The organism is Streptomyces sp. AC512_CC834 (genome assembly GCF_019049325.1).
GTDB lineage: Bacteria > Actinomycetota > Actinomycetes > Streptomycetales > Streptomycetaceae > Streptomyces.
Genome location: NZ_JAGMUO010000035.1, coordinates 57,672 through 113,405, shown reverse-complemented (window position 1 = coordinate 113,405; position 55,734 = coordinate 57,672). Strand labels below are relative to the sequence as shown.

The window sequence follows — 55,734 nt, the reverse complement described above, 5'->3', positions numbered from 1 at the left end:
GCACGGTTCACACAGCAAGGACCGAAGCCGGACAGCACAACCGGTCGCCGAGCCAGACAGGCCGACGTCCGCTCCAGGGAAGGACCCTTCGTGAGCGACACCACCGATCTGATGGGCGCACGTGTCGAGGAGACCGCTGCCGCGCCCGCCACGGACGCCTCCGCGCCTGCCAGCGGTGCCGGCTCCCGGCGGCGCCGCGGTACCGGCCTCGAGGGCATGGTGCTGGCCGAGTTGCAGCAGGTCGCATCCGGCCTCGGCATCAAGGGCACCGCGCGGATGCGCAAGAGCCAACTGATCGAGGTCATCAAGGAGGCGCAGGCCACGGGGGGAGCCCCCGCCAAGGCCGCGCCCGCCACCGCGGACAGCGCAGGGGAGACCAAGCCGAAGCGCCGCAGCACCTCCCGGACCCGTACGGGCGACGAGGCATCCGCCGAGAAGGCGGAGAAGGCCGGCAAGAGCGAGAGGGCCGAGAAGGCCGAAAAGGCCGAGAAGAGGGCGGACAAGGCGGCTGGCGACAAGGCCGCCGACCAGCAGCAGATCGAGATCCCCGGTCAGCCGTCTCCCAAGGTCAACGCCTCGGCCGAGCAGGCCGGCGCCGCCGGTGAGGACGCCCCCTCCGAGCGTCGTCGTCGCCGGGCCACCGCCGACGCGGGCAGCCCGTCCGCCGCCACCGAGACGGTGGCCGTCGAGACCCGCGGCGGCGAGTCGAAGGCCGACGCGTCGGCCCAGCAGCAGTCGCAGGGGAACCAGGGGAACCAGGGAAACCAGCAGGGCCAGGGCGACGCCCGTTCCGACGGCGAGGGCGGCGAGGGCCGTCGTCGCGACCGCCGGGACCGGGGCGACCGTGGTGACCGTGGTGACCGGGGCGACCGCGGACGCGACCGCCGCAACAAGGGCGACGACCAGCAGAACCAGGGCGGCGGCCAGCAGCGTCAGCAGCAGGGCGGCGGACGCCAGGACCGTCAGCAGCACGACGACGGTTACGACGACGACGGGAGCGGCCGCCGCGGCCGTCGCGGCCGTTACCGGGACCGCCGGGGCCGTCGCGGACGCGACGAGATCCAGGAGCCGCAGATCAACGAGGACGACGTCCTCATCCCGGTCGCCGGCATCCTCGACATCCTCGACAACTACGCGTTCATCCGGACCTCCGGCTACCTGCCCGGACCCAACGACGTGTACGTCTCCCTCGCCCAGGTCCGCAAGAACGGCCTGCGCAAGGGCGACCACATCACCGGTGCGGTGCGCCAGCCCAAGGACGGCGAGCGCCGCGAGAAGTTCAACGCGCTGGTCCGCCTGGACTCCCAGAACGGCATGGCACCCGAATCCGGGCGCGGACGGCCGGAGTTCAACAAGCTGACGCCGCTGTACCCGCAGGACCGCCTCCGCCTGGAGACGGACCCCGGTGTCCTCACCACCCGCATCATCGACCTGGTCGCGCCGATCGGTAAGGGGCAGCGCGGTCTGATCGTGGCTCCGCCGAAGACCGGCAAGACCATGATCATGCAGGCGATCGCCAACGCGATCACGCACAACAACCCCGAGTGCCACCTGATGGTCGTCCTGGTCGACGAGCGTCCGGAAGAGGTCACCGACATGCAGCGGTCGGTGAAGGGCGAGGTCATCTCCTCGACCTTCGACCGTCCGGCCGAGGACCACACCACGGTCGCCGAGCTGGCCATCGAGCGCGCCAAGCGTCTGGTGGAGCTGGGTCACGACGTCGTCGTGCTGCTCGACTCGATCACGCGTCTGGGTCGTGCGTACAACCTCGCCGCCCCGGCCTCCGGCCGCATCCTGTCCGGTGGTGTCGACTCGACCGCCCTGTACCCGCCGAAGCGCTTCTTCGGTGCGGCCCGCAACATCGAGGACGGCGGTTCGCTGACCATCCTCGCCACCGCCCTGGTGGACACCGGGTCCCGCATGGACGAGGTCATCTTCGAGGAGTTCAAGGGCACCGGCAACGCCGAGCTGAAGCTCGACCGGAAGCTCGCCGACAAGCGCATCTTCCCGGCGGTGGACGTCGACGCGTCCGGCACCCGCAAGGAGGAGATCCTGCTCGGCAGCGAGGAGCTGGCCATCACCTGGAAGCTGCGCCGGGTGCTGCACGCCCTCGACCAGCAGCAGGCGATCGAACTGCTCCTCGACAAGATGAAGCAGACCAAGTCGAACGCCGAGTTCCTGATGCAGATCCAGAAGACGACCCCGACGCCCGGCAACGGCGACTGACGTCTTCGCACACCACCCGGGGCCGCCCTCGTCACACCGGTGACGGAGGCGGCCCCCGTGCATGTCAGGACGTACACACGCGCACGTACGCCCGCGGACGTACGCCCGCGCACGTACGCCCGCGGACTCGTGCCCGCGCCCCGACAAGACCGCTTCCGCGACCTTCGCCACACCGGTGAAGATCGCCACCGGGTCCGGCAGCCACGACGGCTTCGGCCGAATCCGCAGGTGACCGCGCGGTTCACGGTCCGTTCGGCAACGCTCTGTGTCCGGTGCGGCACGCGTCGGACACAGAGCGTTGTGCAACCCTGTCCCGAGTTCCGCCGTCTCAGCTACGGAGGGACGATGGTGAGGTACCGGCGCAAGCCGCCGGAGCCACCGACCCGACCCTGAGCGCAGGGGGTAACCGACCGGACGAACACCTGAGGAGCACATGTCCGCCGAGAGCACGCCCGATCCCGCGATACCCGACCCCGGGAAGTCCGCCACCGGTGAGTCCACCACCGACGGACCGGGCCACCGGGGCAAGGGCCGCCGCCGCAGGCCCCGCGCCAAGCGGCGCAAGGCACTGCTCGTCGCGGCCTGGAGCGCCGCGGGCATCGTGGTCCTGGGCGGCACCGGCGCCGGGGTCCTCTACTTCAAGCTCAACGGGAACCTCACGAGCGTCGACATCGACCAGGCACTCGGCGCCGACCGGCCCGAGAAGGCCGACAACGGCTCCGAGAACATCCTGGTGCTCGGCTCCGACACCCGCTCCGGCGGCAACAAGGAGCTCGGCGGCGGCACCGACGACGGCACCGCCCGCTCGGACACGGCGATGATCGTGCACGTCTACAAGGGCCACAAGAAGGCCAGCGTGGTCTCCGTCCCGCGCGACACCCTCATCGACCGCCCCGACTGCACCGACACCGACGGCGGCGAGCACCCGGCCGCCGAGGGCGTGATGTTCAACTCCGCCTACTCCACCGGCGGCGCCGCCTGCGCCGTGAAGACCGTCGAGTCCCTCAGCGGCCTGCGCATGGACCACTACCTGGAGGTCGACTTCACCGGCTTCCAGAACCTCATCGACGACCTCGGCGGCGTGCAGGTCACCACCACCGAGGACATCAAGGACCCCGACAGCCACCTCGACCTCGCGGCCGGCACCCACCGGCTCGACGGCGAGCAGGCCCTCGGCCTGGTCCGCACCCGGCACGGCGTCGGCGACGGCTCCGACCTCGGCCGCATCCAGCTCCAGCAGGCCTTCGTCAAGGCCCTGGTCGACCAGGTCAAGGACGTCGGCCTGCTCGGCAACCCCAAGAAGCTGTACGACATCGCCGACACCGCCACCAAGACCGTCACCACCGACTCCGACCTGGGCTCGGTGAACTCCCTGATGTCCTTCGCGAGCGGCCTCAAGGGCATCGGCCCGGACAACATGCACATGGTCACCATGCCGGTGATCTACGACCCCGCCGACGCCAACCGGGTCCTGGTGGAGAAGGACAAGGCCCAGCAGGTCTGGACGGCCCTGAAGAACGACCGCCCGATCCCGGAGTCGGCCACCGAGGGCACGGCAACCGGCGAGGCCAAGGGCGTCGTCAACGCCGGGGAATAGATCACGACGTCCCCCGGTTTTGGGGGATGGCCCCAGTCCTGGCAGACTGGTAAGTCGGCTCCGGTTCACGCTCCCGCATCCCGCGGCTGCGACCCGGCGCCCTCCCGGAACAGTAGGAGACACCTTGAAGCGCGACATCCACCCCGAGTACATCGAGACCCAGGTCAGCTGCACCTGTGGCGCGTCGTTCACCACCCGCAGCACCATCGCGTCCGGCACCGTCCGGGCCGAGGTCTGCTCCGAGTGCCACCCGTTCTACACGGGCAAGCAGAAGATCCTCGACACCGGTGGCCGTGTGGCCCGCTTCGAGGCCCGCTTCGGCAAGGCTGCCGGCTCCAAGAAGTAGCGAGCCCCCAATCGCCGGTCCACGGCCGCATCCCCCACCGGGGGAGCGCCGGGACCGGCGTTTTTGGTCGCCCGTCTTCCCCTTCCCAAGCAGTAGCAGGAGCCCAAGATGTTCGAGGCCGTCGAGGAACTCGTCGCCGAGCACGCCGACCTGGAGAAGAAGCTCGCCGACCCGTCGGTCCACTCCGACCAGGCCAACGCGCGCAGGCTGAACAAGCGTTACGCCGAGCTCACCCCGATCGTCGCCACGTACCGCTCCTGGAAGCAGACCGGCGAGGACGCCGAGACCGCCCGCGAGTTCGCCGCCGACGACCCGGACTTCGCCGCCGAGGTCAAGGAACTGGAGAAGCGGCGCGAGGAACTCACCGAGAAGCTCCGCCTGCTGCTCGTCCCGCGCGACCCCAGCGACGACAAGGACGTCATCCTCGAGGTCAAGGCCGGCGCCGGCGGCGACGAGTCGGCGCTCTTCGCCGGCGACCTGCTGCGCATGTACCTGCGCTACGCGGAACGGATCGGCTGGAAGACCGAGATCATCGACTCCACCGAGTCCGAGCTGGGCGGCTACAAGGACGTCCAGGTCGCCGTGAAGACCAAGGGCGGCCAGGGCGCCACCGAGCCGGGACAGGGCGTCTGGGCGCGGCTGAAGTACGAGGGCGGCGTGCACCGCGTGCAGCGCGTCCCCGCGACCGAGTCCCAGGGCCGGATCCACACCTCCGCGGCGGGTGTCCTCGTGACCCCCGAGGCCGAGGAGATCGACGTCGAGATCAACCCCAACGACCTGCGCATCGACGTCTACCGCTCGTCCGGGCCCGGCGGCCAGTCCGTCAACACCACCGACTCCGCCGTGCGCATCACGCACATTCCCACCGGAGTCGTCGCCTCCTGCCAGAACGAGAAGAGCCAGCTTCAGAACAAGGAGCAGGCGATGCGTATCCTGCGCTCCAGGCTGCTCGCGGCGGCGCAGGAGGAGGCGGAGAAGGAGGCCGCGGACGCCCGGCGCAGCCAGGTCCGCACCGTCGACCGCTCCGAGAAGATCCGCACGTACAACTTCCCGGAGAACCGCATCTCGGACCACCGCGTCGGCTTCAAGGCGTACAACCTGGACCAGGTCCTGGACGGCGACCTCGACTCGGTGATCCAGGCCTGCGTCGACGCGGACTCGGCCGCGAAGCTCGCCGCCGCGTAAGCCCCGGTACGACAGCTCGGAGGACCAGCGTGCCGCTACATCACGGGGGGCGACCCCCGAACCCCCGCAGTGTGCTGCTCGCGGAGGTGGCCCAGGCCACCCAGCGGCTGGCCGACGCCGGCGTGCCCTCGCCGCGCACCGACGCGGAGGAACTCGCCGCGTACCTGCACGGCGTCAAGCGGGGCGAGCTGCACACCGTGCCGGACACCGACTTCGACGCCCGGTACTGGGAGGTCGTCGCCCGCCGCGAGGCGCGCGAGCCGCTCCAGCACATCACCGGCCACGCCTACTTCCGCTACCTGGAGCTCCAGGTCGGCCCCGGCGTCTTCGTGCCCCGCCCCGAGACCGAGTCCGTCGTCGGCTGGGCCATAGACGCGGTACGCGCCATGGACGTCGTCGAGCCCCGCATCGTCGACCTGTGCACCGGCTCGGGCGCCATCGCGCTCGCGCTCGCCCAGGAGGTGCCGCGCTCCCGCGTGCACGCCGTGGAGCTGTCCGAGGACGCCCTCAGATGGACGCGCAAGAACATGGAGGGGTCCAGGGTCGACCTGCGCCAGGGAGACGCCCTGACGGCCTTCCCCGACCTCGACGGCCACGTCGACCTGGTGGTCTCCAACCCGCCGTACATCCCGCTCACCGAGTGGGAGTACGTCGCCCCCGAGGCCCGCGACCACGATCCGCAGCTCGCCCTGTTCTCCGGCGAGGACGGACTCGACCTGATCCGCGGCCTGGAACGCACCGCCCACCGCCTGCTGCGCCCCGGCGGCGTGGTCGTCGTCGAGCACGCCGACACCCAGGGCGGCCAGGTGCCGTGGATCTTCACCGAGGCACGGGGCTGGGCCGACGCGGCCGACCACCCCGACCTCAACAACCGGCCCAGGTTCGCGACCGCCCGCAGGGCACTGCCGTGAGCACCGCCCCGACTTCCACCCCGCAGTACGTGTACGAGGAGGCCCGCTAATGGCACGGCGATACGACACCAACGACGCGACCGACCGAGTGACCGGTCTGCGCGAGGCCGCGTCCGCCGTCCGCCGTGGCGAACTGGTGGTGCTGCCGACGGACACCGTGTACGGCATCGGCGCCGACGCCTTCGCCCCGGAGGCCGTCGGTGACCTGCTCGAGGCCAAGGGCCGCGGCCGCAACATGCCCTCGCCCGTCCTCATCGGCTCGCCCAACACCCTGCACGGCCTGGTCACCGACTTCTCCGAGATGGCCTGGGAGCTCGTCGACGCCTTCTGGCCGGGCGCGCTGACGCTGGTCGCCAAGCACCAGCCGTCCCTCCAGTGGGACCTCGGCGAGACCCGCGGCACCGTCGCCGTCCGCATGCCGCTGCACCCCGTCGCCATCGAGCTGCTCACCGAGGTCGGCCCCATGGCCGTCTCCTCCGCCAACCTGACCGGCCACCCCGCGCCCGAGGACTGCGACGCGGCCCAGCAGATGCTCGGCGACTCCGTCTCCGTGTACCTGGACGGCGGCCCCACCCCCGGCATCGTCCCGTCGTCCATCGTCGACGTCACCCGCGAGGTGCCCGTGCTGCTGCGCGCGGGCGCGTTGTCGGCCGAGGAGCTGCGCAAGGTGGTACCCGACCTCGAGGTGGCGAATTGACGGCCCCTGAGACGGGGCGTGGCATAGGCAACGGGGAACGTGCCGCGGAGATCACGACGACGTTCGTCGGGCTTCCGCGCGACAGCTTCCGCATCCTCCACGTCAGCACCGGCAACGTGTGCCGCTCGCCCATCACCGAGCGGCTGACCCGGCATTTCGTGACGGAGCGGCTCGGCGTACTGGGCGGCGGCCTCGTCGTGGAGAGCGCCGGCACCTGGGGCCACGAGGGCGCGCCCATGGAGGCGAACGCCGAGGCGGTCCTCGCGGACTTCGGCGCCGACGCCGTCGGCTTCACCGGACGCGAACTGCTCGACGAGCACGTGATCCGCGCGGACCTGGTGCTCACCGCGACGCGTGACCACCGGGGGCAGGTCATCTCCATGGGGCACTCGGCGGGCCTGCGCACCTTCACCCTCAAGGAGTTCACCCGCCTGGTGAACGCCATCGACCCCGCGACCCTGCCGCCCCTGGAGGACGGCCTGGTCACCCGTGCGCGCGCCCTGGTCCGCGCGGCCGCCGCGCTACGCGGGTGGCTCCTGGCGCCCACGGTGGAGGCGGACGAGGTGTACGACCCGTACGGGGCGCCGCTGACGTTCTTCCGGTCGGTCGGCGACGAGATACACCAGGCGCTGGATCCGGTGGTGACGGCGCTGACGGGGGTGTCCACCAGGACGTGAGAGGCACGACGGCCGAGCGCGTCGCCGGAGTGGGGCCTACATTGGTCCTACGTCACCGTCGACGCACGCCCGGAGCGCACCATGTCGGTCACCCACGACGTCCCCCAGACGGATATCGATGACAGCCGGCTGGGAGACCTGCTGCGCCAGGACCCCGAGCTGGCCGAGATCCTGCTCGCCGAACGCCGCAGGCAGTCGACGACCCTCCAGTTGATCGCCGCCGAGAACTTCACCTCCCCCGCCGTGCTGGCCGCCCTCGGATCCCCGCTGGCCAACAAGTACGCCGAGGGCTACCCGGGCGCCCGGCACCACGGCGGCTGCGAGATCGTCGACGTCGCCGAGCGGCTCGCCGTGGAGCGGGCCCAGGACCTCTTCGGCGCCGAGCACGCCAACGTGCAGTCCCACTCCGGCTCCTCCGCCGTACTGGCCGCCTACGCCGCCCTGCTGCGCCCCGGCGACACCGTCCTCGCCCTCGGCCTGCCCTACGGCGGTCACCTCACGCACGGCTCGCCCGCGAACTTCTCCGGCCGCTGGTTCGACTTCGTCGGCTACGGCGTGGACGCGGAGACCGGGCTCGTCGACCACGACCAGGTGCGCACCCTGGCCCGCGCGAGCCGCCCCAAGGCGATCGTGTGCGGCTCGATCGCCTACCCACGCCACCTCGACTACGCCTTCTTCCGCGACGTCGCCGACGAGGTGGGCGCCTACCTCGTCGCGGACGCCGCCCACCCGATCGGGCTGGTCGCCGGGGGAGCGGCGCCCAGTCCGGTGCCGTACGCCGACATCGTCTGCGCCACCACGCACAAGGTGCTGCGCGGGCCGCGCGGCGGCATGGTGCTGTGCGGGAGCGAACTGGCCGAGCGGGTGGACCGGGCCGTGTTCCCGTTCACGCAGGGCGGGGCGCAGATGCACACCATCGCCGCCAAGGCCGTCGCCTTCGGAGAGGCGGCCACCGGGGCCTTCGCCGCGTACGCCCACCAGGTCGTCGCCAACGCCCGCACCCTGGCCGCCCACCTGGCCGCCGAGGGCCTGGTCGTCAGCACCGGCGGCACCGACACCCACCTGATCACCGCCGACCCGGCCCCGCTCGGCGTCGACGGCAGGACCGCGCGGGGCCGGCTCGCGGCGGCCGGGATCGTCCTGGACTGCTGCGCACTGCCGCACGCGGACGCGCGGGGGCTGCGCCTGGGCACGGCCGCCGTCACCACGCAGGGCATGGGGGAGCGGGAGATGCGGGCGGTGGCCACGCTGCTCGCGGGCGTGCTCAGGGGCGCCACAGACCCGGCCGCGGCCCGGGACGACGTACGGGATCTGGTCGCGCAGTTCCCGCCGTATCCGGACTGAGGTGGGGTAGGCGCACACGCGTGCACAGCCACACGTGCAACCATCGTCGCTACCCGGAAGTCCTCAACCGTATGCGCGCATCGCTAGGGTGTGAGGTTGAGGATGGCCAGCGAGACCTGTGGGGAAGCCCGTGCGTGAATACCTGCTGACGCTCTGCGTCACGGCCGCGGTGACGTATCTGCTGACAGGGCCGGTACGCAAATTCGCGATCGTGGCGGGGGCGATGCCGGAGATCCGGGCACGTGACGTGCACCGGGAACCCACTCCGCGGCTCGGCGGGATCGCGATGTTCTTCGGGCTGTGCGCGGGCCTGCTGGTCGCCGACCACCTCACCAACCTCAGTGAGGTCTTCGAGAAGTCCAACGAACCGCGGGCCCTGCTGTCCGGGGCGGCCCTGATCTGGCTGATCGGCGTCCTGGACGACAAGTTCGAGATCGACGCCCTGATCAAGCTGGGCGGCCAGATGATCGCCGCCGGTGTGATGGTGGTGCAGGGTCTGACCATCCTGTGGATCCCTCTGCCGGGCGTCGGCACGGTGGCGCTCACCCAGTGGCAGGGCACCCTGCTGACGGTGGCGCTGGTCGTCATCACCATCAACGCGGTCAACTTCGTGGACGGCCTCGACGGTCTCGCGGCCGGCATGGTGTGCATCGCGGCGGCGGCGTTCTTCATGTACGCCTACCGCATCTGGTACTCGTACGGCATCGAGGCCGCGGCGCCCGCCTCGCTGTTCGCGGCCATCCTGATGGGCATGTGCCTGGGCTTCCTGCCGCACAACATGCACCCCGCCCGGATCTTCATGGGCGACTCCGGCTCGATGCTGATCGGCCTGGTGCTGGCGGCCGGCGCGATCTCCGTCACCGGGCAGGTCGACCCGGACGTGATGAAGCTGTTCTCCGGTTCCGAGCGCAACGCGGTGCACCAGATGGTGCCGGTCTACATCCCGCTGCTGATGCCGCTGACCATCATCGCCATCCCGGCGGCCGACCTGATCCTGGCGATCGTCCGGCGCACCTGGCGCGGCCAGTCGCCGTTCGCCGCGGACCGGGGGCACCTGCACCACCGGCTGCTCGAGATCGGGCACTCGCACAGTCGCGCGGTGCTGATCATGTACTTTTTCTCGGCGCTGATCTCCTTCGGCTCGCTCGCCTACTCCGTGAACGCCGCGTCCATGTGGATCGTGCTCGGCGTCGTCTTCCTCAGCGCGATCGGTCTTGTCCTGCTCCTGCTGCCGCGCTTCACCCCGCGCGCCCCGCGCTGGGCCGAGCGCGTCGTGCCGCCCCGCTACCGGCGCCGCGAGGCGGCCGCCGCCGGGGACGAGGCCGCGCAGGAGCCCGCGGTGGACGCGGGCGCGGACGCGGGCGAGGACCAGGACAGGGTTCCGGTCACCGTGGGGGTCTCGGGCGTCAACGGGGCCACCGCCGTCGGACCCCGTTCGCGGGCAAGGTAAGAATCTGACTAGAGCATTGCCAAGTCGTGGGGGAACGAAATACCCCATTACCAGACAAGTGGGTGCAGTAACTGCACAGACGCGCGCGGTCACTCTCATGTGTGACAGCAAGCACACCCACAGGTAAAGAGCTCATCAAATAGTTTGTGATACGGTTCACGAGTATTCCCGGGGTAGAGCCCAAGGACCGTAGTGCGACGGTCTCTTGAACGTGAGGACCCCGTCCGGCCCGGGACTACGCTCGTCCATGACGACACCTGCCCCCTGTGTGTTGAAAGCGGAGTTGCCGCCATGCCGTCCAATGACGTCCGGATCCTGGTTCAGGCTGCCGTACCCACGGCTGCCGTCGGTGCTGTAGCCGCCGTCGTCAGCGCAGTGGTGGCCGGCGGCAAGGGCGCGGTCGGAGCCGTCGTCGCGACAGTGGTGGCGATGCTCTTCATGGGAATCGGCCTCTACGTCCTGCAGCGCACCGCCAAATCGCTTCCGCACCTTTTCCAGGCGATGGGCCTGATGCTCTACGCGGCACAGATCCTGCTGCTGTTCGTCTTCCTCGCCGCGTTCAAGAACACGACGTTGTTCAACCCCCGGTCCTTCGCGATCACTCTGGTCGCCGTCACGCTCACGTGGATCGCGACGCAGACTCGGGCGCACATGAAGGCCAAGATTCTCTACGTCGAGCCCGAGTCGTCGAGCGAGAAGTCCGAAAAGACGGGGCACTCGTCGTGACGGGTAGGGCCGGGATAAAGAGGCACGTGAGGTCCTGCTATCGTCCGGTGCCAACTGCGGCATCGCGGGCGCGGGCATTCGAGCTGACGCCTGCTCAATCGCGAGGCGAGATGCCCCACAGCCGCCCCCATATCCGTAACACCAGTCCCGTGCCGAACTGCGGCCCCGCGCCGCGCCGACACAACGAGGTTGCCGTACCCATGCGCCACGATGAAGGAGCCCGCGGTGAGTGCTGACCCGACGCAGGTGCTCGCCTTCGAGACCGACTGCCACATCTTCGACGGTTGTGGCTTCCCGGCTCCCGGCCTGCACTCGTTCCTCTTCGAGCCGCTCTGGGGCAACGCAGACGGCAACGGCATGTACTTCAACAAGCCGATGCTGCTGGCCCTGCTCGGCTCGATCATCATCGTGGGCTTCTTCTGGGCCGCCTTCAACAAGCCGAAGGTCGTCCCGGGCAAGCTCCAGATGGTCGCCGAGGCCGGCTACGACTTCATCCGCCGCGGAGTCGTTTACGAGACGGTCGGAAAGAAGGAGGGCGAGAAGTACGTCCCGCTGATCGTCACGCTGTTCTTCTTCGTCTGGATGATGAACCTCTGGTCGATCATTCCGGTCGCCCAGTTCCCGGTGACCGCGATCATCGCCTACCCGATGGTCCTGGCCCTGGTCGTCTACGTCCTGTGGGTCTCGCTGACCTTCAAGCGCCACGGCTTCGTCGGCTTCTTCAAGAACGTCACCGGCTACGACAAGTCCCTCGGCGCGGTGCTGCCGCTGTCGATGACCATCGAGTTCTTCTCGAACCTGCTGGTCCGCCCCTTCACGCACGCTGTCCGGCTCTTCGCCAACATGTTCGCCGGCCACACGCTGCTGCTGCTCTTCACGATCGCCAGTTGGTACCTGCTGAACGGCATCGGCTTCGCCTACGCGGGCGTCTCGTTCGTGATGACGATCATCATGACGGCCTTCGAGCTCTTCATCCAGGCCGTGCAGGCGTACGTGTTCGTGCTGCTGACCTGCACCTATATCCAGGGCGCGCTCGCCGAGAACCACTGAGTCCCCGCCCGGCCTCACACCCCAGCCGTCCGGTGGCAACCCCCACCGGTCCGTAAAGAAAAGGAAGAACCGGCATGTCCCAGACCCTTGCTGCCGTTGATGGTTCGCTCAGCTCCGTCGGGTACGGCCTGGCCGCCATTGGCCCCGGCGTCGGCGTCGGCATCATCTTCGGCAACGGCACCCAGGCCCTCGCCCGTCAGCCCGAGGCGGCCGGCCTGATCCGCGCCAACCAGATCCTCGGCTTCGCCTTCTGTGAGGCGCTCGCCCTCATCGGTCTCGTCATGCCCTTCGTCTACTAAGACGAAGACCGACGACCGACCCTTTCGACGAAAGGCATTGATGTGACTTCCGCCCTGGTTTTCCTGGCGGCTGAGGGTGAGAAGGAGAACCCCCTCATCCCGCCGTGGCCGGAGCTCGTCATCGGCCTGATCGCCTTCGTCATCGTCTTCGGCTTCCTCGCCAAGAAGCTCCTCCCGAACATCAACAAGGTTCTGGAAGAGCGCCGCGAGGCCATCGAGGGCGGTATCGAGAAGGCCGAGGCCGCGCAGACCGAGGCCCAGAGCGTCCTCGAGCAGTACAAGGCCCAGCTCGCCGAGGCCCGTCACGAGGCCGCGCGACTGCGCCAGGAGGCGCAGGAGCAGGGCGCCACGCTCATCGCCGAGATGCGCGCGGAAGGCCAGCGGCAGCGTGAGGAGATCATCGCCGCCGGTCACGCCCAGATCCAGGCCGACCGCAAGGCCGCCGCGTCCGCGCTGCGCCAGGACGTCGGCACGCTGGCCACCGAGCTGGCCGGCAAGCTCGTCGGCGAGTCCCTCGAGGACCACGCCCGCCAGAGCCGCGTCATCGACCGCTTCCTGGACGAGCTGGACGACAAGGCGACGAAGTCCGAGGCAACCCGATGAGTGGGATGCACGGAGCGAGCCGCGAGGCCCTTGCCGCCGCACGTGAGCGTCTCGACGCGCTGACGGACTCCACGTCCGTGGACGCCGGCTCGCTCGCCGGAGAGCTGGCCGCCGTCACCGCGCTGCTCCACCGCGAGGTGTCGCTGCGCCGGGTCCTCACCGACCCGGCGCAGTCCGGCGAGGCCAAGGCCGAACTCGCCCAGCGCCTCCTCGGCACCCAGGTCGGCGGCACCGCCGTCGACGTGGTGGCCGGCATGGTGCGCTCCCGCTGGTCGCAGTCCCGCGACCTGGTGGACGCGCTGGAGGAGCTGGCGAACACCGCCGACCTCACCGCCGCCCAGAAGGCGGGCCGGCTCGACGACGTGGAGGACGAGCTGTTCCGGTTCGGCCGGATCGTCTCCTCCAACACCGAGCTGCGCGCCGCGCTCACCAACCGGTCGGCCACCACCTCGGCCAAGGGCGAGCTGCTGCGCAGCCTGCTCGGCGGCCGGGCGGACGCGAGCACCGAGCGTCTGGTCAGCCGTCTTGTTACCGCGCCGCGGGGACGTAGCCTGGAGTCGGGACTCGAATCCCTGTCCAAGCTCGCCGCCGACCGGCGGGACCGGATGGTCGCCGTCGTCACCTCGGCGGTGCCGCTGAGCGACACGCAGAAGCAGCGCCTCGGCGCCGCTCTCGCGAAGGTCTACGGCCGTCCGATGCACCTCAATCTCGACGTGGACCCCGAGGTCGTCGGAGGGATCCGGGTGCAGGTCGGTGACGAGGTCATCAACGGCTCCATCGCGGACCGCCTGGAGGACGCCGGCCGCCGCATGGCGAGCTGACGCCCCGCGCGACAACAGCAGCGACAACAGCACAGCAAGTAACAGCAGTAGCAGTAGCAGTAGCAGTTAGCAGTAGCAGTACGTACTTACGACGGCCCTGGTTGGGCCGTGCAGAGGATTCACCTCTTATTGGGGGGAGTCCCCGACTCGTGGAATACCCCCCAAGTGAAACTTCGGGCCCAACAAGGAGAGCAGGGAACTCAGATGGCGGAGCTCACGATCCGGCCGGAGGAGATCCGGGACGCGCTGGAGAACTTCGTCCAGTCGTACAAGCCGGACGCGGCCTCGCGCGAGGAGGTCGGTACGGTCACCCTTGCCGGCGACGGCATCGCGAAGGTCGAGGGTCTTCCCTCGGCCATGGCCAACGAACTGCTGAAGTTCGAGGACGGCACCCTCGGCCTCGCCCTCAACCTCGAGGAGCGCGAGATCGGCTGCGTCGTCCTCGGTGAGTTCAGCGGCATCGAGGAGGGCCAGCCGGTCAGCCGTACCGGTGAGGTCCTGTCGGTCGCCGTGGGCGAGGGCTACCTCGGCCGCGTCGTCGACCCCCTCGGCAACCCGATCGACGGCCTCGGCGAGATCGAGACCGAGGGCCGCCGCGCCCTCGAACTGCAGGCCCCCACGGTCATGCAGCGCAAGTCGGTGCACGAGCCGATGGAGACGGGCTACAAGGCCGTCGACGCCATGACCCCGATCGGCCGCGGTCAGCGTCAGCTCATCATCGGCGACCGCCAGACCGGCAAGACCGCCCTGGCCGTCGACACGATCATCAACCAGCGTGACAACTGGCGCACCGGCGACCCGAGCAAGCAGGTCCGCTGCATCTACGTCGCCATCGGCCAGAAGGGCTCCACCATCGCGTCCGTGCGCGGCGCGCTGGAGGAGAACGGCGCGCTGGAGTACACGACCATCGTGGCCGCCCCGGCGTCCGACCCGGCCGGCTTCAAGTACCTGGCGCCGTACACCGGCTCGGCCATCGGCCAGCAGTGGATGTACGAGGGCAAGCACGTCCTGATCATCTTCGACGACCTGTCGAAGCAGGCCGACGCCTACCGCGCCGTGTCGCTGCTGCTGCGCCGCCCGCCGGGCCGTGAGGCCTACCCGGGTGACGTCTTCTACCTGCACTCCCGTCTGCTGGAGCGCTGCGCGAAGCTCAACGACGCCGAGGGCGCCGGTTCGATGACCGGTCTGCCGATCGTCGAGACCAAGGCCAACGACGTGTCGGCGTTCATTCCGACCAACGTCATCTCCATCACTGACGGCCAGTGCTTCCTGGAGTCCGACCTGTTCAACGCCGGTCAGCGTCCGGCCCTGAACGTCGGTATCTCGGTCTCCCGCGTCGGTGGCTCCGCCCAGCACAAGGCCATGAAGCAGGTCTCCGGCCGGCTCCGCGTGGACCTCGCCCAGTTCCGTGAGCTGGAGGCGTTCGCCGCCTTCGGTTCCGACCTGGACGCCGCGTCGAAGTCGCAGCTCGAGCGCGGTCAGCGGATGGTGGAGCTGCTGAAGCAGGACCAGTACCAGCCGATGGCCACCGAGGACCAGGTCGTCTCCGTCTGGGCCGGTACCACCGGCAAGATGGACGAGGTGCCGGTCGCCGACATCAGCCGCTTCGAGAAGGAGCTGCTCGAGTACCTGCACCGCCAGGAGCAGGGCCTCATGACCTCCATCCGCGAGGGCGGCAAGATGTCCGACGACACCCTGCAGGCCATCGCCGAGGCGATCACGGCGTTCAAGAAGCAGTTCGAGACCTCGGACGGCAGGCTGCTCGGCGAGGACGCCCCGTCCGCCGCCAAGTGACGTAAGGAAGGGACCTGACTCATGGGAGCCCAGCTCCGGGTCTACAAGCGTCGCATCCGATCCGTCACCGCGACCAAGAAGATCACCAAGGCGATGGAGATGATCGCCGCCTCGCGCGTCGTCAAGGCGCAGCGCAAGGTGGCGGCCTCCACGCCGTACGCGCAGGAGCTCACCCGCGCGGTCACGGCGGTCGGTACCGGGTCGAACACGAAGCACCCGCTCACCACGGAGGCGGAGAACCCGACCCGTGCCGCGGTCCTGCTCCTCACGAGCGACCGCGGTCTGGCCGGCGCCTTCAACTCCAACGCCATCAAGGCGGCGGAGCAGCTCACCGAGCGCCTTGAGCGCGACGGCAAGCAGGTCGAGACGTACATCGTCGGCCGGCGCGGGCTGGCCCACTACAACTTCCGCGAGCGCAAGGTCGCGGAGTCGTTCGCGGGCTTCACCGACGAGCCCTCGTACGCGGACGCCAAGAAGGTCGCGGCGCCGCTGATCGAGGCCATCGAGCAGGACACGGCGGAGGGCGGCGTGGACGAGCTCCACATCGTCTACACCGAGTTCGTCTCGATGATGACGCAGACGGCGGTCGACTCCCGGCTGCTTCCGCTGCGCCTCGAAGAGGTGGCCGCGGAGTCGACGACGAAGGACGAGATCCTTCCGCTGTTCGACTTCGAGCCGTCGGCGGAGGACGTCCTCGACGCCCTGCTGCCGCGCTACGTCGAGAGTCGCATCTACAACGCGCTGCTGCAGTCGGCCGCTTCCAAGCACGCCGCCACACGGCGCGCGATGAAGTCGGCCACCGACAACGCGGGCGAGCTGATCAACACGCTCTCCCGTCTTGCCAACGCGGCCCGCCAGGCCGAAATCACCCAGGAAATCAGCGAGATCGTCGGTGGCTCCAGTGCCCTGGCCGACGCGAACGCGGGGAGTGACAACTAATGACCACCACTGTTGAGACCGCGACGGCCACGGGCCGCGTCGCCCGGGTCATCGGCCCGGTCGTCGACGTGGAGTTCCCCGTCGACGCGATGCCGGAGATCTACAACGCGCTGCACGTCGAGGTCGCCGACCCGGCGAAGGCGGGCGAGCTGAAGACGCTGACCCTGGAGGTCGCCCAGCACCTGGGTGACGGCCTGGTCCGCACCATCTCCATGCAGCCCACCGACGGCCTGGTCCGCCAGGCCCCGGTGACCGACACGGGTTCGGCCATCTCCGTCCCCGTCGGCGACTTCACCACCGGCAAGGTGTTCAACACCCTCGGTGAGGTGCTGAACTCCGACGAGACCTACACCGGTGAGCGCTGGCCGATCCACCGCAAGGCGCCGAACTTCGACGAGCTCGAGTCGAAGACCGAGATGTTCGAGACCGGCGTCAAGGTCATCGACCTGCTGACCCCGTACGTCAAGGGCGGCAAGATCGGTCTGTTCGGCGGTGCCGGCGTCGGCAAGACGGTGCTCATCCAGGAGATGATCTACCGCGTCGCCAACAACCACGACGGTGTCTCCGTGTTCGCCGGTGTCGGCGAGCGCACCCGTGAGGGCAACGACCTCATCGACGAGATGAGCGAGAGCGGTGTTATCGACAAGACCGCGCTCGTCTTCGGTCAGATGGACGAGCCGCCGGGCACCCGTCTGCGCGTCGCGCTGGCCGGCCTGACCATGGCCGAGTACTTCCGCGACGTCCAGAAGCAGGACGTGCTGTTCTTCATCGACAACATCTTCCGCTTCACCCAGGCGGGTTCCGAGGTGTCGACCCTGCTCGGCCGCATGCCCTCCGCGGTGGGCTACCAGCCGAACCTGGCCGACGAGATGGGTCTCCTCCAGGAGCGCATCACCTCGACCCGCGGTCACTCGATCACCTCGATGCAGGCGATCTACGTCCCCGCGGACGACCTGACCGACCCGGCCCCGGCCACCACCTTCGCCCACCTCGACGCGACGACGGTGCTGTCCCGTCCGATCTCCGAGAAGGGCATCTACCCGGCCGTGGACCCGCTGGACTCGACGTCCCGCATCCTCGACCCGCGGTACATCGCGGCGGAGCACTACAACACCGCGATGCGCGTGAAGAACATCCTGCAGAAGTACAAGGACCTGCAGGACATCATCGCGATCCTCGGTATCGACGAACTCGGCGAGGAGGACAAGCTCGTCGTCCACCGTGCCCGTCGCGTGGAGCGCTTCCTGTCCCAGAACACCCACGTCGCCAAGCAGTTCACCGGCGTCGACGGTTCGGACGTGCCGCTGGAGGAGTCGATCACCGCGTTCAACGCGATCTGCGACGGCGAGTACGACCACTTCCCGGAGCAGGCGTTCTTCATGTGCGGTGGTATCGAGGACCTGAAGAACAACGCCAAGGAGCTCGGCGTCTCCTGAGCCTCGTGCTCACCGTGAGCCCCAGGGCTCACACCGGAGGGGGCGGGTGCGTCCCGCCCCTTCCGTCACGCCCCTTAGACTTGTAACCAACACCCGGCTCTCCCGCCGGGTGGTGACCCGAGGAGCCACCTTGGCTGCTGAGCTGCACGTCGCGTTGGTCGCGGCCGACCGAGAGGTCTGGTCCGGCGAGGCCACCCTGGTCGTCGCGCGCACCACGTCCGGCGACATCGGCGTCATGCCCGGTCACCAGCCGCTGCTCGGTGTGCTGGAGTCGGGCCCGGTGACCATTCGTACGAGTGACGGTGGGACGGTCGTCGCCGCGGTGCACGGCGGTTTCATCTCGTTCGCCGACGACAAGCTGTCGCTGCTGGCCGAGATCGCCGAGCTGTCGGACGAGATCGACGTCCAGCGCGCGGAGCGGGAGCTCGAGCGCGCGAAGACGGAGGGCGACGCCCACGCCGAGCGTCGCGCGGACGTCCGACTGCGCGCGGCGGCGGGACGCTGATCCACAGCACTGTGCGATAGCGTCGTGCCATGACGTCACTCAGCCGCGGCTGGGACCGGAGCCATCCGGACCCGGCCGCGGCTGAGGCAGATCCGGGTGGTTTTTCCGTTCCGTTACCTAGGAGACGAGGAGGTCGGTGTCGATGGCCCTCGCTCTGACTGTGTGCGGAATTGTCGTCGCCCTGGTGGTGATCGGGCTCTTCGTCTTCGGCCTGCGCCGCCGGCTGATCCAGCGCTCGGGGGGCACCTTCGACTGTTCCCTGCGCTGGGACGCCCCCAAGGAGGGCGACACCGGCGGCAAGGGCTGGGCCTACGGCGTGGCCCGCTACAACGGTGACCGGATCGAGTGGTACCGCGTCTTCTCGTACTCGCCCCGCCCGCGCCGCGTGCTCGAGCGTTCCGCGATCGAGGTGGCCGGCCGCCGGGTGCCCGACGGCGAGGAGGAGCTGGCGTTGCTCTCCGACGCCGTGGTCCTGGCCTGTCTGCACCGGGGCACCCGGCTGGAACTGGCGATGAGCGAAGACGCGCTGACCGGATTCCTCGCGTGGCTTGAGGCAGCCCCGCCCGGTCAGCGCGTCAATGTCGCTTAGTGGTGTTTGTTACTTCAGGCCGCTGTCGATGGCGCTCACCAGTTCGCCGTTGGCGGTGTCGCCGCTGAACTCCCAGAAGAAGGCCCCGCCGAGGTTCTGCTGCTGGGCCCAGTCCATCTTGGACTTGATGGTGGCCGGGGTGTCGTAGGACCACCAGTTGCTGCCGCAGTGCGCGTACGCGGTGCCGGCGACGGTGCCGGTGGCCGGGCAACTGTTCTTGAGGACCTTGTAGTCCTCGATGCCCGCCTCGTACGTGCCGGCCGCCGGGCCGGTCGCGGTGCCGCCGGGCGCGGACTGCGTGACGCCGGTCCAGCCGCGGCCGTAGAAGCCGATGCCGAGCAGCATCTTGTCGGAGGGCACGCCCGCCGCCTTGTACTTGGCGATCGCCTCGGCGGAGTTGAAGCCCTGCTGCGGGATGCCGTCGTACGAGGTCAGCGGCGAGTGCGGGGCGGTGGGACCGGTCTTCGCCCAGGCGCCGAAGAAGTCGTACGTCATCACGTTGTACCAGTCGATGTACTGCGCGGCGGCGCCGTAGTCGGCGGCCTCGATCTTGCCGCCGTCGGAGGCGTCGGCGGTGACGGCCGCGGTGACCAGGTCGTTGCCGAACTCGGCGCGCATGGCCTTCATCATGGAGCTGAAGGCGTTCTTGCCGCTGGTGGTGTCACAACTGAGACCACAGGCGTTCGGGTACTCCCAGTCCAGGTCGATGCCGTCGAAGACGTCGGCCCAGCGCGGGTCCTCGACCAGGTCGTGGCAGGACTTCGCGAACGCGGCCGGGTTCTGCACCGCTTCGGGGAAGCCGCCGGACCAGGTCCAGCCGCCGAAGGACCAGATGACCTTGATGTGCGGGTACATGGCCTTCAGCTTGCGGAGCTGGTTGAAGTTGCCGCGCAGCGGCTGGTCCCAGGTGTCGGCGACGCCGTCGACGGACTGGGCGGCGGTGTACGCCTTGTCGTAGTCGGCGTAGGCGTCGCCGATGGTGCACTTGCCGCCCTGGACGTTGCCGAAGGCGTAGTTGATGTGCGTGATCTTCTCGGCGGAGCCGGAGGTGACCAGGTTCTTCACGTGGTAGTTGCGCCCGTAGACGCCCCACTCGGTGAAGTAGCCGAGCTTGACCGCGTCGCCGCCGCCCGGGTCGCCGCCGTCGTCGCCGCCGGTGGTGTGGACCTTGACCGCGCCGCTGGCCGGACCGGTCTGGTCGGCGGTGTCGCGGGCCTGGACGGTGTAGGAGTAGTCGGTGCCGGCGGTCAGGCCGGTGTTGGTGTAGGTGGTGCCGGTGACGGTGGCGACCTTCGCGCCGTCACGCAGGACGTCGTAGTTCTTGACGCCGTTGTCGTCGGTGGCCGCCGACCAGGTCAGCTTCACCGAGGTGTCGGTGATGTCCGAGGCGGTGGGCGTGCCGGGCGCGGAGGGGGCCTCGTCGCCGGGGACCGAGGTGCCGTCGCAACTGCCGCCGTTGAGCGTGCAGTTGGCAGGGGAGCCGGGGCCGCTGCCGTTGAAGCCGAAGGAGGCCGAGGCGCCGGGGGCGAGCGTCCCGTTCCAGCCGACGTTCTTGGCGGTCCAGTGGTCGGCGGAGTTGGTGACCGTGGCGTCCCAGGCGGAGGTGACCTTGGTGCCGGAGGGGAAGTCCCACTCGACGGTCCAGGAGTCGATGGTGGTGGTACCGGTGTTCTTCACCGTCCATTTGCCGCCGAAGCCCGTGCCCCAGTCCGAGGTCTTGGCGAAGGTGGCCGTCGCGCTCGTGGCCGCCTGGGCCGGACTCGCGAGGCCGACCAGCGTGGCCAGCGGGAGCGACAGGGTCGCGAGAAGTGCCGCGGCTCTGTGTCTGAAGCGCATGGTGCGCCTCCTTATGTGGGGTTGTCGGCGCGGGCCGACTGAGCCGGCGGCCCGCAGTGCGGCGAGAATAGAAAGGTCTGGACCTTAGGTCAATAGGTCTGGACCAATGCCCGGAAAGGGAGCTAGATCCCCAACTCCTGCGCCAGCACCGCCGCTTGTACCCGGCTGCGCAGCCCGAGCTTCCCCAGCAGTCGGCTGACGTGCGTCTTCACCGTCGCCTCCGCCATGTCAAGACGCTCGGCGACCGCGGCGTTGGACAGCCCCTCGCCGAGACAGGACAGGACCTCGCGCTCACGCCGGGTCAGGTCCCGCAGCACCGCCGGATCGGCGCCCGGCTCCCGCACCGGCTTCGCCGCGAACTCGGCGATCAGCCGCCGGGTGACCGCCGGGGCGACGATGCCCTCGCCGCCCGCCACCGTGCGCACGGCCACCAGCAGGTCCTTGGCGTCGGTGTTCTTCAGCAGGAACCCGGCGGCGCCCGCCCGCAGCGCCCCGAAGACGTACTCGTCCAGGTCGAAGGTGGTCAGCACCAGCACGTCGGCGAGCCGCTCCCCGACCACGATCCGGGTCGCCGACACACCGTCCAGGCGGGGCATCTGAACGTCCATCAGCACCAGGTCCGGCCGCAGCTCGCGGGCCAGCGCCACCGCCTGCTCGCCGTCCGCCGCCTCCCCGACCACCTCGATGTCCGGGGCGCTGCCCAGGATCAGCACCAGCCCCGCGCGGACGGCGGACTGGTCCTCGGCGACGAGGACGCGGATCATGCGAGGTCTCCTTCGGTCAGGGGCAGGGTGGCGCGTACGGCCCAGATCTTGCCGCCCGCCGAGTCCGGGGCCGGGCCTGTGTCCGTGTCCGTGTCCGGGCCCGAGTCCGTGTCCGTGTCCGTCACCACCCCGGCCTCGAACGTGCCGTGCAACAGCGCGGCCCGCTCCCGCATGCCGACCAGTCCGGCGCCGGAACCCGGGGCGCGCGGGGTGTCCCGGTCGCCGTACGGGCTGGTCACCCGGACCCGCAGGGCGTTGTCGTCGTCGCGGGCGAGCAGGACCCGGACCGGTCCCTTCGAGGCGTGCTTGAGCGCGTTGGTGAGCGACTCCTGCACGATCCGGTACGCGGCCAGCTCGACCGGCGCGGGCAGGTTCTCGCCGGGCGCCGCGTCCAGCGTGACGTCGAGTCCGTTGGCGCGGGCGCCCTCGACCAGCGCGCCGAGCCCGTCCAGGGTGGGGGCGGCGGCCGGCTCGTGGTCCCCGCCCTCGTCCCGCAGGATGCCGATGAGGCGTCGCATTTCGGCCAGTCCCGCCACGCTGTTCTCGCGGATCACGCCGAGCGCCTGCCGGGTGGTCGCCGGGTCGTCCAGGGAGAGCGCGGCCGTGGAGTGGATGGCGATCGCGGAGAGGTGGTTGGCGACCATGTCGTGCAGCTCGCGGGCCATCCGGGAACGTTCCGCCGTCACCGCCTGGACCCGGTCCGTCTCGGCCAGCAGCGCGGTCTGCTCGGCCCGCAGCAGGGCGGCGTCGGCGGCCTCGCGGTGATTGCGCACGATCAGCCCGGTGGAGGCGGGCGCGAAGGACACCACCCCCACGGCGACGCCGATCAGCAGTGCCTCGGGCACCCGCAGCACCGCGTACGGCACCACCGTCCCGGCCACCGTGAGCAGCCCGGTGATCCACGGGATGCGGCGGGCCGAGGCGGGCGGGCCGTACAGGACGGCGGCGTACATCACGTCGGTGTACATGAGTAGCGTGACGAGATTGCCCTGCGTGAGCGTGTCCGCGACGATCGCGGCGGTGCCGATCAGCAGGCCGGCCCGCGGAGCCTTCCGGCGCAGCAGCTCGCTGCCCGCCATGACGACCAGCGGCGCCAGCAGCGGCCAGCGGCCGTCGAACAGCACGGCAGGCTCGTCGGCGGGCCGCACCCCGAGTCCGATGGCCCACAGCAGCAGCCCGCCGAGCAGTCCGCCCACGGCGACGAACACGTCGAAGCGGTGCGGACGGGGGAGTCGTACGGCCATGCCACCATCCAACACGGCACGCGCCCCGCCCGCCTGATCCCGGGGAAGGGTCCGGCACTGCATCTTTCGATGTACCGGAGGTTCGTCACCGGTGACGACGAACCCGGCGGATTCCGACGGGAGCCTGGAGAGGTGAACGAAGGGAGTGTGCCGTGGTCGTCACGTTGATCATCGCCTGCGAGATCGCCTTCTGGGTGCTGCTGGCGCTCGGGCTGGGCGCCCGCTACCTGCTGAAGTGGCGGCGCACCAGCGTGTTCCTGCTGCTGTGCGAGCCCGTGCTTGAACTGGTGCTGTTCGCCGTGACGGCGTGGGACCTGAAGAACGGGGCCGAGCCGAGCTGGGAGCACGGCGTGGCCGCGCTGTACATCGGCTACACCGTCGGGTACGGCCACTACACGATCCGCTGGCTCGACGGCCACGCCGCCCACCGGCTGGGCGGCGGCCCGCCACCGCCCAAGCCGCCGCGCCACGGCCTGCCCCGGGCCGCCCACGAGGGCCGTATGTGGCTGCGCACGGTGGTGGCCGCCGCCGTGGCCTGGGCGCTGCTCCTGGCTGCGATCTGGTACGTCGGTGACGAGGGCGACAACTCGTCCCTGGAGGCCTGCCAGGGCGCGGTCCTCAAGGCCGTCGCCATCCACGGCCTGATCGCCCTCACCTACCTGGTCTGGCCGAAAAAGGCCCCCGCCGGCACGGCACCGGCCACCTCCGGGCGCGAGAAGGAAGGGGCGGGCCGATGAGGTACCTGCCGGAGCGGAACGTGTGGGAGGGCGGCGCCACCTTGGTGGTCGGCGTCGCCCTGTGGCTGTTCGCCGGGGACGTGGAGGTTTTGGTCGTCGACCTGACGAAGGTCGGCATCGTGATGATGTGCGTGGGCGGCGCGCAGACCGTGTGGGGCCTGTTCCGGTCGGCGCGCCGGCGGAGCGTCTAGCGCTCCCCGCCCGGTACCCACAGCACGTCGCCGACGTCCTTGTTGGCGACGCGGGCCAGGATGAAGAGCAGGTCGGAGAGGCGGTTCAGGTAGGTCGCGGTGAGCGGGTTCATGGACTCGCCGTGGACCTCCAGCGCCGCCCACGTCGAGCGCTCGGCCCGGCGGACCACCGTGCACGCCTGGTGCAGCAGGGCCGCGCCGGTGGTGCCGCCGGGCAGGATGAAGGAGCGGAGCTTCTCCACCTCGGCCAGGTAGCGGTCGCAGTCCGCCTCCAGCTTGTCGACGTAGAACTGCTCGACCCGCAGCGGCGGGTACTCCGGGTTCTCCACCACCGGCGTCGACAGGTCCGCGCCCACGTCGAACAGGTCGTTCTGGACGCGGACGAGGACCTTGACGACCTCCTCGCGCAGGCCGCCCAGCGCGATCGCCGTGCCGATCACCGCGTTCGCCTCGTTGGCGTCGGCGTACGCCGAGATCCTGAGGTCGGTCTTGGGGACCCGGCTCATGTCACCGAGGGCGGTGGTGCCCTGGTCGCCGGTCCGGGTGTAGATGCGCGTCAGGTTGACCATGAGGTCAGCGTAGTTACGCCCCGGCCGTACGGAAGACACGTGTGCCGACCGTCACGGCCAGCGCGGTGAGTGCGACGGCGGCCAGGACGCCGTACAGCATGTGCGCCGTCGCGTAGGAGCCGACGTACGCGTCCCGCACCGCGTCCACCAGATAGCGGAACGGCATCAGGTGCGACAGCACGTCCAGCCACGCCGGGCCCAGGGTCATCGGGAGCATCAGGCCGGACAGCAGCATCGACGGCATCGTCAGCGCGTTGATCGTGGGCCCGAACTCCTGCGGCGTACGGACCTTCATCGCCAGCGCGTACGACAGCGAGGCCAGCGACACCGTGAGCAGGGCGACGAACGCGAAGCCGATCAGCACGCCGGGCAGCGGCGCGCGCAGCCCCATCACCACGGCCGCCAGCACCAGCAGCACCGCCTGGAAGGCGAAGACCGTGGCGTCCCGCAGCACCCGGCCCAGCAGCAGCGCCAGCCGGCTGACCGGCGTGACCCGCATGCGCTCGACCACGCCCTGACTGTTCTCGATGATGATGGAGAAGCCAGCGAAGGAGGCACCGAACAGGCCGAGTTGGAGCAGCAGGCCGGGCACGAGCACCTGCCAGGAGCTGCCCTGCCCGCCGAGCGGCAGATCGGTCAGCAGCGGGCCGAAGAACAGCAGGTACAGCAGCGGCATCAGCACGCCGAACAGCAGCGCGAAGCGCGAGCGCAGGGACTGGCGCAGATAGCGGCCGTAGATGAGCGCGGTGTCGTGGAGCAGCATCGGTCGGGTCCTTGGGATGGTGGATTTCTGCGAAAGGCTTTGTGCGAGGGGCTCTATACGGCGACGGGAGCGGCGTCGGCCGGTGCGGCGCTGCGGCCCGTGATGGCGAGGAAGGTGTCCTGGAGCGGGGCGTCGAGCGAGCCGCCGTACTCCAGCTTCAGCGCGGCCGGAGTGCCCTCGGCGACCACCACGCCGCCGTCCACGACGATCAGGCGGTCGGAGAGGGCGTCGGCCTCGTCGAGGTAGTGGGTGGTGAGGAAGACCGTCGTGCCGTGCTCGTCGCGCAGCCGGCGCACCAGGTCCCACAGGTCGGCGCGGCTGCCCGGGTCCAGGCCGGTCGTCGGCTCGTCCAGGAAGAGCACCTTCGGGCGGTGCGTGAGCGCCATCGCGATGTCCAGCCGGCGCCGCTGACCGCCCGAGAGCGCGCCGCACCTGCGGTCCAGCAGCTCGGTCAGGTCCAGGTCGCGGGCCAGCTCCCCGGCACGCTCGACGGCCCGCGCCCGGGGCAGCCGGTACAGGCGGCCCTGGGTGACCAGCTCCTCCCGCACGGTGATCTGCGTGTCCACGCCGCCCGACTGCGCCACGTACCCGCAGGCCCGGCGCACCCCGGCCGGGTCGGCCACCAGGTCGTGACCGGCGACGGTGGCCGCGCCGCCGGTGGGCGCGAGCAGCGTCGTGAGCATCCGCAGGGTGGTGGTCTTGCCGGCGCCGTTGGGACCGAGGAAGCCGAGGATCTCGCCCTCGCGGACGGTCAGGTCGATGCCCCGCACCGCCTCGACCGGGCCGCGCTTGGTCGCGAAGGTCCGGGCCAGTCCGGCCGTACTGATGATTGCCATGCGTCCCAGAAAAACAGAGTGACTTGAATTTTGCAACGTCCCCAAGTTTTCAGCGGCACCAGGGAAGCCTAGGATGGCGGCATGGCTGAGGGACTCAGGGAACGGAAGAAGCGGCAGACCCGGCAGTACATCTCGGATGTCGCCACGGGGCTGTTCCTGGAGCGCGGCTTCGAGGCCGTGACCGTCGCGGAGGTGGCCCAGGCCGCGGACGTGTCCGTGAACACCGTCTACAACTACTTTCCGGCCAAGGAGGACCTCTTCCTCGACCGGTCCAAGGGCGTCACCGACCGGCTCTCCCGGTGGGTGCGGGGGCGGCGCGAGGGCGAGTCGGCCGCCGCCGCCGTCCTGCGGGAGCTGCGCGACGAGGTCGAGTCGGTCTCCCCGCGCGTCGGCCTGATGGACGGATACGCCCGGTTCATGAAGGTCGTGCACGAGTCGCCCGCCCTGCGGTCCAGGATGTGGGCCATCGGTCAGGAGATCCTCGTCAACCTGGAGGGGACCCTCAGGGAGGAGACCGGCGCGTCGGACGGCGATCCGGTGCCCACTCTGATGGCCGGTCAGGTCAACTGGCTGCACGGCACCGTGATGACGGGCATCGGCCAGCGCATGGTCGCCGGCGGCAGACCCGCCGAGGTCTCGCGCGACATGCTCCTGCTGCTGGACGAGATGGAGGACCTGTTGAGCGAGAGGGTGCTCAACTACGCCGTACGGGGCGCGGACTGACACTCGAATGACACACGTCGGTGTGATGTCCGTCATGTGAGACGTGACGCGCGTTACTAACCGGTCACACAGCCCCTCACTCCCGCTAATCTCCGGCCGAGAGACCAAAAACAGCTTGTATCAGGGGAGTCGCACAGTGGCACGGAAGCTCGCCGTCATCGGAGCCGGCCTCATGGGGTCCGGCATCGCCCAGGTCGCCGCCCAGGCGGGCTGGGACGTCGTCCTGCGGGACGTCACCGACGAGGCGCTGCGGCGCGGCACCGACGGCATCCGCACCTCGTACGACAAGTTCGTCGCCAAGGGGAAGCTCGCGGCCGAGGACGCCGAGGCCGCCTTCGGGCGGCTCACCGCGACCACCGACCTGGACGCCGCCGCGGACGCTGACGTCGTCGTCGAGGCCGTCTTCGAGAAGCTCGAGATCAAGCACGAGATCTTCCGCGCGCTCGACAAACTGGTGAAGGACGGGGCGATCCTCGCGTCCAACACCTCCGCCATCCCGATCACCAAGATCGCGGCCGTGACCGAGCGCCCCGAGCGGGTCGTCGGTGCCCACTTCTTCTCGCCGGTCCCCATGATGCAGCTCTGCGAGCTGGTGCGCGGCTACAAGACCAGCGACGAAACGCTCGCCACCGCACGGGAGTTCGCGGAGTCCACCGGCAAGACCTGCATCGTCGTCAACCGCGACGTCGCCGGCTTCGTGACCACCCGCCTCATCTCCGCCCTCGTCGTCGAGGCCGCGAAGCTGTACGAGTCGGGCGTCGCCACCGCCGAGGACATCGACCTCGCCTGCAAGCTGGGCTTCGGCCACGCCATGGGCCCCCTGGCCACCGCCGACCTGACGGGCGTCGACATCCTGCTGCACGCCACGGGCAACATCTACACCGAGTCCCAGGACGAGAAGTTCGCCCCGCCGGAGCTGATGCGCCGGATGGTGGACGCCGGTGACATCGGCCGCAAGAGCGGGCAGGGCTTCTACAAGCACTGAAGTCCCATCAGCCCCGGGAGACGTCACACGCCGGGGTGAATTCGGTATCGGTTCGCTTACAGGCGGCAACCTCCGGTCGTTTCGGCCAGTCAGAGGGTGCAACACCTGATATCGCCGAGAGATCACGACGAGCAGTCGAAGAGTCGAGCAGTCGAACAGTCAGAAGAGTCGAAGAACCGAAGAGACGAACAAAGACGCACGCCGGGAGCGCATATGCACATCAGGGGCGACCACGTCGAGCTGGTCGTCGGGGGCCGCCTCGACGTCCGCAGCGCGGCGGACGCCCGTACGGTCCTGCACTCGGCCGTCGACGACGGAGTCGGCGACCTGGTCCTCGACCTGTCAGAGCTGGACTCCTGGGACGCCACCGGACTCGGTGTGATCATGGGAGCCCACCGGAGGGCCGGCCGCTGCGGCCGGCGGCTGGTGCTGCGCGGCGTGCCACCGCAGATGCAGCGCCTGCTGGTGGCCACCCGGCTGCACCGGATCCTGGCCATCGAGGGCGGCATCGGCGTGGAGACCCTGCCCAGGGTGTGACGTCCAGGGTGTGACGCCCGGAGCCCCGCGCACCGCTTGGCGAAACGTCCGACAAACACCCGACACACGCAATCCTCACGAGACCGTGACGTCTCGGACGGCCCGGCACCCCGGACTGTCGGACATACTGAGCGAAGGTTTAGGGTCTGGCTGCCCGCCCAATCGCAACCCACCGGCGGGCCCGGACCAGAAGCGACAGCGCGGTGTGCGGCAAGGCCGGGAGGGTGGTCCCGACCGGGGACCTGCACACGACGCTTTTGGGGGGCTTGAACCTATGGACCCGAACAACCGGGGACCTGAGGAGTACGGCCAGGACGGCGACCACCAGGCGCCGCGCCCACGCCCGCCCAGGGACCCCCTCACCTCCGACTTCGGACAGCACACGCCGCCGCTCGCCCGCACGGCGCAACTGGTGTCCGGCGACTTCCTGCTCACCGTCAACCCCGTCGACGGCAGCGAGATCGAGGTCTGCCCGCCCGCGGAACGGCCCGCCCGGCCCGAGAAGCTCACCGCGGCCGAACGCGCCGACGCGGAGCGCGCCGCGAAGCCGCCCGTCCCGCCGGGACCGGTCCGCACGATCCTGGGCCTGCTGGCCCGCGAGGACGAACGCGAACGCCTGGTGCGCCTGCTCGCCCGCGGCCGTTCCGTCCGCCTCACCGGCCCCGCCGGCTCCGGCCGCACCAGCCTCCTGGACGTCGTGGCCGAGGACTGCGCGGGCCTCGCGCCCGACGGCGTCATCCGGCTCAGCGGCTTCCACCGCACCGCCGACGACCTGCTCCACGACCTCTTCCACGCCGTCCACCGCGCGCCCCTGCACCGCCCGGCCCGTCAGGACCTCCTCGGCCGGCTCCGGGAGGTCGGCGCGGTCGTCGTCCTGGACGACGTCGAGTTCGGCGGCACCGCCCTCGACGAACTCCTCGACGCCACCCCCGAGTGCGCCTTCCTCATCGGCACCACCCCGGACGTGCCCGCCCCCTCCGCCGACTCGGCCGTCGAAGAGGTCTTCCTCACCGGCCTGGACCGCTCCCACGGCGTGGAGCTGCTGGAGCGCGCCGCCGGCCGCCCCCTGACCGAGGAAGAGGCCAACTGGGCCGGCGACCTCTGGTTCGAGTCCGAGGGCCTGCCCCTGCGCTTCGTCCAGGCCGGTGCCCTGCTGCGCCGCCGGGACCGCGAGCGGGCCGGTGCCGACGCCGTCGACGAGTTCGGCGTCTTCGCCGACGCCCGCCCGGCCGACGACACGCCCTACGACGCCTCCGAGGCCGACGACGTACCCCTGCCGTCCCTCGGCGAGGCCGCCGCGCCCGCGCCGCTGCTCGCCTCCCGGCTGAGCGCCTCCGCACGGGCCACCCTGGAGTTCGCCGTCGCGCTCGGCGGCGAGGTGCCGCACCAGGCGCATCTGCCCGCCCTGGTCGGCGACACCCACGCGGACGCCGCCCTCGGCGAGCTGACCGACTGCGGACTGGTCTCCCCGGTCGGCTCCCGCTACCGGCTGGCCGCCGGGGTCCTCACCCAGTTGGAAAGCGCCGGATACGCCGACGGCGTACGGGAGAGGGCGTCCGCCGCCGCCCAGCACTACGGCTGGTGGGCCGGGCACCCCTCGGTCACTCCGGAGCGGGTCTGCGCCGAGGCCGACGCCGTACTGGCCGCCCTTGCCGTGCTGGTGCCGGCGACGACCCCGACGGCCGAGGACGAGGAGAGCCCGGCCGTCCAGCTTGCCCGCACCGCGGCGCCCGCCTTCGCCGCCGGGCTGCACTGGAGCGCCTGGGAACGGGCGCTGCGCTCCGGCACCGAGGCCTCCCGGCTCGCCGGTGACGTCGCCGAACAGGCCTACTTCCACCACGAACTCGGCGTCCTCGCGCTGTGCGAGGACCACCTGGACCGGGCGCGCGCCGAGCTGGAGGCCTCCATCGGGCTGCGCGGCGCGCTCTCCGACAAGCGCGGCGCGGTGGCCGGCCGCCGCGCCCTCGCGCTGGTCGCCGACCGGAGCGGGGACACGCCCGGCCTGGGCAGCAGCGGCGCGGGCGCCTTCGGCGCCGCGGGTGCCGCCGCCGGGTTCGGCGTCGCGGGCGCCGGCCTCGGCCCGACCGCGGGGGAGGAGGTGCCCGACGCCCGCAACGAGGAGTCGCCGTCGCCGTCCGCGGGCATTGCCGCGCCCTTCCCGCCGCTCCAGCCGCCGCCCCAGTCCCCCACGCTCGTCACCCGCCGCGAGCCGGACGAGGAGCCGTCCCGCACGGTCGGCGGCGGCATCAAGGGCTTCGCGCGGCGCAACCTGGTGGCCGCCGGAGCGGGCGCGCTGCTCGTCGCCGTGCTCGGCACGGTGGTGACCCTCGGGGCCACGTCCGAGAGCGACGCCGGCGATCCCTCCAACGAGGTCGGCGTCAACCCGTCGGCCAGCCAGGGCATCGACGACGGCGACCTCGGCGCGGACCGGCCCTCCGACGACGGCCAGAGCCAGGACGCGACCGGCAGCCCGACCGACTCCGGCACGCCCAGCACGTCGGACGCCCCGTCGCCCACGGAATCGGGACAGCCTTCGGACGGACCGACCAGTTCGAGCGGCAGCACGGACCCGGGCGACGACGAGAGCCCGGACGAGCCGAGCTCGCCGGACGAGCCGAGCAAGTCGCCGAGTTCGCCGACTACGAAGCCGACGTCGCCGGACCCGACGGACACGGAACCGACGGACCCCGGGACGCCCACCGAGACCGACGAGCCCACCACACCCGCGCCCACCGACACGGACACGCTCCCGCCGTCGTCCCCCGCGACGTCCAACAGCGCGAGCGGCCCCGGCTCGCCTCCCGTCTCCACCAGTTCCCCGGCGGACACCCCGACCGCCGCGCAGAGCAGCACGGCGACCGGCGGCTCGGACCCGGCGGCGGATCAGATCATCTGAGCCCCGGAACGGGAGACAGCACAGAACGGGAAACAGCACAGGAGGGCCGGGTCCGCGTGTCGGACCCGGCCCTCCTGTGCCGTCTCCCGTACGGCGTACGCGACGCCCGCTCAGAACAGCCGCAGCTTGTCGTCCTCGATGCCCCGCATGGCGTTGTAGTCCAGCACCTGGCAGCCGATGCCGCGGTCCGTGGCGAGCACGCGGGCCTGCGGCTTGATCTCCTGGGCGGCGAAGACGCCGCGCACCGGGGCGAGATGGGGATCGCGGTTCAACAGCTCGAGGTAGCGCGTGAGTTGCTCCACGCCGTCGATCTCGCCGCGCCGCTTGATCTCGACCGCGACGGTCCCGCCCAGGGCGTCCCGGCACAGGATGTCGACGGGACCGATGGCGGTCATGTACTCGCGGCGGATGAGGGTGTAGCCCTCGCCCAGCGTCTCGATGCGGTCGGCGAGCAGCTCCTGGAGGTGCGCTTCCACGCCGTCCTTGATCAGGCCGGGATCGACGCCCAGTTCATGCGAGGAGTCGTGGAGGATCTCCTCCATCGTGATGATGAGCTTCTCGCCCGCCTTGTTGACGACAGTCCAGACGCCCTCCTCCTCGCCCGTGCCCTCCTTCAGGGTGCACGGCGGCGACATCCAGTTGAGGGGCTTGTAGGCCCGGTCGTCGGCGTGGATCGAGACGCTGCCGTCCGCCTTGACCAGGATCAGCCGGGGAGCCGAGGGGAGATGGGCGGTGAGCCGCCCGGCGTAGTCGACGGAGCAGCGGGCAATGACGAGACGCATGGTCGGCAACGCTACTCGACGTGCCCGGCCCGGCGCGATTCGCCCGTACCCGAGCAGACCCGCAGGTTGTCCCACTTCTCCCATTGGCCCCGTCTTGCGCACTGGCCGATTGTGGGCCTACCGGATGGTGTCCATCTCGGCATTCTCCTGGTGCGGTCACGATCGGTTGCTTACGGTATTGAACGGGAGGTCGCGAACTGTGTACGCAGCGTGTTCGACATCGCGCACTCCCTTAACTGTCCGGCAACCCCTGCTGGTCGGGGGTGCGAGAGGAGAACCCATGTCGCTCGACGTCTCACCGGCCCTACTCGAACAGGCCGAGCGAGGCGAGGTCGACGAAGCAGCCTTCGTCGACTGCGTCCGGACTTCCCTGCCCTACGCATGGGAGATGGTCAGCTCCCTGGTGGCACAGCTAAAGGTCGACGGCGGAGCGTTCGCCGACAACCAGACGCCCCCGCCGGACGAGCAGGCGCGCGGTCAGTTGCTGCGTGCGCTCGCGAGTGACGCCATACGCGGTGCACTGCAGCGGCACTTCGGGGTGCGGCTGGCCTTCCAGAACTGCCACCGGGTGGCGGCGTTCCCGTTGGACTCCTCTGTCGACGAGAAGCTGACCCGATTCACCTCGGTGCGCAGCCAGGTGCTGAACCAGTCGCCCGAGTTCCGCGACTGCTGACGCCACGGTGTTCGCTTGCCGCTCCGTACGCGGGAGGTGCAGTTTTGTACCGGAGCGGCAAGCTCCCCGTCCCGCCGGCTCAACGGAGCTGGGGGAGTACCTCGGTCCCGAGCCGCCGTACGTTCTCCTCGGTCGCCGCGAGGTCTCCGGACCCCTCGACGAGCAGGGCGAAGCGGGAGATGCCGGTCCGTTCGCCGGTCGCCGCGAGCCGGTCCGCGCACAGCCGGGGCGTGCCCACCGGGTGCAGCCCGCAGAGCAGTTCGGTGTACGCGTACGGGTCGCGCATCTGCCGGGCCCGGCCGTCCACCGTGACATGGGCGCCAAGTCCCTGCCGCAGCCAGCCAGGCATCGCCTTGAGCAGGGTCTCCGCCGCGTCCGTGCGCCGGTCCGCGATCTGGCAGACACCGGCCGAGACATGGGCCGCGCCGTGGATCTCAGCCCCCGGCCGCCCGGCGGCGCGGGCGTGGCGCCGCCACAGGGCGACCATCTCCGCCTTCTCCTCGTCTCCGACGTGCATCCCGAGCAGCATCGGCAGTCCCCGCTCGGCCGCCATGCGCACGCTCGACGGGGACGTGCAGGCGACGACGACCTCCGGGCCCGGCTCCTGGGACAGGGACTCCGAGGGACGCGGGACGACGGGCACCTCGCGGAACCGGAAGCGTTCCCCCGAGGCCCCGACGGCCGGTTCGCGCAGCCAGCGCACCAGCAGATCGAGTGATTCCGGAAACCCCTTCTCGTACGCCTCGAGGCCCGCGCCGAACACCTCCAGGTCGACCCACGGGCCGCCCCGGCCCACGCCCAGCGAGAACCGGCCGCCGCTCGTGACGTGCAGCAGCGCGGCCTGCTCGCCGAGCGCCACGGGGTGGACGGTGGGCAGCACGCTGACCGCGGTGCCGACCCGGATTCGCCGGGTGCGGCCCAGCAGCAGCGCGGCCAGCGTCACGGCCGACGGACACGTGCCGTACGGCACGAAGTGGTGTTCTGCCAGCCAGACCGCGTCGAGCCCGGCCTCCTCGGCGACCTCGGCCGAGCGGACCGCGCGGTGCAGCGCCTCCCCCTGACCCTGGCCCGGGAACTGGGCGCCCAACACGAAGCTTCCAACGCGCATTGCTCTTTCCTGCTTCCTCGGCCCCGACACGGAGCTCCCCCACAGGGCATAACCGTCCGACACGTGCCGAGGACACGGCTGGGCGAAGGGATTTGCGGATTGTCTGCAGAATCGGCCGTTGTGGGAGGGGAGAGGGAGGGGGCGAGACGGGAGCGAGAGGGGCGAAGGGGCCCCGTCGGCAACCCCGTACGGGGACGGTCGCGGTGTCCGGTGTCGTACGCGTACCCGTGTCCGTGCCGCGTAGGCTGGATGCCGCCCTGCTTCCTGTATAGCTCCGTGAGGTGTCCCGTGTCCCCGCGTCGCAACCGAGCCAAGGGAGCCGGTTCGCCCGGCCGGAGCGCCGAGGACGACGGTTCCGGTCGCTACGGCGGTTGGCAGTCCTCGGAGAGCTGGCAGGACGAGGAGTGGAGCGTACGGCACGTGGCGGGCGCGAGCGCGCAGGGCAAGTCGTACCGTTGCCCCGGCTGCGACCAGCTCATTCCGGACGGCGTCCCGCACGTGGTGGCCTGGCCGGCGCACTCGGGCGTCGACGACCGCCGGCACTGGCACAAGTCCTGCTGGAACGCGAAGGACCGCCGCACCACGCGGGTGCAGCGGTCCCGTAACGCGCCGAGGTTCTGAGGCCGCCCGGGGGTTGCCCTACACGTCCCGCTTCTCCAGCAGGGCGAAGGCGGCGGCGAACGCGGCCGCCGTCACGCCGAGCGCGATCCACAGCGGGTCCCAGCCCGAGGGCCCGGACTCGGAGAGCGAGTTGGCGTAGAAGATGCTCATCTGGTTCGGGATCGAGTACTCGAACAGGGCCTGCTGCACGTCCTTCAGCGACTCCGAGAACATGAACAGCGCGATCACCAGCGGAGCGAGCAGGACGCCGATCATGATGGTGATGGCGCCCGCGGAGTGCCGGATGATCGAGCCCACGGCCAGCGAGAGCAGCCCGAGCAGCGCGATGTAGAGCGAGACGCCGACGGTGCCCTTCAGCCACTCCGCGCCGGTCGGGTCCTCGGCGCCGTTGCCCTCCAGCATGGCCACGTGGGCCAGCCCGACCAGCGCCGCGGACACCAGGGTCACCACGAAGGCCACCAGGAAGAACACGATGCCCTTCGCCGCGAGCACCCGGCCGCGGCTGGGGCAGGCGGTCATCGTCGTGCGGATCATGCCCGTGCCGTACTCCGACGCGGTGGTCAGCACGCCGAGCGTGATCACGCACATGCTGCCGAGCAGCAGCCCGAAGAAGCCGAGGCTCAGCGCGCTCTCGCCGGCCAGGTCGGAGGACGAGTTCGCCACGATCACGCCGGTCAGCAGCCCGATGCCGATGACCAGCAGGACGAACACGCCCAGCGTCCACAGCGTCGACCGCACCGACTTGATCTTCGTCCACTCGGAGGCGATCGCGTGCACGATGCTCGTGCGCACCACCGGGATCGGCGAGGTGTAGCCCGGGTACGGCGAACCGGGCGCCGCCTGCCAGTCGGGCGCGGCCTGCTGCATCGGGGGCTGGGGCGTGCTCATCGGGCGTCCTCGGGCTGGGTCGGGTCGGTGACGGGCGCGGCGGCGGGAGCGGGGGCCGCGGCGGGCGGCGGAGGGGCCTGCCGCTGCGCCGCGTACGGGTTGCCGGGCTCAGCACCCGGCACCGCGCCGGGCGCCGCCGGGGCCCCGTACGGGCCCGCCGACATCTGGCCCGGCGCCCCCTGCGACGCGACGAACCGTGCCGGCACACCCTGCGGCGGCCCGGCGACAGCCTGACCGCCCTGCGGTGGCCCGGCCGGGGCTTGACCGCCCTGCCGGGGCGCGGCGAGGGGCTGGCCGCCTTGCTGGGGCGTGGCGTGGGCTTGACCGGCCTGCGGCGGCCCGGCGGGGGCCTGACCGCTCTGCTGGGGCCCGGTGACAGCCTGACCGCCCTGCGGCGGCCCGGCCGGGGCTTGACCGCCCTGCTGCGGCCCGGCGACCGCCTGGCCGCCCTGCGGCGCCCCGGCGAAGGGCTGGCCGCCCTGTTGGGGTGGCGGTGGGGCGTACCAGCCGGGCTGGCCCTGTCCGGGTACCGGCATGGGCGGCTGTGCGCCGGGCGGCAGCGGCTGCTGGAGACCGGCCTTCTGGTCGTCGGTCGACCGGTAGTCCACGGCGCCCTGCGTCATCCGCATGTACGCCTCCTCCAGCGAGGCCTGGTGCGGCGACAGCTCCCACAGCCGTACGTCGCTCTCGTGCGCGATGTCGCTGATCCGGGGGAGTACGAGACCGGTCACGCGCAGCCCGCCGTCCTGCTCGGGCAGCACGTGCCCGCCCGCCTCGGTCAGCGCCGAGGTCAGCTTCTCGCGCAGGTGCGGTTCCGTGTCCGGCGTCCGTACCCGCGCGAAGTCGGCGGAGTTCGCCGAGATGAACTCCGTCACGCTCATGTCGGCCATGAGCTGGCCGCGCCCGATGACGATCAGGTGGTCGGCGGTCAGCGCCATCTCGCTCATCAGGTGCGAGGAGACGAAGACCGTACGGCCCTCCGCCGCGAGCGCCTTCATCAGGTTGCGCACCCAGTGGATGCCCTCGGGGTCGAGGCCGTTGACCGGCTCGTCGAAGAGCAGCACCTGGGGGTCGCCGAGCAGCGCCGCGGCGATGCCGAGCCGCTGGCCCATGCCGAGGGAGAAGCCCTTGGAACGCCGTCTGGCCACGTCCTGGAGCCCCACCACGCCGAGCACCTCGTCCACCCGCCGGGCCGGGATGCCCGAAAGCTGGGCCAGGCTCAGCAGGTGGTTGCGGGCGGCCCGGCCGCCGTGCACGGCCTTCGCGTCCAGCAGCGCCCCGACCTGACGCGGTGCGTTCGGCAGCCTGCGGTACGGGTGGCCGCCGATCGTCACGTATCCCGCGCTGGGGTTGTCCAGGCCGAGGATCATGCGCATCGTCGTCGACTTGCCCGAGCCGTTGGGCCCCAGGAAGCCGGTGACGGCACCGGGCCGCACCTGGAAGGACAGGTTGTACACAGCGGTCTTGTCGCCGTAGCGCTTGGTCAGGCCGACAGCCTCGATCATGCTCCGCACCCATCGAAAGGTTCAGGACAGCAGGGCACACGCCCCCGTAAGGGTTAGGAGGATATCCACGCACTGACGGTTCCGTTCAAGCCCGGGCAAAATCTGACGCCCCGCGAAGCCCTCCTAGGCGTCCCGCCGCTTCAGCACCGCGTACCCGCCGACGAGCGCCGCGATCACCCACAGTGCCATGATCCCGAGGCCGCCCCACGGTCCGTACGGGACGTCGTCGTCGATCGGCGTGACCACCTGCATGATCTTGCTGCCGGCCTGGTCGGGCAGGAACCGGCCGACCTTCTCCGTCGCTGGGACGTTGCCCAGGATGTTGGAGATCAGGAAGAAGAACGGCATCAGGATGCCCAGCGACAGCATCGGGGAGCGCAGCATCGCGGCGACGCCCATCGAGAACATCGCGATGAGGGTCATGTAGAGGCCGCCGCCGATCACCGCGCGCAGCACGCCCGGATCGCCGATCGACGCCTTGAGGTCGCCGAGCATCGCCTGCCCGAGGAAGAACGTGGCGAAGCTGGTGACCATGGCCACGACCAGGGCGAGGAGAGTGGCCACCGCGATCTTGCTGAACAGGAAGGTGCCGCGCCGCGGCACCGCGGCCAGCGAGGTGCGGATCATGCCGGAGCTGTACTCGTTGCCCACGACCAGGACGCCGAACACGATCATCGCGAGCTGGCCGAGGCTGGTGCCGGCGAAGCTGATGAAGGTCGGGTCGAAGGAGAGCTGGTCCCGCTCGCTCATGTTGCCGAACTCGCTCTTCGACAGCGCCGAGATCAGCATGCCGAGGGCGATGGTGACGACCACGGCCAGGGACAGCGTCCACACCGTGGACGCGACCGACCGGATCTTGGTCCACTCGGACCGGACGACCTGTGCCGCCGCCATGCTCATCCCCTCTTCCAGTCGCTGCCCCACTGCTGCTGCTGCTGCGGCGGCGGTGGGGCCTGCTGCTGCGGCACCGGACCGGGCGGCTGCCCGTCGTGCGCGTGGTACTCCACGGACTCCGCGGTGAGCTGCATGAACGCCTCCTCCAGCGAGGCGCGCTGCGGGCTCAGCTCGTGCAGCACGATCCGCTCCCGCGCGGCCAGCTCGCCCACGGCCTCCGACTTGTCGCCGTCCACCTCCAGGACCCCGGCACCCGTCTCGACGACCGTGACGCCGGCGCCGTGCAGCGCGTCGAGCAACTGCTCGCGCTGCGGGGTGCGGATCCGGACGTAGCTGCGCGAGTTCTCCGCGATGAAATCGGCCATCGAGGTGTCCGCCAGCAGCCTGCCCTGGCCGATGACCACCAGATGGTCCGCGGTCAGCGCCATTTCGCTCATCAGGTGGGAGGAGACGAAGACCGTGCGGCCCTGCCCGGCGAGGGTCTTCATCAGGTTGCGGATCCAGTGGATGCCCTCGGGGTCGAGGCCGTTGACCGGCTCGTCGAACATCAGGATCCGCGGATCGCCGAGCAGCGCGCCGGCGATGCCGAGCCGCTGGCCCATGCCGAGGGAGAAACCCTTGGTCTTCTTCCTGGCGACCGCCGACAGCCCGACCGTGTCCAGGACCTCGCGCACCCGGCTCGCCGGGATGCCGTTGCTCTGCGCGAGGCACAGCAGGTGGTTGTAGGCGCTGCGCCCGCCGTGCCACGCCTTCGCCTCGAGGAGCGCGCCGATGTACGTCAGCGGGTCCTTGAGCTGGTCGTAGTGCTTGCCGTCGATCCGTACGTCCCCGGCGGTCGGCCGGTCCAGGCCCAGCACCATCCGCATGGTGGTCGACTTGCCCGCGCCGTTGGGGCCGAGGAAGCCCGTGATGATGCCGGGTCTGACGGTGAAGGAGAGATTGTTGACCGCCACCTTCTCGCCGTACCGCTTGGTCAGCCCCTCGAGCTCGATCATGGCGCCCACGCTAAAACGGGACGAGGCCCGCTGCCACCCCAGTGACAGAAGACCTCGTCCCTGTTCCGCACTTGTCCGGTCGACGTACGCCCCGGGGTCAGCGGGACTGCTGGGCCGGAACCCCGCGGGAGGCCGGCTCGTCCTCGACCGACGGACCGGCGGCCACCGCGGCGCCCGTGAGGGACGCCAGCATCTCGCGCACGTTGGTGAGCTGCGCGTTGATGGAGTCGCGGCGGTTGGTCAGGGCCGCCAGCTCGCGCTCCGACTCCGAACGGATCCGGTCGGCCTTGGCGTTGGCGTCGGCCACGATGTCCTCGGACTGGCGCTGCGCCGTCTCGACGGTCTGGCGGGCCCGGCGCTCGGCGTCCGTGCGCAGCTTCTCCGCCTCCAGGCGAAGCTGCTCCGCGCGGTGCTCGATCTCCGCGAGCCGCTTCTCGGCCTTGGCCTGACGGGAGGCCAGGTCGCGCTCGGACTGCTCGCGGCGCTTGGCCAGGTTCGTCTCGAAGTCGGCGGCGGCCTGCGCGGCCTTGGCGCGGGTCTCCTCGAAGAGGGCGTCCGCCTCGTCCCGCTTGGACTGCGCGTCCTTCTGGGCCTCGGAGCGGAGCTGAGACGCGTCGCCCTTGGCCTTCTCGACGATCCGGATGCCCTCGTCCTCGGCCTTGGACTTGCGCTCCGAGGCGTACGACTCCGCGTCGTTGCGCACCTGCTGGGCGGCCGACTCGGCCAGCTCGCGGTGCTGCTCGGCCGCGCGCCGGGCCTCCTCGCGCAGGTCCTTCGCCTCTTCCTCGGCGAGACGCAGGATCTTCTCGACCCGGGCACCGAGACCGGCGTACGACGGCTCGGCGTCGTTGACCTGGGCCTGGGCGTTCTGGGTCTCGAGGTGGAGCTCCTCGATGCGCTTTTCCAGAGCGGTGATGCGGGCGACGGCGCTGTCACGGTCGGAGACGAGCTTGGAGATGCGTTCGTCCACCTGAGCGCGGTCGTACCCACGCCGCACAAGCTCGAAGCCGTAGGGGGAAGTGTCGCTCATGGGGTTCCTGTCGAAAGAGACCGGGTGAGGTGATAGAGGGAATCCTAGGCGCCAATGCGGTGTGTCATCGAGCGGATGCACGTTTGATACGGAGAATGACACCTCTTTTGAGTGGCTGACCCTCGGATGGCTTGCCAAAGTTCTGGTCAACGGTTCCGTCGGGACTCGGCCAAAGATCTCCAGCAGACACCGAATCAGCTCCGGAAGCTAGCCGTCTGACGACTTGCCACCCGAACGTGGGGCGCCCACCGTGGCGCCGGCTCCGGCCTTCACCCCGTTGTCCTTGTTGTCCTTCGCGCCCGTCGGCGCCTCGAAGGACTCGAGCGCCTCCAGTACGTCCTGCACCCGGGAGATCTCCGCGTTGATGTCCTCGCGGCGCCGCACCAGGATCTCCAGCTCGCGCTTGCCCTCGTCGACCGTGTGCCGGGCCTCGCGGACCGCCTCGGCCTTCAGCTCCTCGGCCTCCCGGACCAGGCTGGCCTTCTTCTGCTCGGCCTCCTTGAGCAGCCCCTCGGCCTTCTTGACGGCGGCGATGCGGACCTTGCCGGCCTCGGAGTTGGCCTCCGACACCAGCTCCTTGGCCTTCGACTCCGCCTTGGCGAGCTGCTCCTCGGCGGCCTTGATCAGCGCGTCGCAGCGGTCGCCGGCCGACTTCATGGTCTCGGCGGCCTCGCGGCGGGCCCGCTCGTGCAGTTCCTCGATCTCGGAGGTGAGGCGCTCGCGCAGCTCCTCCGCGCGCTCCCTTATGGCGGTCGCGTCCCGGCGGGCGCCGACCAGCAGCTCGTCCGCGTCCGTACGGGCCTTCTCCACCCGGCCGTTGCCCTCGACGGTCGCCTCCGAGACGAGCCGGTCGGCCTCCGTGCGGGCCGCGCCGACCATCGTGTCGGCCTGCGACTCGGCGTCGGCGGTGGTCTTCTGGGCCTGCTGCTGCGCCTCGGTGAGCAGCTTGTCGGCCTCCGCGGTGGTCTCCGTGATGAGCGTGTCGACCTGCTCGGCCGCCTCCGAACGCCGCTTGTTGGCGTCCTTGCGGGCCCCGTCGAGGGTGCGCTCGGCCTCCTCGCGGGCGGCCGTGGTGACCCGCTCGGCCTCGGCCGCGGCCTCGCCGCGGACCCGGTCCGCCTCGGTGCGGATCCGCTCGGCGTGCTGCTGGGCGGATCCGACGGTGTCGGCGGCCTCGGCCCGCAGCCGCTCCGCCTCCCCGGTGGCGTCCGAGACCAGCAGCTCGGCCCGGGCGTTCGCCTCGGTCCGTACCCGGCCGGCCTCGGCGATCGTCTCGGTGCGCAGCCGCTCGCTCTCCTCGGCCGCCTCGGTCCGCACCCGCTCGGCCTCGCTCGCGGCCTCGGTGCGGACCCGGTCCGCCTCCGCGACCGTCTCCGTCCGAAGCCGGTCGGTCTCGGCCACCGTCTCCGTGGTGAGCCGCTCCGCCTCGGAACGCGCCTCGGTGATCAGGGTGTCCGCCTGCGTCGCCGCGTCGGATCGGATGCGGTTGGCGTCCTCGCGGGCGTCGGCCCGGGTGCGGGACGCGGCCTGCTCGGCCTCGGCGATGGCGTCGGAGGCCTCGGTGCGCACCCGCTGCGCGTGCTCGGAGACGTCCGCGCGGATCCGGTCGGCCTCCGTGATGGCCTCGGTCACCGTCCGCTCGGCCAGCGTCTTGGCGGCCTCGGTCTCCTCCTGCGCCTCGTGCCGCAGGCGCCCGGCGTCCTCGCTCGCGCGCTCCCGCTCCGCGTAGGCGTCGGCGCGGACCCGGTCCGCCTCCTCCTCGGCCTCGCGCCGGGCGCGCTCCGCCGCGTGCTCGGCGGCACTGCGCAACCCGGTGATCTCCTCCTGGGCCTGCTCGTGCAGCCCGGCGACCGACTCCCGCACCTGCGCCGCGTGCTGCTCGGCGGCCGACACCATCTCGGTCGCGCGCCGGTCGGCCTCCTCGACCAGCCGGACCGCCTCGGCCTGCGCCTCCTCCACGCGGTTGCGTGCCGAGGCCAGCAGCTCCTCGCTCTGCTCGCGGGCCCGCTCGCGCTCCTGGTCGGCCTCCTGCCGGGCGGAGCCGAGCAGTTCCTCGGCCTCGCGGCGCCGCCGGGCGGCCTCCTCCTGCGCGGCGGCCAGCGTCTCGGACGCCTCCGCGGCGATGCGCTCGGCGGCGGTCTGCGCCTCCGCCCGCACCCGGTCGGCGCTGTCCTGTGCCTCCGACTTCAGCCGCTCCGCCTCATTGGACGCCTCGGACCGCAGCCGTACGGCGACGGCCTCGCCCTCCGCGCGGGAGGCGGACGCGTCGGCGGCGGCCTCGGTGCGCAGCCGCTCGGCCTCCGTCTCGGCCTGCTGCTGGAGCGTACGGATCCGCTCCGCGGCCTCGGTGCGCAGCCGCTCGCTCTCCTCGGCGGCCTCGCGCCGGATCCGCTCGCCCTCCTCACGGGCCTCGGACAGCGCCTCCTCGGCGGCGGTGCGGCGCTCCTCGGCCTCGGTGTGCAGCCGCGTCAGCTCGTCGGCGGCCTCCTCCTTGCGGGCCTCGACGGCGCGCTCGGTCTCCTCGCGCAGCTCGCGGGCGGCCCGCTCGGCGTCCGCCTGGAGCTCCTCCACCCGCTCGGCGGCCTCGACGCGGTGCCGCTCGGCCTCGGCGCGGGTGCGCTCCAGGGTCTCCTCGGCCTGCCGGCGCAGGGTCGTCGCCCGCTCGATGGCCTCGGTGCGGACCTTCTCGCTGTCCGTCGTCGCGGTCTGCCGCAGCTCGTCCGCGTCCACCTTGGCCTTGGCGAGCAGCTCCTCGGCGGACTTCGCCGCCTCCTCGATCTGCGCCACGGCCTCCTTGCGGGCCTCGGCGCGGATCTTCTCGCCCTCGGCGACCGCGTCCGCCCGCAACTGCTCGGCCTCGCCGCGCAGCCGGCGCGCCTCCTCCTGCAGCTCGACCGTCTTGGCGCGGTACTCCTTGGTGTCGTCCTTCGCCGCGCCCTTGAGCTGCGCGGCGATGTCGTGCGCCTCGCCGCGCAGCCGGTCCGCCTCGGCCTCGGCCTCGGTGCGGATCCGCTCGGCCTCCTCGGTGGCGGCCTTCGTGGTCCCCTTGGCGTCCTCGGACGCCTTGTTCAGCACGTCCTCGGCGGTCTTGGCCGCCTTGGACAACTGGGTGGCGGACTCCTCGGCGGTGAGCGTGCGGGCCTTCTCGGCGGCCTCGGCGACGATCCGCTCGGCCTCGGTACGGGCGTCCGCGACCACCTGCTCGGCCTCGGACCTGGTGGACTCGGCGTCCTTGGTGGCCTCGCCGACCAGCCGGGCGACCTGCTCCTTGGCGGTGCGGGTGCGCTGCTCGTTGGTCGCCTCGGCGCCCGACAGCGCCTTGGCCGCGGCCTCCTCGGCCTCGGCGACCACCTTCTCGGCCTCGGACTGCGCCTTGCGCAGCGCCTCCTCGGCCTCGGACATCCGCTGCTCGGCGGCCCGGCTCAGCTCCTGGACCTCGCGGCGGGTGGAGTCCGACTCGGTGGCGGTGGAGCTGCGGAGCTGCTCCGCGTGGTCGGTGGCCTCCTGCGCCTGCGTGGAGGCGGCGTTCAGCAGCCGCTCCGCGTCGGTGCGCGCCCGGCGCAGGAGCTGCTCGGCCTCGGCGCGGGCGCTCTCCGCGTCGACCTGCAGCCGCTGCCGGGCCTCGGACGTCAGCCGCTCGGCCTCCGCGCGGGCCGTCGTCAGGGCCTGCTCGGCCTCCGTGCGCGACTCGTCGAGCAGCCGGCGGGCCTGCTGCTCGGTGCGGGCGCGCAACTGCTCCGCCCAGGCCACGTTCTCGTTGACGTGTGACTCGACGGTCTGCCGACGCTCGGCCAGCTCCTGGTCAAGCTGCTGGCGGCGGGTCACCGCCTCCTGGTGCAGCTCGGCCTGGAGCCGGGCGGAATGCTCGGCGTGCTCCTGGAGGATGCGCTGGGTCTGCGCCCGGGCCTGGCTCAGCTCCCGCTCGGCGTCGGAGCGCAACTGGTCGGCCTGCGTCTGCGCGTTGCGAAGCAACTGCTCGGCCTGGTACCCGATGTCGCCGCCGTCGAAGGCGGGCCGGGACATGACGGTGCGCCGCGCCTCGTGCAACTTGGCGCGCAGCACCTCGACCTGGTAGCCGAGGTCCTCGGCGTGCTGGATCGCCTTTTCCCGCTCGGTCTTCAGCCGCTTCATCTCGGCCTCGAACCGAGAGAGGTGGTCGACGTCAGCCGCCGGCTCTCGCTCCTGGCTCTCGTAGCCCCGCACTGCGCGGTCCCATCCGTCCCCTGGTCGCAAATCTTCCCGTACGAGCTCCGTCCGTCCGCCGGACGGGGCCCCCGGGGAATGGTGTCAGATCAACGGCGGGGCATGTGCTGCTGCCCCGTCGCCCGCCCCCCGAAACACGACCCCGGCGATCCCGCCGTCGCGGACGACAGGACCGGGTCACCCTGGATTGAGCGGCGACCGCACCCAACCCTACCGGCCCTTATGTACGAGGGTCAGTGCTCAGGCGACTCAACGGCCGCCGAAGTGACGAGTTCTGTCAGTACGCCATGGCAGTCCTTGGGGTGCAGGAAGGTGATCCGCGACCCCATGGAACCCCGCCGGGGCTCGTCGTACAGAACGCGTACCCCCTTGCCCCGGATGTCCGCGGCGTCCGCGTCCACGTCCGCCGTACCGAACGCGATGTGGTGGACACCCTCGCCGTTCTTCGCCAGCCACTTCCCGACCGCGGAGTCCTCGCGGGTGGGCTCCAGGAGCTGGAGGTACGAGGCGCCGCCGTCCGACGTATCGTTGATCTTGAGCATGGCCTCGCGGACGCCCTGCTCCTCGTTGACCTCGGTGTGGAACACCTCGAAGCCGTAGGTGGCACGGTAGAACTCGACGGTGGTGTCGAGGTCGTGGCAGGCGATTCCGATGTGGTCGATTCGCGTCAGCATGGATTCAGTGCAGCGCTCCGGAGGTGGTTACGCAACGTGCGCGCGATCACACCGACCGCCGGGTGACGGGCGGGATACCGCTCAGTACATTCGAGTAAACCCTCGTTCACTCCTCGGCCTGTGCGGGCCGGAAAAGGGGATCGCAGCCCATGTCTTCCGCAACGAATGAAACGAACGGAACCACCGGCACGAACGGCACGAACGGTGCGAACGGTGCGAACGGCACGACCTCCGTCGTCGTCGCGGGTGCCCGTACCCCGATGGGACGGCTGCTCGGCTCGCTGAAGCCCTTCTCCGGGGCCGACCTCGGCGGCTTCGCGATCAAGGCCGCCCTCGACCGTGCCGGGATCGGCGGCGACCAGGTCCAGTACGTGATCATGGGCCAGGTGCTCCAGGCCGGCACCGGACAGATCCCCGCCCGCCAGGCCGCCGTCAAGGCCGGCATCCCCATGAGCGTCCCGGCGCTCACGATCAACAAGGTCTGCCTCTCCGGCCTCGACGCCATCGCACTCGCCGACCAGCTCATTCGCGCGGGTGAATTCGACGTGATCGTCGCGGGCGGCCAGGAGTCCATGACCAACGCCCCGCACCTGCTGCCGAAGTCCCGCGAGGGCTACAAGTACGGCGCGGTCGAGATGATCGACGCCATGGCGTACGACGGCCTGACCGACTCCTTCGAGAACATCGCCATGGGCGAGTCGACCGAGAAGCACAACACCCGCCTGGGCATCGCGCGGCCCGAGCAGGACGAGATCGCCGCCCTGTCCCACCAGCGCGCCGCCGCCGCCCAGAAGAACGGCGTCTTCGAGGCCGAGATCACCCCGGTGGAGATCCCGCAGCGCAAGGGCGACCCGGTGCTGTTCAGCAAGGACGAGGGCATCCGCGGCGACACCACCGCCGAGTCGCTCGGCAGGCTGCGCCCCGCGTTCAGCAAGGACGGCACCATCACCGCGGGCTCCGCCTCGCAGATCTCCGACGGTGCGGCGGCGGTCGTCGTGATGAGCAAGGCGAAGGCGCTGGAGCTGGGCCTGGAGTGGATCGCGGAGATCGGCGCGCACGGCAACGTCGCGGGACCGGACAACTCTTTGCAGTCGCAGCCGTCGAACGCCATCCGGCACGCCCTGAAGAAGGACGGCCTCGAGGTCGGCGACCTGGACCTGATCGAGATCAACGAGGCGTTCGCGGCCGTCGCCGTGCAGTCAATGAAGGACCTCGGCGTATCCACCGAAAAGGTGAACGTCAACGGCGGAGCCATCGCCCTGGGGCACCCCATCGGCATGTCCGGCGCCCGGCTGGTGCTGCACCTCGCGCTGGAGCTGAAGCGGCGCGGCGGCGGGGTCGGCGCGGCGGCGCTGTGCGGCGGTGGCGGCCAGGGCGACGCGCTGATCGTACGGGTGCCCGGGGCCTGACCCCCAGAGTTACGACTTCTCACTGAACGGAGCTGTGATGCAGGACGTCTCCTCACTGGTGGCCCAGGCCAGGGAAGGCCGACCGCGGGCCGTGGCCAGGCTGATCTCTCTGGTGGAGGGGGCGTCCCCGCAGCTCAGGGAGGTCATGGAGACGCTCGCGCCGCTGACCGGCGGGGCGTACGTGGTCGGTCTGACGGGTTCGCCGGGCGTCGGCAAGTCCACCTCCACCTCGGCGCTGGTGACGGCGTACCGCAAGCAGGGCAAGCGGGTCGGCGTCCTCGCCGTCGACCCGTCGTCCCCCTTCTCCGGCGGCGCGCTGCTCGGCGACCGGGTCCGGATGTCGGAGCACGCGTCCGACCCGGGCGTCTACATCCGCTCGATGGCGACCCGCGGCCACCTCGGCGGACTCGCCTGGGCGGCCCCGCAGGCCATCCGCGTCCTGGACGCCGCGGGCTGCGAGGTGATCCTGGTCGAGACGGTCGGGGTCGGCCAGTCCGAGGTCGAGATCGCCTCGCAGGCCGACACCTCCGTCGTCCTCCTCGCCCCCGGCATGGGCGACGGCATCCAGGCGGCCAAGGCCGGCATCCTCGAGATCGGCGACGTCTACGTCGTCAACAAGGCCGACCGGGACGGCGCCGACGCGACCGCCCGCGAGCTGAACCACATGCTGGGTCTCGGCGAGGCCCGCGCCGCCGGCGACTGGCGTCCGCCCATCGTCAAGACGGTCGCCGCCCGCGGTGAGGGCGTCGACGAGGTCGTCGAGGCGCTGGAGAAGCACCGCGCGTGGATGGAGGAGCGTGACGTCCTCGTCGAACGCCGCCGCGCCCGCGCCGCCCGCGAGGTCGAGACCATCGCCGTCACCACCCTGCGCGAACGCATCGGCGACCTCCACGGCGACCGCCGCCTCGGCGCCCTGGCGGAACGCATCGTCGCGGGCGAACTGGACCCCTACCGCGCGGCGGACGAACTGGTGGCGGGCCTGACCCGGGGCTGACGTCCTCGCGCGGTGGGTGGCGAGTAGTGGGCGGCAGGGACGGCCAGGGCGGCCGGGGTGGCAGGGACGGCCAGGGCGGCCGGGGTGGCAGGGACGGCCGAATAATGACGTGCCACCGCCCCGGCCGCGCTGTACCTTGACCCACGTGTTCCTCCTCATGGCATAGGGCCCGCCCCGCACGCGACCGCCGCAGCATCCGGCCGTCGCGCGCACAGGCGTCCCCTCGTTGCCTCTCTGCAGAGGAACCCTTCGCGTGTCCACGCTTCCTTCACGGCCCTCCTATGCCGCCGTACTCCGAGTCCCCCATGCCCGCCGCACCTTCGCGGCCGCCCTCGTCGGCCGCCTGTCGTACGGCACGGTCTCCCTCGCCCTGATGCTCTCCCTGATCCGGTCCACCGGGTCGTACGCCGTGGCCGGCACGGTCATGGCGGTCTTCGGCGCCACCAGCGTCTTCCTGTCCCCCTACCGCGCGGGCCTGGTCGACCGGCACGGACCGCGCCGCGCCCTGCTTCCCATGTCCCTGCTCTACGCCGCCCTGCTCTGTGTGCTGGCGGCGGCCTGCTGGCGACCGGGCGTCCCAGCGGCCGTCCTCGCCACGACCGCAGCGCTCACCGGTGCCTGCACGCCGCCGCTCGGTCCCACGATGCGTGCGGTGTGGGTCGAACTGGTCCCCGAACGCCACCTGTTGCAGCGCGCCTACAGCCTGGACGGCGTCGCCGAGGAACTGCTCTTCGTCTCCGGTCCGCTCCTGGTCGGCCTGGTGGTCGGCGTCGCCCCACCGGCCGTCGGCGTCCTGCTCAGCGCGGTGCTGGTGGCGTTGGGCTCCGTCGCCTTCGCCACGTCACCGGCGCTGGGCGCGCTGCGTCCGGCAGGGCGCGAGAAGGACATCGCCCCGGAGACCGGACGAGGCGGCGCGGGGCAGTGGCGGTCCCTGCTGCAACCCGTCGTCGTCGCGGCGGGTGTCGGGGTCTCGGTGAGCGCCGTCGACCTCCTCGTCGTCGCCTTCGCGGGCCAGCGCGACCTGGGGAACGGCACCGTCGCCTGGGTGCTCGCGGCGCTGTCGGCGGGCAGCGCGGTCGGCGGCCTGCTGAACGGCGCCGTCCGCTGGAGCTCGTCCGCCCGCGCCCGGCTCCCGTTCCTCGCGGCCGGCCTCGGCCTCTGTCTGGCCGCTGCCGGCCTCGCCCCCGGCGTCGGCACGCTGGTCGCGGCCGTCGCCTGTGCGGGGCTGTTCGTGGCACCGGCGCTGACCACGGCGTACCTGATCGCCGACGAGAGCGCCGCCCCCGGCTACCGGACCCGGGTGGGTGCCTGGTGCAACACGGCTGTGAACGCCGGGATGTCCGCCGGTGCCGCCACGGTCGGCCTGCTGGTGGAACGGCTGCCGCTGCCGGTGTGCTTCGCGGTGTCCGGCGCGGCCGCCGTGGCGGCGGCGCTGGTGCCGGGACGGCGCCGCCACGGTGGCTCTGCCGAGCGGGTGGGGCCGCTCAGTCGTCGTCCGAGTCGTCGGAGTGATCCGAGTCGGAGTCGTCCGAGCCGTCGGAGTGCGAGTCGTCGGAGTGCGAGTCGGCCGTGACCTTGCCGGTCTTCAGGTCGACCCGCCAGTCCTGCTCGCCCTTGCCGGCGGTGCGGGTCTCGACCTCCCAGGCCGGCTTGCCGTTGCCGTCGTCGTCGCCGTCCTCGTCCAGGTCCACGGAGGTGACGGTTCCGTGGCCGGCCGCCGCCTTCGCGGCCTCGACGGCGTCGACGGAGGCGCCCTTCAGCGCGGTCCGCACCTCGGCGGTGTCGTCCTCGTGGTCGGTGTGCGAGCCGAGGACCGTGCCGGAGGCCGGGTCGATCCGGACGCTGTGCCAAGTGCCGTCGCCGGAGAGGACATCGACCTCCCAGACGGCACGCTCACGGCGATCGTCACCGTCACCGTCGTAGTCCTCGTCGTCCTCGTCGTCCAGCTCGGCGGAGACGGCGGTGCCCGGTGTGTCCCGCAGCGCGGAGGCGATGGCGTCGGCCACCGTCACCTTCGCCGAGGACACGCGGGCGGTGTCGTCGCGGTCGTCGGACTCGTCCAGTACGCCACCGTCGTCGGACACGGTCACGTCGCCGGGCACGCTCGCGTCCGCCTTGGACGCCGTCCCCCGGTCGTCGTCCCCTGTGGTCGCCAGAGCCGTCGCCGTACCCCCTCCGACCAGTGCGGCGGCGGTGACGGCGGCGATCACGATGTTGCGCTTCATGCGAGTTCCTCCCGAGTCGTCCAGAGTCCAGTCGTTTTCGACGTGGCTACTCTCGCGGACCGACGCTGAGCCCAGGCTGAAGCCGCCTGAAGGGATCTTCAGCTTGCTTTTGCGACCCTCTACACATGCGCCTGTTGATCGTGGAGGACGAGAAGCGTCTCGCCGTGTCGCTCGCCAAGGGCCTCACCGCCGAGGGCTACGCCGTGGACGTCGTCCACGACGGCCTGGAGGGCCTGCACCGCGCCGGTGAGGGGACGTACGACCTCGTCATCCTCGACATCATGCTGCCCGGCCTCAACGGCTACCGCGTCTGCGCCGCCCTGCGCGCCGCCGGGCACGACGTGCCGATCCTGATGCTCACCGCCAAGGACGGCGAGTACGACGAGGCGGAGGGCTTGGACACGGGCGCCGACGACTACCTCACCAAGCCCTTCTCGTACGTCGTCCTCGTCGCCCGCGTGAAGGCCCTGCTGCGGCGGCGGGCGCAGGGCGCGGGGGCCTCACCCGTGCACGTCCACGGCGACCTGAAGGTCGACACCGCCGCCCGCCGGGTGTTCCTCGGCGAGAGCGAAGTCACCCTCACCGCCAAGGAGTTCGCCGTCCTGGAGGAGCTGGTGGTGCGGGCCGGGCAGGTGGTGTCCAAGGCGGAGATCCTGGAGCACGTCTGGGACTTCGCCTACGAGGGCGACCCCAACATCGTCGAGGTGTACGTCAGCGCGCTCAGGCGCAAGCTGCGCGCCGGGCTCATCCGGACCGTGCGCGGCGCCGGCTACCGGCTGGAGGCCGGGCGATGAGCCGTCTCTTCGCCTCGGTCCGGGCCCGCGCCACGCTCGCCGCGACCCTCGTGGTCGCCGTCGCCCTCGTCGCGGCCGGCACCGCCGTCCTGCTGTCCCTGCGCTCCAACCTGCTCGGCGAGGCGGGCACTCAGGCGGAACGCTCCGCGCGGGAGGTCGCGACGGAGCTGGCCGTCGGGACGCCGTACGGCGACCTGTCGCTGGACGTGGACGACCGGCCGGTGCAGGTCGTCGACGACCGGGGCAGGCTGGTCGCCGCCAGTGAGGACCTGGAGCGGATCAGCGGCACCGGCGTCGACGCGGTGAAGCCGCAGCCGGCCGCTTCCCAGGACGGGGAGGACGCCGCCGACGAGGATGCCGACGACGACGATGACGATTCCGGCGAGTCGCTCGAACCCGGGGAGATCGGTGAGCGGGTCACCGTCGGCGACGGCTCGGCGACCATCGACGGCGACACGGAGGACTACCGCTTCGCCGCCGTACCCGTGAAGAGCGACGACCGGGGCCGGCTCACCGTCTACGCCGGCGCCCCGCTGTCCGCCGAACACGGCGCCGTGAACACCGCGCTGACCGTCATGCTGACCGGCTTCCCGGTGCTGCTCGCGGTCGTCGCGTGGGTGACCTGGCTGGTCACCCGGCGTGCGCTGCGCCCGGTGGAGGGCATCCGCCGGGAGATGGCCGCGATCACCGCCAGCGAGGACCTGGCGCGCCGCGTCCCGGTGCCGGGCACCCACGACGAGGTGGCCAGGCTCGCGTCGACCACCAACGAGACGCTGACCGCCCTGGAGTCCTCCGTGGAGCGGCAGCGCAGGTTCGTCGCCGACGCCTCGCACGAGCTGCGCAGCCCGATCGCCTCCCTGCGCACCCAGTTGGAGGTGGCCGCCGCCCACCCCGAGCTGCTGGACCTGGACGGCGCCGTGGAGGACACCGTGCGGCTGCAGCGACTCGCCGCCGACCTGCTGCTGCTGGCCCGGCTGGACGCGGGGGAGCGGCCCGCCGACGCGCGGGTCGACCTGGTGGCACTCGCGCGCCGGGAGGCGGAGGGCAGGGCCGGGGTGAGCGTACGGACCCCGGACGACGCCGAGGGCACGGTGACGGTGACGGTGGCAGGCTCGCGGGGGCAGCTCGGGCGGGTGCTGGCCAATCTGCTGGACAACGCCCGGCGGCACGCCCGCTCGGCGGTGGAGGTGTCCGTGCGCCGGGAGGGCGACCTGGCCGTGGTGGCGGTGGCCGACGACGGGGACGGTGTGCCAGCGGCCGACCGGGAGCGGATCTTCGAACGGTTCGTACGGCTCGACGCCGCCCGCAGCCGTGACGACGGCGGGGCGGGTCTCGGGCTGGCCATCGCCCGCGACGTCGCCGTACGGCACGGCGGCACGCTCACGGTGCACGACGCACCGGCAGGCGGCGCCCTGTTCGAGCTCCGCCTGCCGGCCGCCTAGGTCGCGCCTAGGTCATGCCTAGGTCACGCCTGGGTCAGGAACGCCCCCGCTGCCCGCGCAGGTGCTCCGCGATGGGCTTGAGCGCCTTGTCCAGCTCCGTCAGGGTCTCCGGGGCCAGCAGGTCGATGAAGTGCCTGCGGACGGATGCCACGTGGTGCGGCGCGACCTTCCGCATCGTCTCCATGCCGTGCTCGGTGAGGACGGCGAAGAGCCCACGGCGGTCGGACTCGCAGTTCTCCCGACGGACCAGGTTCGCGTTCTCCATGCGGGTGATCTGGTGGGACAGGCGGCTCTTGGACTGCATCGTGGCGGTGGCCAGGTCGCTCATCCGCATCCTGTCGTCCTCCGACTCGGAGAGGTTCACCAGGATCTCGTAGTCGTTCATTGTCAGGCCGAACGGCTGCAGGTCCTTCTCGAGCTGGTGCGTCAACAGCCTGTTGACCTCCAGGTGGGTGCGCCAAGCACACTGCTCCGTATCGGTCAGCCAGCGGGTGGCCGTCTCGGTCTCCATGAATGAAGTCTACCTAAAAGGTTGAAAGGCGAACTAGTGAGGGGTTTTCCGTGACGGTGACGGTGCGCACGCGTTCGATGTCACACTCCGCAGATTACCGCTCACAGCCCGAAGCGGCGCTGGAGGTCCCCTAGCTGTCCGGGAAGCCCCGGTACCCCCGACCGGCCTCCCTGCGCTCCGGAAGCCCCACCCCCGGGCACTCCGGCCTGCTGCGGCGGAGCCCCCGCGGCCTGCTCCGCCATCAGTGCCTCGCTCGACTGCAGCAGCACCGTCCCCGCCCCCACGAACTCGAACTGGTGCTCCTCCCCGGAGGCCCCGCCGAGCCCCGTCATCGCACGTAGACCGCCCATCAGGCCGGTCATGTACCCGTGGTCGTAGTGGTGGCACGGAGACGGGCAGTCGGCCCACCCGACCAGCGCCTGCGGGTCCACCCGGATCGGCGGTTCCAGGAACACCACCGGACCGTTCGACGCGGCCACGAACTTTCCGGTTCCGATGAGCGTCAGAAAACCCGGCACGATCGACTGCTTGAGCGCGAGACTTGGCTGAAAAGCAAGCAAGTTGCCCGAGCGAATGGTCAGGTTGCCGTCCGCAAGGTCATACGAATTCACGTCGAAGGCCCGGTCGGCGAGGAGCATCTTGCCCGAACCCTCCGCCACGACCCAGTCGCTCGCGTGCAGTGGCGAATGGAACGACGTACGCACCAGACGGTCCAGCCGCCCGTGCCCGATCCCGTTGAAATCGATCGTCCCGTAGTAGGCGATCATCTTCCCCTTCTGCAGGAACCACTGGCTCCCCTTGAGCTCCACGCAGAAGGTGTACGCGTTGACGTTGTCGTCGGCCGGCAGCGTCGCCGGGTCGTGGTGGACCGTGCTCACAGCTTCTCCTCCGACGCCTGGACGAACACCGTGCCGCTGCCGCTCAGCTCGAGCTGGAACGCCTCGCCGGAGCCGCGCCCCACCATGTCCCGCCAGCCCAGGGCGGTCGACAGCTTGTTGTGTACGTCACCGTGGTGGGCGACGTACGCCTGCGGATCGACGCGCACCGGACGCTGCGGGGTGATGGGCACCTCGAAGACGCCCCCGTGGGCCATCACCGCCACCGAGCCGTGTCCCTTGAGGGTGGTGGTGAACAGCCCCTGCCCGCTCACCTGGCCCCGGACCATGCCCATGACCCCGCCCTGCGACCCGAGGAACACCGTGCCCTGCTCCAGGGAGCCCTCGAAGGCGAGGAGCCGGTCCGCCTCCACGTACAGGGTGTCGCCCGCGAGGTTGATCACCTGGACGTGGTGGCCGCCGTGCCCGAAGAACACGGTGCCGCTGCCCTCGACGGTCATCAGCGGCGTGTCCTCGTTCGCCACCCGGCGCCCGATCATCGACATGACGCCGCCCTGGCCGCCGCGCAGATTCGGGGTGAAGGACACCTCGCCCTGGTAGGCGAGCATGGCGCCGCGCTGACTGAACAACCGCTGCCCGGGTGAGACGACCGCCCGGACCATCCTGGAATTGATCTCTTCGAAGGCCATGGTCAGACATCCCCCGCGATCGTGTTCCGCTCGCTCGGCTGCACGTACACCAGTCCGTCGCCCTCGAAGCGGATCTGGAAGGCCTCCCCGCCGCCCTCCCCGAACAGCGTGCGGAACGTCACACCCGACTGGAAGGACTGCCGCAGGTCCCCCTGGTGCGCGACATACGCGCCCGGGTCGACGGTCAGCGGGTACTGCGCGCTGACCCGCAGCACCACCGCGGGACCGTCGGACATGATCGCCGCCTGCCCGTGCCCCTCGATCGTCGTGGTGAACAGCCCGTTGCCCTGGGACGCGCCGCGCGTGCCCGTGAAACTGGTACCGGTCCGCAGCCCGGCGTCCGCCGCCAGGAAGTTGCTCGACTCGACGTACAGCTTGTCGCCCTGGAGACCCACCAGGCTGATCTCCGAGGCCCGGTCCGCGAACCAGCAGGTCCCCTGTCCCCTCACCTCCATCACCGTCATCTGCTCGCCGGTGATCCGCCGGGTCACCATGCCCCGGATGCCCTCACCGCCGCCGCTCAGCTTCTTGAAGGCCATCTCCCCGTCGTACGCGACCATCGAGCCGTTCTTCGCCTTGACGGCGTCTCCGGTCATGTCGACGGCGAGTACCTTGCTTCCTTGAAGTCGGAACATCGCCACAAATGCGACCGTAGCCGTCGGCGGGGCGGTCCGACAGTGCTTCCCGGCGCGCTGCGACCCCCTCGCCCGGGCGCGCCGGGGGGTTTGCCACAATGGACGCGCGCTTGTGCGTGTGTTCACAAAGCATCCGGCGAGCGCCCAGCCCGTCGACGTCCGATGACTCCCCACCGAAGGTGACCCGTGGACCTCAAGACCGCTTCCGCCCTCCGCCGCCTCCGCCTGGTCTCGGGCCCCGAGGCGATCTCGTTCCTCCTCCTGCTCGTCTGCTCCGTGCTGAAGCGGACCACTGACTTCAACGCCGTGCCGGCGATGGGCATGATCCACGGTGTCCTCTTCGTCCTGTACGTGATCTTCTGGGCGGACGCCTGGAACCGCGCCAAGTGGCCGCTGAAGACCGCCGCCCTCTACTTCGTCCTGTCGGTCCTGCCGACCGGCGGCTTCTTCGCCGAGCGCAAGCTCAAGCGCGAGGCCGAGAGCGCGGTCATCGCCTCCCGCGCCCGCCAGGAAGGGGTCGTGGGCGCATGATCGTCGCCTTCTCCGTGACGCCGCTCGGCGTCGGCGAGGACGTGGGGGAGTACGTCGCCGACGCCGTCCGCGTGGTCCGCGAGTCCGGCCTGCCCCACCGCACCGACGCGATGTTCACGTCCGTCGAGGGCGAGTGGGCGGAAGTGATGGACGTCGTCCGGCGGGCCGTCGCCGCCGTCGAGGCACGGGCACCCCGAGTCTCCCTGGTCCTCAAGGCGGACATCCGCCCCGGAGTGACCGACGGCCTCACCTCGAAGGTGGCCACGGTGGAGCGACACCTCGCCGGTCAGGAGGGGTCCTAGGAGTTCGAATCTCCTGGGCTCAGTTTCAAGACCCCTCTGACCTGTGGAAACGTGGTCAGGGGGTGTTTTTGTGTCGATTGGGGCGCAAATCTCTTGGAGGCGGACCGGGTTGTGTAGCGCTTTCTGGTTTCCTACTCGTTTGACACAATGAGGCCATGTCTGAGACGACGTACAGCATCGGTGAGGGGCCGGCGACCCGTGTCAGCCTGTCTCTGCCTGAGGGGACGGCAGAGGCGATCCGGGCCCGAGTCGGTAAGCGTGAGTTCTCCGCGTTCATTGCCGCGGCCGTCGAGCGGGAGCTGCGGGGGCAGGTGCTGGACGAGTACCTGGCCGACTACGAGAGCCGAGTGGGACCTGTGTCCGAGCAGGCGCGGCAGAGGGCGCGGCAGGTGTTCGACGAGGTGTTTGTGGAGGAGGGCCAGTGGCCCGCCGCAAGCTGAACCACGAGGGGACATTGGTCCTGGACAGCGAGGGGCTCTCCAAACTGCTCGCCGATGACGAGACCGTGGTGGCCTTGGTCGCGGAGGCGCGGGCGCGAGGCATGGAGGTGGTGATCTGCGCGCTCACCATCATCGGGGCCGTACACGCCCGCACGAATAAGGCTCGGTTGAGCTGGCTGCTGTCCGGCCTTCGTGTGATCCCGGTCGGAGATGAGGAGGCGAAGGAGGCCTCGGCCCTGTTGATGGGCGTCGGCCTGCATGGTCACAAGTACGCCAT

Annotated in this window: 57 protein-coding genes (1 of these 57 cut by a window edge); 37 read left to right on the top strand and 20 right to left on the bottom strand. The window is 70.8% G+C overall.

The window, feature by feature from the left end:
* Positions 1-90: 90 nt before the first annotated feature.
* From rho to KUM40_RS15645, 20 genes are all read left to right on the top strand, one after another.
* Positions 91-2,226 (top strand): transcription termination factor Rho, encoded by a 2,136-nt coding sequence (rho, locus tag KUM40_RS15740; RefSeq protein WP_217166591.1) that lies wholly within the window; start codon positions 91-93, stop codon positions 2,224-2,226.
* 61 nt (positions 2,227-2,287) lie between these two features.
* Complete coding sequence (locus KUM40_RS15735) at positions 2,288-2,458, top strand: hypothetical protein (RefSeq protein WP_217166590.1); 171 nt, start codon at positions 2,288-2,290, stop codon at positions 2,456-2,458.
* A 201-nt stretch (positions 2,459-2,659) separates the two neighbouring features.
* Entirely contained in the window at positions 2,660-3,823 is a 1,164-nt protein-coding gene (locus tag KUM40_RS15730) for an LCP family protein (protein ID WP_217166589.1), read from the top strand.
* 124 nt (positions 3,824-3,947) lie between these two features.
* The gene (rpmE, locus tag KUM40_RS15725; RefSeq protein ID WP_217166588.1) at positions 3,948-4,169 is read left to right on the top strand and encodes a 50S ribosomal protein L31; all 222 of its coding nucleotides are present in this window, start codon (positions 3,948-3,950) and stop codon (positions 4,167-4,169) included.
* A gap of 108 nt (positions 4,170-4,277) precedes the next feature.
* Positions 4,278-5,354, top strand: coding sequence for a peptide chain release factor 1 (prfA, locus tag KUM40_RS15720; protein WP_217166587.1), 1,077 nt, complete (start codon positions 4,278-4,280; stop codon positions 5,352-5,354).
* A gap of 71 nt (positions 5,355-5,425) precedes the next feature.
* On the top strand, positions 5,426-6,265 hold the full coding sequence (prmC, locus tag KUM40_RS15715) for a peptide chain release factor N(5)-glutamine methyltransferase (protein WP_217166586.1): 840 nt from the start codon (positions 5,426-5,428) through the stop codon (positions 6,263-6,265).
* A 49-nt stretch (positions 6,266-6,314) separates the two neighbouring features.
* Positions 6,315-6,962, top strand: a complete 648-nt coding sequence (locus tag KUM40_RS15710; RefSeq protein WP_217166585.1) for an L-threonylcarbamoyladenylate synthase — start codon at positions 6,315-6,317, stop codon at positions 6,960-6,962.
* Positions 6,959-7,639 (top strand): protein-tyrosine-phosphatase, encoded by a 681-nt coding sequence (locus KUM40_RS15705; RefSeq protein WP_217166584.1) that lies wholly within the window; start codon positions 6,959-6,961, stop codon positions 7,637-7,639. The genes KUM40_RS15710 and KUM40_RS15705 overlap by 4 nt, the downstream gene beginning before the upstream one ends.
* Positions 7,640-7,720: 81 nt before the next feature.
* Positions 7,721-8,983 (top strand): serine hydroxymethyltransferase, encoded by a 1,263-nt coding sequence (gene glyA / locus KUM40_RS15700; protein ID WP_217166583.1) that lies wholly within the window; start codon positions 7,721-7,723, stop codon positions 8,981-8,983.
* 130 nt (positions 8,984-9,113) lie between these two features.
* Positions 9,114-10,433: an MraY family glycosyltransferase gene (locus KUM40_RS15695; RefSeq protein WP_217166582.1), complete on the top strand. Its 1,320-nt coding sequence runs from the start codon at positions 9,114-9,116 to the stop codon at positions 10,431-10,433.
* Between the two features lie 291 nt (positions 10,434-10,724).
* Positions 10,725-11,159, top strand: coding sequence for a hypothetical protein (locus tag KUM40_RS15690; RefSeq protein WP_217166581.1), 435 nt, complete (start codon positions 10,725-10,727; stop codon positions 11,157-11,159).
* A gap of 210 nt (positions 11,160-11,369) precedes the next feature.
* The gene (gene atpB / locus KUM40_RS15685; protein WP_217166580.1) at positions 11,370-12,209 is read left to right on the top strand and encodes a F0F1 ATP synthase subunit A; all 840 of its coding nucleotides are present in this window, start codon (positions 11,370-11,372) and stop codon (positions 12,207-12,209) included.
* Between the two features lie 74 nt (positions 12,210-12,283).
* Complete coding sequence (atpE, locus tag KUM40_RS15680) at positions 12,284-12,508, top strand: ATP synthase F0 subunit C (protein ID WP_007387656.1); 225 nt, start codon at positions 12,284-12,286, stop codon at positions 12,506-12,508.
* A gap of 42 nt (positions 12,509-12,550) precedes the next feature.
* On the top strand, positions 12,551-13,111 hold the full coding sequence (locus KUM40_RS15675) for a F0F1 ATP synthase subunit B (RefSeq protein WP_217166579.1): 561 nt from the start codon (positions 12,551-12,553) through the stop codon (positions 13,109-13,111).
* A 5-nt stretch (positions 13,112-13,116) separates the two neighbouring features.
* Positions 13,117-13,932, top strand: coding sequence for a F0F1 ATP synthase subunit delta (locus KUM40_RS15670; RefSeq protein ID WP_217166620.1), 816 nt, complete (start codon positions 13,117-13,119; stop codon positions 13,930-13,932).
* 204 nt (positions 13,933-14,136) lie between these two features.
* Positions 14,137-15,726, top strand: coding sequence for a F0F1 ATP synthase subunit alpha (gene atpA / locus KUM40_RS15665; protein WP_217166578.1), 1,590 nt, complete (start codon positions 14,137-14,139; stop codon positions 15,724-15,726).
* 21 nt (positions 15,727-15,747) lie between these two features.
* Positions 15,748-16,665 (top strand): F0F1 ATP synthase subunit gamma, encoded by a 918-nt coding sequence (locus KUM40_RS15660; protein WP_217166577.1) that lies wholly within the window; start codon positions 15,748-15,750, stop codon positions 16,663-16,665.
* Positions 16,665-18,101 (top strand): F0F1 ATP synthase subunit beta, encoded by a 1,437-nt coding sequence (atpD, locus tag KUM40_RS15655; RefSeq protein ID WP_217166576.1) that lies wholly within the window; start codon positions 16,665-16,667, stop codon positions 18,099-18,101. The genes KUM40_RS15660 and atpD overlap by 1 nt, the downstream gene beginning before the upstream one ends.
* A gap of 130 nt (positions 18,102-18,231) precedes the next feature.
* Positions 18,232-18,606, top strand: a complete 375-nt coding sequence (locus KUM40_RS15650) for a F0F1 ATP synthase subunit epsilon (protein ID WP_217166575.1) — start codon at positions 18,232-18,234, stop codon at positions 18,604-18,606.
* A gap of 142 nt (positions 18,607-18,748) precedes the next feature.
* On the top strand, positions 18,749-19,195 hold the full coding sequence (locus tag KUM40_RS15645) for a DUF2550 domain-containing protein (RefSeq protein ID WP_217166574.1): 447 nt from the start codon (positions 18,749-18,751) through the stop codon (positions 19,193-19,195).
* Between the two features lie 9 nt (positions 19,196-19,204).
* On the opposite strand, the gene KUM40_RS15640 is transcribed toward KUM40_RS15645, so the two are convergent.
* From KUM40_RS15640 to KUM40_RS15630, 3 genes are all read right to left on the bottom strand, one after another.
* The gene (locus tag KUM40_RS15640; protein WP_217166573.1) at positions 19,205-21,031 is read right to left on the bottom strand and encodes a glycoside hydrolase family 18 chitinase; all 1,827 of its coding nucleotides are present in this window, start codon (positions 21,029-21,031) and stop codon (positions 19,205-19,207) included.
* A gap of 122 nt (positions 21,032-21,153) precedes the next feature.
* Positions 21,154-21,795 (bottom strand): response regulator transcription factor, encoded by a 642-nt coding sequence (locus KUM40_RS15635; protein WP_217166572.1) that lies wholly within the window; start codon positions 21,793-21,795, stop codon positions 21,154-21,156.
* Positions 21,792-23,039, bottom strand: a complete 1,248-nt coding sequence (locus KUM40_RS15630) for a sensor histidine kinase (RefSeq protein WP_217166571.1) — start codon at positions 23,037-23,039, stop codon at positions 21,792-21,794. The genes KUM40_RS15635 and KUM40_RS15630 overlap by 4 nt, the downstream gene beginning before the upstream one ends.
* 152 nt (positions 23,040-23,191) lie before the next feature.
* On the opposite strand from KUM40_RS15630, the gene KUM40_RS15625 reads away from it, so the two are divergent.
* Complete coding sequence (locus KUM40_RS15625) at positions 23,192-23,776, top strand: hypothetical protein (protein ID WP_217166570.1); 585 nt, start codon at positions 23,192-23,194, stop codon at positions 23,774-23,776.
* Positions 23,773-23,967: a DUF5708 family protein gene (locus KUM40_RS15620; protein ID WP_217166569.1), complete on the top strand. Its 195-nt coding sequence runs from the start codon at positions 23,773-23,775 to the stop codon at positions 23,965-23,967. The genes KUM40_RS15625 and KUM40_RS15620 overlap by 4 nt, the downstream gene beginning before the upstream one ends.
* Here KUM40_RS15620 and KUM40_RS15615 read toward each other — a convergent pair.
* From KUM40_RS15615 to KUM40_RS15605, 3 genes are read right to left on the bottom strand one after another with little or no spacing between them, the layout of a single operon-like run.
* Positions 23,964-24,536, bottom strand: coding sequence for a cob(I)yrinic acid a,c-diamide adenosyltransferase (locus KUM40_RS15615; protein WP_217166568.1), 573 nt, complete (start codon positions 24,534-24,536; stop codon positions 23,964-23,966). The genes KUM40_RS15620 and KUM40_RS15615 overlap by 4 nt on opposite strands.
* Positions 24,537-24,549: 13 nt before the next feature.
* Entirely contained in the window at positions 24,550-25,299 is a 750-nt protein-coding gene (locus KUM40_RS15610; RefSeq protein ID WP_217166567.1) for an ABC transporter permease, read from the bottom strand.
* Positions 25,300-25,352: 53 nt separating this feature from the next.
* Complete coding sequence (locus KUM40_RS15605; protein ID WP_217166566.1) at positions 25,353-26,135, bottom strand: ABC transporter ATP-binding protein; 783 nt, start codon at positions 26,133-26,135, stop codon at positions 25,353-25,355.
* A gap of 81 nt (positions 26,136-26,216) precedes the next feature.
* On the opposite strand from KUM40_RS15605, the gene KUM40_RS15600 reads away from it, so the two are divergent.
* From KUM40_RS15600 to KUM40_RS15585, 4 genes are all read left to right on the top strand, one after another.
* Entirely contained in the window at positions 26,217-26,858 is a 642-nt protein-coding gene (locus tag KUM40_RS15600; RefSeq protein ID WP_217166565.1) for a TetR/AcrR family transcriptional regulator, read from the top strand.
* A 136-nt stretch (positions 26,859-26,994) separates the two neighbouring features.
* On the top strand, positions 26,995-27,843 hold the full coding sequence (locus tag KUM40_RS15595; RefSeq protein WP_217166564.1) for a 3-hydroxyacyl-CoA dehydrogenase family protein: 849 nt from the start codon (positions 26,995-26,997) through the stop codon (positions 27,841-27,843).
* 213 nt (positions 27,844-28,056) lie between these two features.
* A complete protein-coding gene (locus tag KUM40_RS15590; RefSeq protein ID WP_003973611.1) occupies positions 28,057-28,380 on the top strand; it encodes an STAS domain-containing protein in 324 nt (107 codons plus the stop codon).
* A 274-nt stretch (positions 28,381-28,654) separates the two neighbouring features.
* The gene (locus KUM40_RS15585) at positions 28,655-31,276 is read left to right on the top strand and encodes an ATP-binding protein (RefSeq protein WP_217166563.1); all 2,622 of its coding nucleotides are present in this window, start codon (positions 28,655-28,657) and stop codon (positions 31,274-31,276) included.
* Between the two features lie 110 nt (positions 31,277-31,386).
* Here the strand turns inward: KUM40_RS15585 and nucS are convergent, their stop codons facing one another.
* Positions 31,387-32,058: an endonuclease NucS gene (nucS, locus tag KUM40_RS15580; protein WP_217166562.1), complete on the bottom strand. Its 672-nt coding sequence runs from the start codon at positions 32,056-32,058 to the stop codon at positions 31,387-31,389.
* A 280-nt stretch (positions 32,059-32,338) separates the two neighbouring features.
* Between nucS and KUM40_RS15575 the strand changes: the two genes are divergently transcribed.
* Positions 32,339-32,731, top strand: coding sequence for an SCO5389 family protein (locus tag KUM40_RS15575; protein WP_217166561.1), 393 nt, complete (start codon positions 32,339-32,341; stop codon positions 32,729-32,731).
* Between the two features lie 79 nt (positions 32,732-32,810).
* Here KUM40_RS15575 and KUM40_RS15570 read toward each other — a convergent pair whose 3' ends face one another.
* Positions 32,811-33,839 carry an LLM class flavin-dependent oxidoreductase gene (locus tag KUM40_RS15570; protein ID WP_217166560.1) on the bottom strand — a complete coding sequence of 343 codons (1,029 nt, stop codon included), beginning with the start codon at positions 33,837-33,839 and terminating at the stop codon, positions 32,811-32,813.
* A 288-nt stretch (positions 33,840-34,127) separates the two neighbouring features.
* Between KUM40_RS15570 and KUM40_RS15565 the strand changes: the two genes are divergently transcribed.
* Positions 34,128-34,460: an ATP/GTP-binding protein gene (locus KUM40_RS15565; RefSeq protein WP_217166559.1), complete on the top strand. Its 333-nt coding sequence runs from the start codon at positions 34,128-34,130 to the stop codon at positions 34,458-34,460.
* 18 nt (positions 34,461-34,478) lie between these two features.
* Here the strand turns inward: KUM40_RS15565 and KUM40_RS15560 are convergent, their stop codons facing one another.
* The 7 genes from KUM40_RS15560 to mce form a co-directional block, all read right to left on the bottom strand.
* A complete protein-coding gene (locus KUM40_RS15560) occupies positions 34,479-35,348 on the bottom strand; it encodes an ABC transporter permease subunit (RefSeq protein WP_217166558.1) in 870 nt (289 codons plus the stop codon).
* Positions 35,345-36,853, bottom strand: coding sequence for an ABC transporter ATP-binding protein (locus KUM40_RS15555; RefSeq protein ID WP_217166557.1), 1,509 nt, complete (start codon positions 36,851-36,853; stop codon positions 35,345-35,347). The genes KUM40_RS15560 and KUM40_RS15555 overlap by 4 nt, the downstream gene beginning before the upstream one ends.
* Before the next feature lie 123 nt (positions 36,854-36,976).
* On the bottom strand, positions 36,977-37,753 hold the full coding sequence (locus KUM40_RS15550; protein WP_217166556.1) for an ABC transporter permease: 777 nt from the start codon (positions 37,751-37,753) through the stop codon (positions 36,977-36,979).
* Positions 37,750-38,742, bottom strand: a complete 993-nt coding sequence (locus KUM40_RS15545; protein ID WP_217166555.1) for an ABC transporter ATP-binding protein — start codon at positions 38,740-38,742, stop codon at positions 37,750-37,752. Before KUM40_RS15545 ends, KUM40_RS15550 begins: the two co-directional genes overlap by 4 nt.
* A gap of 97 nt (positions 38,743-38,839) precedes the next feature.
* Positions 38,840-39,772, bottom strand: a complete 933-nt coding sequence (locus KUM40_RS15540) for a cellulose-binding protein (protein ID WP_217166554.1) — start codon at positions 39,770-39,772, stop codon at positions 38,840-38,842.
* Between the two features lie 207 nt (positions 39,773-39,979).
* Positions 39,980-43,975, bottom strand: a complete 3,996-nt coding sequence (gene scy / locus KUM40_RS15535; protein WP_217166553.1) for a polarized growth protein Scy — start codon at positions 43,973-43,975, stop codon at positions 39,980-39,982.
* Positions 43,976-44,208: 233 nt separating this feature from the next.
* Positions 44,209-44,649: a methylmalonyl-CoA epimerase gene (gene mce, locus KUM40_RS15530; RefSeq protein ID WP_100048260.1), complete on the bottom strand. Its 441-nt coding sequence runs from the start codon at positions 44,647-44,649 to the stop codon at positions 44,209-44,211.
* Between the two features lie 149 nt (positions 44,650-44,798).
* On the opposite strand from mce, the gene KUM40_RS15525 reads away from it, so the two are divergent.
* The 3 genes from KUM40_RS15525 (at position 44,799) to KUM40_RS15515 (ending at position 48,625) form a co-directional block, all read left to right on the top strand.
* Entirely contained in the window at positions 44,799-46,058 is a 1,260-nt protein-coding gene (locus KUM40_RS15525; RefSeq protein ID WP_217166552.1) for an acetyl-CoA C-acetyltransferase, read from the top strand.
* Between the two features lie 37 nt (positions 46,059-46,095).
* Positions 46,096-47,052 (top strand): methylmalonyl Co-A mutase-associated GTPase MeaB, encoded by a 957-nt coding sequence (gene meaB / locus KUM40_RS15520; RefSeq protein WP_217166551.1) that lies wholly within the window; start codon positions 46,096-46,098, stop codon positions 47,050-47,052.
* Between the two features lie 253 nt (positions 47,053-47,305).
* Positions 47,306-48,625, top strand: coding sequence for an MFS transporter (locus KUM40_RS15515; protein ID WP_217166550.1), 1,320 nt, complete (start codon positions 47,306-47,308; stop codon positions 48,623-48,625).
* Here KUM40_RS15515 and KUM40_RS15510 read toward each other — a convergent pair.
* Positions 48,537-49,277 carry a PepSY domain-containing protein gene (locus KUM40_RS15510; RefSeq protein WP_217166549.1) on the bottom strand — a complete coding sequence of 247 codons (741 nt, stop codon included), beginning with the start codon at positions 49,275-49,277 and terminating at the stop codon, positions 48,537-48,539. The two genes, KUM40_RS15515 and KUM40_RS15510, sit on opposite strands and share 89 nt — an antisense overlap.
* A 125-nt stretch (positions 49,278-49,402) precedes the next feature.
* Here KUM40_RS15510 and KUM40_RS15505 point away from each other — a divergent pair, with 125 nt between their 5' ends.
* Positions 49,403-50,071 (top strand): response regulator transcription factor, encoded by a 669-nt coding sequence (locus KUM40_RS15505; RefSeq protein WP_217166548.1) that lies wholly within the window; start codon positions 49,403-49,405, stop codon positions 50,069-50,071.
* On the top strand, positions 50,068-51,513 hold the full coding sequence (locus KUM40_RS15500; RefSeq protein ID WP_217166547.1) for a cell wall metabolism sensor histidine kinase WalK: 1,446 nt from the start codon (positions 50,068-50,070) through the stop codon (positions 51,511-51,513). The genes KUM40_RS15505 and KUM40_RS15500 overlap by 4 nt, the downstream gene beginning before the upstream one ends.
* Before the next feature lie 34 nt (positions 51,514-51,547).
* On the opposite strand, the gene KUM40_RS15495 is transcribed toward KUM40_RS15500, so the two are convergent.
* From KUM40_RS15495 to KUM40_RS15480, 4 genes are all read right to left on the bottom strand, one after another.
* Entirely contained in the window at positions 51,548-52,024 is a 477-nt protein-coding gene (locus KUM40_RS15495) for a MarR family winged helix-turn-helix transcriptional regulator (RefSeq protein WP_217166546.1), read from the bottom strand.
* Positions 52,025-52,125: 101 nt separating this feature from the next.
* The gene (locus tag KUM40_RS15490) at positions 52,126-52,902 is read right to left on the bottom strand and encodes an AIM24 family protein (RefSeq protein ID WP_217166545.1); all 777 of its coding nucleotides are present in this window, start codon (positions 52,900-52,902) and stop codon (positions 52,126-52,128) included.
* Positions 52,899-53,549 carry an AIM24 family protein gene (locus KUM40_RS15485; RefSeq protein ID WP_217166544.1) on the bottom strand — a complete coding sequence of 217 codons (651 nt, stop codon included), beginning with the start codon at positions 53,547-53,549 and terminating at the stop codon, positions 52,899-52,901. The genes KUM40_RS15490 and KUM40_RS15485 overlap by 4 nt, the downstream gene beginning before the upstream one ends.
* A gap of 2 nt (positions 53,550-53,551) precedes the next feature.
* Positions 53,552-54,184 carry an AIM24 family protein gene (locus KUM40_RS15480; RefSeq protein ID WP_217166543.1) on the bottom strand — a complete coding sequence of 211 codons (633 nt, stop codon included), beginning with the start codon at positions 54,182-54,184 and terminating at the stop codon, positions 53,552-53,554.
* A 186-nt stretch (positions 54,185-54,370) separates the two neighbouring features.
* Here KUM40_RS15480 and KUM40_RS15475 point away from each other — a divergent pair, with 186 nt between their 5' ends.
* From KUM40_RS15475 to KUM40_RS15460, 4 genes are all read left to right on the top strand, one after another.
* Positions 54,371-54,715, top strand: a complete 345-nt coding sequence (locus KUM40_RS15475; RefSeq protein ID WP_217166542.1) for a DUF3817 domain-containing protein — start codon at positions 54,371-54,373, stop codon at positions 54,713-54,715.
* Positions 54,712-55,017, top strand: a complete 306-nt coding sequence (locus KUM40_RS15470; RefSeq protein WP_217166541.1) for an MTH1187 family thiamine-binding protein — start codon at positions 54,712-54,714, stop codon at positions 55,015-55,017. Before KUM40_RS15475 ends, KUM40_RS15470 begins: the two co-directional genes overlap by 4 nt.
* A gap of 155 nt (positions 55,018-55,172) precedes the next feature.
* Positions 55,173-55,457, top strand: coding sequence for a hypothetical protein (locus KUM40_RS15465; RefSeq protein WP_217166540.1), 285 nt, complete (start codon positions 55,173-55,175; stop codon positions 55,455-55,457).
* On the top strand, positions 55,439-55,734 hold the 5' portion of the coding sequence (locus KUM40_RS15460; RefSeq protein WP_217166539.1) for a DNA-binding protein. 118 nt of this gene lie beyond the right edge of the window; 296 of the gene's 414 nt are visible here — the first part of the coding sequence; the start codon lies at positions 55,439-55,441; the stop codon falls past the right edge of the window. Before KUM40_RS15465 ends, KUM40_RS15460 begins: the two co-directional genes overlap by 19 nt.

Coding starts and splice junctions, on each gene's coding strand:
- KUM40_RS15735 (WP_217166590.1), top strand. CDS start 2,288: ATGTCAGGACGTACACACGCGCACGTACGCCCGCGGACGTACGCCCGC.
- KUM40_RS15730 (WP_217166589.1), top strand. CDS start 2,660: ATGTCCGCCGAGAGCACGCCCGATCCCGCGATACCCGACCCCGGGAAG.
- prfA (WP_217166587.1), top strand. CDS start 4,278: ATGTTCGAGGCCGTCGAGGAACTCGTCGCCGAGCACGCCGACCTGGAG.
- KUM40_RS15710 (WP_217166585.1), top strand. CDS start 6,315: ATGGCACGGCGATACGACACCAACGACGCGACCGACCGAGTGACCGGT.
- glyA (WP_217166583.1), top strand. CDS start 7,721: ATGTCGGTCACCCACGACGTCCCCCAGACGGATATCGATGACAGCCGG.
- KUM40_RS15690 (WP_217166581.1), top strand. CDS start 10,725: ATGCCGTCCAATGACGTCCGGATCCTGGTTCAGGCTGCCGTACCCACG.
- atpB (WP_217166580.1), top strand. CDS start 11,370: ATGAAGGAGCCCGCGGTGAGTGCTGACCCGACGCAGGTGCTCGCCTTC.
- atpE (WP_007387656.1), top strand. CDS start 12,284: ATGTCCCAGACCCTTGCTGCCGTTGATGGTTCGCTCAGCTCCGTCGGG.
- KUM40_RS15670 (WP_217166620.1), top strand. CDS start 13,117: ATGCACGGAGCGAGCCGCGAGGCCCTTGCCGCCGCACGTGAGCGTCTC.
- atpA (WP_217166578.1), top strand. CDS start 14,137: ATGGCGGAGCTCACGATCCGGCCGGAGGAGATCCGGGACGCGCTGGAG.
- KUM40_RS15660 (WP_217166577.1), top strand. CDS start 15,748: ATGGGAGCCCAGCTCCGGGTCTACAAGCGTCGCATCCGATCCGTCACC.
- atpD (WP_217166576.1), top strand. CDS start 16,665: ATGACCACCACTGTTGAGACCGCGACGGCCACGGGCCGCGTCGCCCGG.
- KUM40_RS15645 (WP_217166574.1), top strand. CDS start 18,749: ATGGCCCTCGCTCTGACTGTGTGCGGAATTGTCGTCGCCCTGGTGGTG.
- KUM40_RS15640 (WP_217166573.1), bottom strand. CDS start 21,031: ATGCGCTTCAGACACAGAGCCGCGGCACTTCTCGCGACCCTGTCGCTC.
- KUM40_RS15635 (WP_217166572.1), bottom strand. CDS start 21,795: ATGATCCGCGTCCTCGTCGCCGAGGACCAGTCCGCCGTCCGCGCGGGG.
- KUM40_RS15630 (WP_217166571.1), bottom strand. CDS start 23,039: ATGGCCGTACGACTCCCCCGTCCGCACCGCTTCGACGTGTTCGTCGCC.
- KUM40_RS15620 (WP_217166569.1), top strand. CDS start 23,773: ATGAGGTACCTGCCGGAGCGGAACGTGTGGGAGGGCGGCGCCACCTTG.
- KUM40_RS15615 (WP_217166568.1), bottom strand. CDS start 24,536: ATGGTCAACCTGACGCGCATCTACACCCGGACCGGCGACCAGGGCACC.
- KUM40_RS15610 (WP_217166567.1), bottom strand. CDS start 25,299: ATGCTGCTCCACGACACCGCGCTCATCTACGGCCGCTATCTGCGCCAG.
- KUM40_RS15605 (WP_217166566.1), bottom strand. CDS start 26,135: ATGGCAATCATCAGTACGGCCGGACTGGCCCGGACCTTCGCGACCAAG.
- KUM40_RS15600 (WP_217166565.1), top strand. CDS start 26,217: ATGGCTGAGGGACTCAGGGAACGGAAGAAGCGGCAGACCCGGCAGTAC.
- KUM40_RS15590 (WP_003973611.1), top strand. CDS start 28,057: ATGCACATCAGGGGCGACCACGTCGAGCTGGTCGTCGGGGGCCGCCTC.
- KUM40_RS15585 (WP_217166563.1), top strand. CDS start 28,655: ATGGACCCGAACAACCGGGGACCTGAGGAGTACGGCCAGGACGGCGAC.
- nucS (WP_217166562.1), bottom strand. CDS start 32,058: ATGCGTCTCGTCATTGCCCGCTGCTCCGTCGACTACGCCGGGCGGCTC.
- KUM40_RS15575 (WP_217166561.1), top strand. CDS start 32,339: ATGTCGCTCGACGTCTCACCGGCCCTACTCGAACAGGCCGAGCGAGGC.
- KUM40_RS15570 (WP_217166560.1), bottom strand. CDS start 33,839: ATGCGCGTTGGAAGCTTCGTGTTGGGCGCCCAGTTCCCGGGCCAGGGT.
- KUM40_RS15560 (WP_217166558.1), bottom strand. CDS start 35,348: ATGAGCACGCCCCAGCCCCCGATGCAGCAGGCCGCGCCCGACTGGCAG.
- KUM40_RS15555 (WP_217166557.1), bottom strand. CDS start 36,853: ATGATCGAGGCTGTCGGCCTGACCAAGCGCTACGGCGACAAGACCGCT.
- KUM40_RS15550 (WP_217166556.1), bottom strand. CDS start 37,753: ATGAGCATGGCGGCGGCACAGGTCGTCCGGTCCGAGTGGACCAAGATC.
- KUM40_RS15545 (WP_217166555.1), bottom strand. CDS start 38,742: ATGATCGAGCTCGAGGGGCTGACCAAGCGGTACGGCGAGAAGGTGGCG.
- KUM40_RS15540 (WP_217166554.1), bottom strand. CDS start 39,772: ATGAGCGACACTTCCCCCTACGGCTTCGAGCTTGTGCGGCGTGGGTAC.
- mce (WP_100048260.1), bottom strand. CDS start 44,649: ATGCTGACGCGAATCGACCACATCGGAATCGCCTGCCACGACCTCGAC.
- KUM40_RS15525 (WP_217166552.1), top strand. CDS start 44,799: ATGTCTTCCGCAACGAATGAAACGAACGGAACCACCGGCACGAACGGC.
- meaB (WP_217166551.1), top strand. CDS start 46,096: ATGCAGGACGTCTCCTCACTGGTGGCCCAGGCCAGGGAAGGCCGACCG.
- KUM40_RS15510 (WP_217166549.1), bottom strand. CDS start 49,277: ATGAAGCGCAACATCGTGATCGCCGCCGTCACCGCCGCCGCACTGGTC.
- KUM40_RS15505 (WP_217166548.1), top strand. CDS start 49,403: ATGCGCCTGTTGATCGTGGAGGACGAGAAGCGTCTCGCCGTGTCGCTC.
- KUM40_RS15500 (WP_217166547.1), top strand. CDS start 50,068: ATGAGCCGTCTCTTCGCCTCGGTCCGGGCCCGCGCCACGCTCGCCGCG.
- KUM40_RS15495 (WP_217166546.1), bottom strand. CDS start 52,024: ATGGAGACCGAGACGGCCACCCGCTGGCTGACCGATACGGAGCAGTGT.
- KUM40_RS15485 (WP_217166544.1), bottom strand. CDS start 53,549: ATGGCCTTCGAAGAGATCAATTCCAGGATGGTCCGGGCGGTCGTCTCA.
- KUM40_RS15480 (WP_217166543.1), bottom strand. CDS start 54,184: ATGTTCCGACTTCAAGGAAGCAAGGTACTCGCCGTCGACATGACCGGA.
- KUM40_RS15470 (WP_217166541.1), top strand. CDS start 54,712: ATGATCGTCGCCTTCTCCGTGACGCCGCTCGGCGTCGGCGAGGACGTG.
- KUM40_RS15465 (WP_217166540.1), top strand. CDS start 55,173: ATGTCTGAGACGACGTACAGCATCGGTGAGGGGCCGGCGACCCGTGTC.